The organism is Enterococcus avium (assembly GCF_002891025.1).
Taxonomy (GTDB): Bacteria; Bacillota; Bacilli; order Lactobacillales; family Enterococcaceae; genus Enterococcus_A; species Enterococcus_A avium.
Genome location: NZ_NBSL01000003.1, coordinates 1,326,446 through 1,384,116, shown reverse-complemented (window position 1 = coordinate 1,384,116; position 57,671 = coordinate 1,326,446). Strand labels below are relative to the sequence as shown.

The window sequence follows — 57,671 nt, the reverse complement described above, 5'->3', positions numbered from 1 at the left end:
GTTGAAAATGCACTGCGTATTTATACAAGAGGTGGAAATGATACTCTTCAAGAGGCAGAAGAAGAATCGGAAGATGAACGAACCAAGGAATTAGAAGATGACAATATCTTAGCTAAACCACAAAGTGATCAAATAAAAGAGCTGGAAGACGCTGTTTCTAAGCTAAAAGAACTTGCAGGAGATGACTTTAGTCAAATTCCACTTGGTCAAAAGGCTCTAAAAGAATTTGTACATCTTGCTTTACCTACACAGAATAAGATTCAACGTTTGGTGCAACAAGGTTACGAATTGGGAAGCGAGATTGATGAGTTAGACGAGAAAAATGAACCTACAGGTAAAAAAGTTCGTCTAGATATTTCAAGCATAGAAGAATTTGGTGCTTTGCAAGCCCGATTAAACGATGCTAGAGAGAAAATACCTGAAGATGAACGTCCTGATCTTACAGAAATTAAGATAGGTATTAAGTTCTACGATCATCAAATTATAGATTATGACATGTTAGTGGAGCTCTTGAATACATTTATGGATGACAAAAATGAAACAAATAAAGTGGCGATTGAGAAACATATCACGCCAATGGATGAGGAAAGTCGCCAAGAAATCAATGCGATTGTCGTTGATATTGAAGCTGGTGAGATAACCGAGCACTTTACAACCGAGTCATTACAGAATACTCGTAAAAAATATCGTACGGAATACCGTGAGCTAAAAATTCGACGTTGGGCTGCGGATCAACATGTTAATGGAAATCGGATTGTAGAAGCGTTTGACTTATTCTTACCAGGACACACGCTAATTGATAATCCACAGCTCTCGGAAATTGTTCGCGCGATCGAGGACGAAGAAGACATCAGTTTCTTCGGTGCTTCGGAGTTTGAAGAAGCGTTGATGGAATTCTTCAATTCGTTATAGAAAATTTCAAAATAATAGGAAGTAGGACAGAAGTTAATGGCACTATCTAACGAACAAAAAACTAAAATGTGGGCGATGCTCAATCAAACGCGAGGACAGATTGGACTAACTGCCTACAAAGATTATATATTCGGTATATTGTTTTATAAATATTTATCAGAGAAAGCAACCCATTGGCTAGAAAGTGTGTTACGCGGTGAAACGTGGGAAAGTGTCTATACCCAAGACTCTGCGAAAGCTTTAGAATATATGAAAAAGAACCTTGGTTACGCGATTCAACCAAATGATTTTTTTGCTGATTGGAAGCAAGCGATTGATACAGACTGTTTTAATATTGGCATGATGACCGATGCATTTGGTCATTTTAACCAACAAATTGCTTTTGAAGCACGTGGTGATTTTGAAGGGATTTTTGATGGTATGCGTTTTGATAGCGCTGATCTGGGAGCAACTGCGCAATCTCGTGCGAGCGTAATGATTTCAATGATTGATTTATTATCTTCTCCAGAATTTGATTTGTCTGGTGATGAAGATACGGTCTCAGATATTTATGAATATTTAGTTCGCCAATTTGCGACAGTTTTGGCCTCAGATATGGGACAATACTACACGCCAAAAGAAATTTCTAACGTGATGGCTCGAATTTTAACTTTTGGAAGAGAGGATGAAGAAAGTTTCCATATTTATGATCCGACGGTTGGTTCAGGTTCACTATTACTTACTACCGCAAGTTATATGAAGAATTCTAAAAAACGTGGGATGATAAAATATTACGGACAAGAAAAAGATGCCACTCCTTATCGTTTATCAAGAATGAACTTGATGATGCATGGAGTAGAGTTTAACGATATCAATGTTAATCATGCCGACACACTCGAAAGTGACTGGCCTGATGGTGTTGTAGATGGAAAAGATTCACCTCGAATGTTCGATGCTGTAATGGCAAATCCACCATATTCAGCTCATTGGAATAACAAAGAACGCGAAGATGATCAGCGCTGGCGCGAGTATGGGGTAGCACCTAAAACAAAAGCGGACTATGCTTTCTTGCTACATTGTCTGTATCACTTAAAAGATAATGGACGTATGGCAATTATTTTACCCCATGGGGTGCTATTTCGAGGAGCAGCAGAAGGTCGAATTCGTAAGGCATTAATTGATAAACATCAGATTGAAACTGTTATTGGATTTCCCGATAAATTATTCTTAAATACCTCCATTCCGGTGTGTGTATTGATTTTGAGAAAAAACCGCGTGGAGTCGGATATATTGTTTGTTGACGCAAGTAAGGACTTTGAAAAAGTGAAAAAACAAAATCACTTACGCCCTGAAGATGTTGAAAAAATTGTTGAAACAGTAGTTAACCGCAAAGAAATAGAGAAATACTCTCATATTGCAACATTGGATGAGATTAAAGAGAACGAGTACAACCTAAACATTCCTCGTTATGTTGATACGTTTGAAGAAGCCGAACCTATCGATATTGTTGAAGTTAGCAGTGAAATACAAAAAATAAATGCCGAAATCAAACAAACAGAAACTGAATTTCTAGCTATGTTGGATGAACTCGCTGTTACTCCTGAAACGAAGGATATAATTGAAGCAACAAAAGGAGTGTTTAAGCATGACTAAAAACACTCCAGAATTACGGTTCAAGGGGTTTACTGACGATTGGGAACTGCGTAAGTTTTCTGGTGTTATTGAGAAATTGTCTGGCGGTGCATCTATCAAACCAACAGACTATCTCGAAGATGGAATTCGTACGATTCCAAAGGGAGCTGTTAATGCAACTGGGATTGCAGATTTATCTGGCAGTAAATACATTAGTAAAGACTTCTTTGAAAAGAATATAACTAGCCACGTTCACACAAACAATCTCGTAACTTCTTTAAGAGACCTAGTTCCATCGGCTCCAAATATGGGGAGAATCGTTCGTATTGAAGGAGATGACGAACAATTTTTGATGCCACAAGGTGTGTATAAATTGGAGTTGCTTGAAGGTATGGATGAGGATTTTCTTATCTCATTCTCCAATAGCGATAAGTATAGAAAGATCATCTCAGCAGAAAAAAAAGGCTCAACGCAAGTCCATATTCGTAATGGAGAATTTCTAAATATTGATATTAATCTTCCTTCAGAGCATGAGCAAAACAAGATTGGCGATTTCTTTAAAAGTCTAAACCACACTCTCGCCCTTCATCAGCGTAAACTGGATTTATTAAAACGATTAAAACAGGCGTATTTGCAGAAGATGTTCCCTAAGAATGGAGAGAAAGTACCAGAAATACGTTTTGCTGATTTTGACGAGGTATGGGAACAGCGTAAATTAGGAGAGTTAGGTTCAGTTGCGATGAATAAACGTATTTTTAAAGAGCAAACAAGTGACAATGGTGATGTTCCTTTTTTCAAAATAGGGACTTTTGGTTCAAAGGCAGATGCGTTTATCACTCATGAACTTTTTGAAGAATACAAAGCGAAATACCCTTATCCTAAAATAGGAGATTTATTAATTTCTGCTTCTGGTAGTATTGGAAGGGTAGTTGAATACACGGGAAAAGATGAATATTTTCAAGATTCAAATATTGTTTGGCTAAACCATGATGATAGAATTGAAAATTCTTTTTTAAAGCAGTTTTATACAATAGTAAAATGGCAAGGACTAGAAGGAAGTACGATAAAACGTTTGTATAACAAAAATATATTAGAGACAAAAATTTCAATTCCAGATTCTAATGAACAACAACAAATCGGTTTTTTTTTCAAACAGCTTGACGATATTATCGCCCTTCATCGAGAAAAAAATGAAGCTTTCAAAAAAATGAAAACAGCTTTTTTAAGTAAAATGTTCATATAATTGTATTTCCCAGAAGACATATTATCTTCTGGGATTTTCCTTATACTAATGCACTCAAATGTCGAATAATTTTATCATTGTCTTGATTTTCCAATTCTTGAATAATATGCAAATACGTTTCCTGAGTGGTTGTCATACTTGAATGCCCCAATCTTCTAGCAACACTCGCGATAGAAACACCTGCAAAAAGCAACAAAGATGCATGAGTATGACGTAAGCCATGTATAGTAATGGTCGGAACACTTGCTTTCTTACACAACGCTTCAAGTCTTTTATTGATTGTTGAATTGAACACTCGTCCATTCACAAATATCAAACTATCTTCATTCATATTTTTGGTCAATTGGGAGAATTGCATACTAATCTGCCAATCAATTTGAATTTTTCTTTTTGAGGATTCATTTTTTGTAGGTTGAATTTCACCATTTGATTTTTTGTAATTCCACGTTTTAGTTACTGTTAGACTCTGGTTGAAATAATCAAAATCTTTTGGAGTTAAGGCAAGAGCCTCTGAAAAACGTAGTCCAGTTTTTGCGATAAGCAGAATAAACCAATCCCAGTTAATTTCTTTATTTAATTCCAATTGCTTAAGTAAAGATTGTAACTCAAATTGATTCAAAAACTTTGGTTTCTTTTTGCAAGGCTCTTTGCCTTTAATAATAATTTTCCGAGTAGGATTTTTCTCAATTAAACCTTCGTCAACTGCATCTAGAATTGCACCTTTGATTTGATGATGAAAGTCCATGGTTGTCTGTTTTTCATGAGTAAGAGCGTATTCGTTCAAAAGCATCTGATAATTCCTGCGATCCAAATCAGATAAACGTAAATTCGGTGCTAATTCTATAATTCTCTGATGTGTTACGTAATACTTGTCCAATGTAATCTCTCGAATCGCCCCAACTTTGTAAAGTTCCAACCATTCTTCAAAATATTGATGAAACAATACATCCTTTTTCTTTTTTCTCATACAAAATACCTCCTAAAAATAGTTATTTAGATTCCATCATAACTATTTTTAGAAGGTAATACTTTTTTATACGAACATTTTTTTTAGGAAAGCTATTTTTAAGGATTTTAGTTGGTCTAGGTACTTCTGATGTTGGGTGATAGTATTGTCCAGAGTCTTGAAAAATAGTCCAATTTTTTCTTGCTCATTTCTACTTTCTGTTATTGAGAAAGTCATTTTTTTGAAAGAACCAGTAGTAATTTGATTGATGGTTGCTCCTAGATTTTTATTAATTTCTATCTTAAACTGTATTGTATCTAATAAAGCATTTATAAAATTTGATTCTTTTGAACGAATCCCTGTCATAAATGCACCAATTACAGTATGATTCATAGTTCTTTTTATTTGAGCATGTTTTCCAATTAAATCTCTAGAACCATTTCGGACAACAACAATAATATCTCCCTTCTGAACATTGTCCGCGTTTACAACTGAAGAATTAACATAGACATTATCTGCATCTACTATTTCTCCGTTTTTAACATTAGAAGATCTGAGGACAAAAGTTCCATTTTCAGAAACTATATTTTGTGGAGAATAAGTTAACCCGGAGTAAAATCTAACTAGTTCCCCCAACTTACGCTGTTCCCAATTCTCGTAAAAACCAGCAAAATGTATTTCAGGCACTTTCTCCCCACTCTTAGGGAACATCTTCTGCAAATACGCCTGTTTTAATCGTTTTAATAAATCCAGTTTACGCTGATGAAGGGCGATAGTGTTATCAAGCTGTTTGAAGAAGGTACCGATTTTTTTCTGTTCATCATTAGTGCTAGGAACATTAACAGATAATTTTGCAAGATCATTTGAGTTTATTGCTGGATAGCTTGTCCCTGTACTTCTTTCTAAAACTCTATTTACAAATTTTTCTTCTTGTACTAGAGTCAGAAGAAAATACCCACTATTCTTTGGTCTCATTTGCGCATATCCTGTAGAAAAGACATAGTTTTCATAAGGTAGATCGAAAAGATAATTGTTTTTTTGATAAGGTCGTACAGTCTGATAAAATACATCATTTTTTTTGGCTAGTCGTTGTGCTCTTGAAGGAGCAGTTTCTTTATTCTCTGTCCTATGTCCAATCAACTCTGTTCCAATTACAGACTCCAAATCAACATATTCAAATTTATTAGGTAAATTTGATTTAGGATTGAACTCGGCTAACTCATTTAACTTACGCAGTTCCCAATCGTCAAAACAATAGTAGAGTTACAAAGTACATTAATTGTTTTTCTTCCTCCTTGACTTTCCCAAAAGAACCCGTATCATAGCTTATGAAAGTTTGCTGAGGCGGAGGATGGGGAGAGAGCTTGCTGAGAATTAAGAAGATTTTTAACAACAATGTGGTCTTGGTGATTGATACGAAGGGTCTGGAGCGGATCTTGATCGGCAGGGGGATCGCCTTTCGGAAACGGGGTGGCGAGACGGTTGAGAAGGATAAGATCGAAAAGACGTTCGTGGTGGATTCTCCGAATGTGGCGGATCGGTTTGTGCAATTGATCGAAGAGGTTCCGATCAATCGGCTGGAGATGGTAACGGTGATCGTCAAGGCTGCGGAAGCGGAGCTGGAGCGGACCTTTGATGGGAATACCTATATTGGGTTGGCGGATCACATCAATTATGCGGTGAATCGTTTTCGGAATGGGGAGACGATTCAAAATGCGTTGTTATTGGAGATCAAGAAGTTTTATCCGAAGGAATTTGCGGCGGGCATGAAGGCGCTGGAGCAGATCAGCTATTATGAGGGGATCGAGCTGAATGAGGATGAGGCGGGATTTATCGCGCTTCACTTTATTAATGGCGGCTTGAACAATGATACGGCTCAGACGTTATTGACAACAGAGATGCTGCAGAAGGTAGTCTTGATCGTTGAGGATGGTTTAGGAATTGAGCTGGATACGGAATCGCTGAATTATGTTCGTTTCGTTACCCACTTGAAATTCTTTATTCAACGTGTCATAATAAATGAACCGAGACAGGAAGCAGTGCCGGAGATGTATGAACAGGTGGTTCAGTTTTATCCGAAGGCGACGGAGAGTGTCGGGATCATTAAGCATTATCTACAAGAGAAGCTGGCTTGTCGGATTTATCCGGAGGAGGAGATGTACTTGATTCTCCATGTCCAGCGGCTAATTAAATAAACGGGATTGTAACTGATTATGCAGGCAACACCCAAGCAAGGGATGAAGAGTCTCTTGTTTGAGTGTTGCCTTTTTTATATGCCAAAAAAGGGGGAAGCAACATGGATAAGTATCAAAGCTTGGTATCATTTATTTTGGAAAAGGTCGGAGGAAAGGAGAATGTGTTAAGCGTCACGCATTGTATGACGCGGCTGCGTTTTACCTTGAAGGATGATTCGTTGGTCCAGCGTGAGGAAGTGGTGAAATCGCCGGATGTGATGAGTGCGCAATTTGCCAGTGGACGTTTTCAGGTAGTTGTCGGGACAAATGTGGCGGATATTTTTCAAGTGGTTCAGGAACAGCTGAATGGAAAAACAGTTGCGGCGGAAGAAGAGAAAAAAGGGTTAGTCAGTACGTTAGTCGACACGATTACCAAAGTGATCACGCCAGTCTTAGGAATTTTAACCGCTTCAGGTTTGCTTCAGGGGATCTTGGCTTTATTGACGGCGACGAATGTTTTGTCGGTCGACGATGGTGCGTATATTATTTTGCACGCGATGGGGCAGGCGGTCTTTTACTTTTTACCTGTCACACTAGGCTACACGAGTGCGAAGGCCTTCAAGATGAATCCGTTTGTGGGGATGATGCTTGGAGCAACCCTGCTGATTCCAGAGCTGATGACAGGGTTGACGAGCGGCGATGCGCTGTATACGTTGTTCAAGGGGACGCTGTTCCAAACGCCGGTCTTTAACACCTTCTTTGGGATTCCGATTCTGTTTCCGGCGAATGGTTATCAATACACGGTTATTCCCATTATCTTTATTGTCTATGTTGGTTCAAAGGTCGAAAAATGGCTGAAAAAGGTTGTGCCGGCAGTGATTGCTCACAACGTGAATTCGTTCTTAACAATCTTGATCACGGTTCCTTTAGCGATCTTGGTGGTTGGTCCGGTGACGAATGTTCTTAGTTCATTGATCAGTGCCGGCGTATCAGGGTTATATGGCATTTCACCTGTTGTGACTTCGTTAGTGGTAGCGTTGCTTTATCAACCATTGGTTATTTTTGGGTTGCATTGGCCGATTTCAGCGATCGGGATTACGAATTTGGCACAATCGGGCGTAGATTACATTTTCCCAATGTCCTTTACCGCCAATTTTGCGCAAACTGCTGTTGTGTTAGCTGTCTTTTTACGGACGCGCTCGAAGGATCAAAAGGCCTTGGCGATTCCAGCGATGGTATCGGGTTTGTTCTGTATCATTGAACCGGCGATCTACGGCTTTAGTTTACCTGTCAAGAAACGTTTTGCCTTTTCAATGCTTGGCGGTGCAGTTGGTTCGTTGATCTTGGCTTTGACCTCGACAAAAATGTACGCGATGTCCTTTGGGATTCTAGGATTTGCGGCCTTTATTGATCCGAAAAGCGGCAGTATGAATGGCGTTATCATCGCAGTTATTGCGTCGATCGCGACCGCGGTAGTGCCATTTGTGTTAACCTATATGACCTTTAAAAAAGAAGAGGATGTCGTCGATCCAGAAGAAAAAAGTCTCGTGAAATCTGAAGTATTGTTTTCACCTTTAACAGGAGAAATCAAACCCATCGAACAGGCAGCTGATCCAAGCTTTGCATCAAAAGCATTAGGAAGCGGTTTTGTGATTGTCCCAGAAGAGGGTGAGGTGGTTTCACCGGTCACTGGTACGGTAGAGACTGTTTTTCCAAGCGGACACGCCATTGGAATAGTTAGCGACACAGGAATTGAAGTATTGATCCATATCGGGATTGATACGGTGGAATTAGAAGGTCAAGGCTTTCATCCATTAGTAGAAAAAGGACAATCTGTTGTTCAAGGCGAGAAAATTTTAGAAGTAGATTTGGAAAAGGTTGCTGAAGCGGGCTATTCGATTGAGTCCTTTGTGACGGTTACGAATTCTGATCAATTTCTAGATGTGCTTAGTCAGCAGGAAGGGCATGTGAAGCTCAACGACAAGGTCATGACTGTCATTCCTTTCAACAATCAAGCAGAAGCAATCAATTTAGCGGAGGTAAATTAAGTGAGAGAAAAGATTTGGGGCGTACTCGCCGCCGGTGCACTAGGCGATGCGATGGGGATGCCGACAGAATGCTGGTCACAGGAAAAAATCCGACAGAATTTTCCCGATGGCGTAACCGAATTAATCGCATCCAACGAAAACGATGTGTTTGGACGCAAATTAGCGGCAGGAGCAATTACCGATGATACGCTAAACGTATTGATGATCCTATCCATGATCAAGAAAAACTACGGGCAGATTCGGGTGGCGGACTATGTTGCGGAGCTGCGGGAATGGAACGACAATTCAGGTGTTTCCGCCTTTGTTTCCGGTCCATCAACGTTGAAAGCTTTGGATAAAATCGCTCAAGGCGTGCCGATCGAAGAGACGGGTGTCACAGGAACAACCAATGGAGCGTCCATGAAAATTGCTCCGATTGGATTGATCAGCGATTACCGTGACTTGCCAACATTAGTAAAAAATGTCGCGGAAATCTGCCTGCCAACCCATAACACCAAAATCGCCATTGCCGGCGCAAGTGCGGTAGCAGCCGCGATCAGCTACACAGTCCGCGGTGGACAATCAATCGAAGAAATCTGGTCAGTGGCCTTTAACGCGATTAATGCTGCCAAAGAATACGGCCACGATTTCCCAGCCGCTTCACTGACCTTCCGCATGAATCAGGCGCGCAAAATCCTGCGACAGGAAGCCGATGAAGCCGTCATCCTAAAACGACTATACGAAGAAATCGGGACCGGCATGGAGACTATTGAAACCATTCCAAGTGCGTTTGTGATTGTCGAATTAGCCAAAGGTGATCCATTAAAAGCCGCCCAACTAAGCGCCTCTCTGGGATGGGATACTGACACGATCGGTGCCATCAGTGCTGCGATCTGCGGCGGGATGAATCCCCAGTTACCAAAGGAAATGATTCAGCAGATTGAAGAAGTTAATCAGTTGGATTTTGAGGAGTTGACTGAGGAAGTTGCTCCGTTTGTGAAGTAGGGATAATTTCGTATTTGTTCTGTTCAATCCAGTTGGAGTTGCATGTTGAATTCCTAAATAAGATAGCGACCGAAATTCCACGAGGAGAACTTCGGTCGCTCTTTTTGTGTATTTTAAATAACCTACTCAATAAACACATCTTCTAAGATTAAAGCGTCCTACTTTTTAAACGTAACCTTAAATGTAGAAATTAATCCCTTATCACGAGCGATGGAATATTCGATCGGATTATCCGAACTGTCGAAGGTGACGGTTTCTACTAGCTGTAGCGCGTCATTTTTTCTTATGTTCAAAACCTTAGCATCTTCACTGGAACAATTGATTGCTGTAAATTTTTTTTCAGCATAAGAAATATCAATATGATAGGTTTCACGCAAAATATCAAATAAAGAAATCTTTGAAAAGTCAAACTTATCTAAATTTGATGCGATAGAAGTAGGAACATAGGTAGTAACTATTTCTGAGGGTTGGTTTTCGACAAAACGTAATCGTTCTAAATGATAAAAATGAGTATATTTATCTTTAAAAATGCGGCGAACAATCTCGTCACTCTCTACGATTTCAATCGATAATACCTCCGTACTTGTAGAAAATTGTTTCTTTTGAGCGACATCATTGAAGCTACGTAATTCTGAAACATCCCAAGAAAATACCTCTCTTTTTTTTACAAATGTTCCTTTACCACGCCTTCTTTCAAGGAGTCCATCATTCACTAGCTGCTCTACAGCTTGCCGAATAGTAGTACGACTCACATTATATTGATCTATTAGAGCGATTTCTGAAGGCAGTGCCTCTCCTTCTATATAGACTTCCTCTTTAATTTTCTTTTCAATGTCCTCTTTTACCTGAAAATATAAGGGAAGAGGACTATTTTTATCTATTGCTTCCATATCGTTATCCTTTCTTCGTATTACTACATTAATCATGACGTCATTACCACTTAAGATAATATCAAAATTTACTGTTAAAGGCAAAATTATTTAAAGTAATCTAAAAGAAAGCGCTGACAAATGAAACTTTTTCTCTATAATACACAGTATAACGATGTAGTGACGTAATGAAGTCTCTACAAGTAGTGAGGAGGAAAATTATGAGTGGAAACTGGCTTGATTTGTCGCAAAAGGTAATTGTAGTTACTGGAGGTAGTATGGGGATCGGTGAGAATATTGTTCGTAATTTATTAGATAACGGAGCAAAAGTAGTCATCGCTGATCTTGTGGAGAATGAGGAACAGACCTTAAATGATAGCGTTCTATTTGTGCCCTGTGATATTACGAAAAAGACTGATGCGGAGAAATGTATTGAGATGGCAGTAGAAAAATTTGGACGTATCGATGGGTTGGTCAATAATGCCGGGGCCAATCGTCCGAATCTTTTGGTGGATTATTATCATCAGGATTCTAGACGTGAAATGAGCGAAGAGGAATTAGATATCATGTATCAGGTTAATCAAAAAGGGCTCTTTTTAATTTCTCAAGCAGCGGCGCGTGAAATGGTAAGACAAAAAAGCGGTGTGATTGTCAATATTTCTTCTGAGGCTGGAATGGAGGGCTCTAAGGGACAAAGCGGGTATTCTGCTACTAAAGGAGCGGTGAATTCTTTCACACTTTCTTGGGCCAAGGAACTGGGGCAATTTAATATTCGAGTGATCGGAGTAGCACCAGGCATCAATGAACCGACTCCTATGGGGAATCAAAAGCACATGGAAAAGCTGGCTTATACGCGTGGGATTCAATCAGGCGAGATCAAAGGCGATTACACAAAGATCATTCCTTTAGGTAGAATCGGAAGGCTTCAAGAAGTGGCTGATCTTGTCAGCTACCTACAATCGGATCATTCATCGTACATTACAGGTACGATCATTAATGTCACTGGAGGAAAATCACGAGGATAGAAGGGAAATGAAGATGAGAACAGCGATTGTATTAATGACACACGGCAGCTTTGGGAAGGAGCTGATTGCTTCGGGAGAACTTATTTTAGGCGAGTTGAAGGATGTCTTTTCGATTTCGTTAGAGGCTGAAAAAGAACCAATGGAATTAATGTCAGAATTGGAAACGCTTTTACAGTCTGATTTCGATCAGTATATTCTTCTTGCTGATTTGTTTGGAGGAACTCCTTGTAATGTTGCAGCACGGTTTTCTTTAGAAGACAACGTGATTGTCTTATCCGGTGTGAATCTGCCAATGCTGATTGAGGCGGAGATGGCAAGAATGCAGGGAAGTTATGACGGATTAGAAGAGAATCTTATGAAGAGTGCGAGGGAAGGAATCAAGGATGTAAAAAAAATCATGAAAGAAAGGAAGGCAGAGAGATGATGGAGGGAATTCGATTAGTACGGATTGATTTTCGATTGATTCACGGTCAGGTTATTACGAAATGGAGCAAGCTGACCGATGTGAAATCGATAGTCGTTGTCAATGATGAATTAGCGGCCGATGAATTTATGGCGGACATCTATGTGATAGCAGCTCCACCAGGGATGCAGGTGGATGTGATCTCAAAGGATCAGTTCGTTCAAGGAGTGAAGGATGGGAAATTTGATTCCGGAAAAATTCTTGTATTGTTTAAAAATATAGAGGATGTCCGTGAGGTAGTTGAGAAGGGAGTGGCATTTAAGCAGGTACAGGTTGGCGGACTAGGCAGCGGTAATGGCAGAACATCCGTTGTTAAAGGAATCTCTGTTGATAAGACAGACATTGCCAATTTAACTTTTGTCCAAGAACAAGGTGCTGAGGTAACGTTCCAGGTTACACCGGAGGAACCAAAATTAAGCTTAGAAAAAGCAAGTAAGAAAGTGGGTTGAGAGTATGTTAGGGGTTAGTATTTTTACAGGTATTTATTATTGGATCATGAAAACTGACGTTGGGTATGGTATCACACACGCAATACGGCAGCCTTTGTTTTCTGCACTTTTTATTGGGATCATTATGGGCGATTTGAGGCAGGCAATCATCATCGGTGCTGCGGTCCAAATTCTCTATATTGGACTGGTGGCAGCTGGATCGAATTTACCAGCGGATGATTGCTTGGCTGGCTTAATTGCTATTCCAATCGCTCTTCATTCTGGCTTATCGACGGAGCTGGCGATTGCGATCGCTGTACCTGTGGGTGTGATGGGTGTCTTTATTGATCAGCTGAGAAAGACATTGAATGTAACGTTCGTTCACATGGCTGACCGTTATGCCGAAGAAGGAAACACTAGACAAATTATGCTGTGTAATAATGTTTATCCGACGATTTTGAACTTGATTCTTCGCTTTCCGATTCCATTTTTAGCTAATTACTATGGTGCGGATGCTGTGAACAGCTTTATGGAAAGCGTTCCTGAATGGTTAACACATGGCTTCTCTGTAGCTGGCGGATTATTACCAGCATTAGGATTTGCGTTAACAATGTTCGTTATAGGAAAAAAAGAACTGCTGCCATGGTTCTTCATTGGCTATTTCTTAATTCAATTCAGCGGTATTCCCGTGTTGGGTGCGGCGATCTTCGGTTTATGCGCAATTTTACTAATTAATATGTATCAAAAAGCAAGTGTGGAGGGGTAAAAAAATGGAAGAAAAATTAATCTCTGAAAAAGATGTTAGAAATGCTTGGCTTCGCTATTACATGTTTTGTGAAGTTGGAATTTCCTATGAACGACTTCAAGCTCTTAGCTTTTGCTATTCATTGATTCCAATCTTCAAAAAAATCTATCCAGATAAGGAGGATATGAAGGCGGCTTTACAGCGTCATTTAGTTTTTTATAATACAGAGGCTGTATTTGGATCACCCATCAATGGAATCGTTATTGCACTGGAGGAACAAAAGGCGAATGGCGAGCCGATCGAAGATGATGCGATCACTGGTTTGAAGACTGGATTGATGGGTCCGTTAGCTGGGGTAGGCGATTCGATCGATTGGGCGACATTAAAACCGATTATTTTTGCATTAGGAGCCAGCTTGTCAGCCAGCGGGAATGCCATTGGCGCGTTTGTTCTTCTTCTGCTTCCAATTATTCAAATCGCAATCGGTACAAAACTGTCTGTTTACGGTTATAAGATGGGACGTGCATCGATTCGTGAAATTTTGAGTTCAGGACGAATCAAGGAATTAATTAATGGTGCTAGTACTCTAGGACTCTTTATGATGGGCGCACTTTCCTCAAACTATGTTGCGTTAAGCTCGCCGTTGAAATTTACGTTCGGAAAAGGCAACGAACCCTTCGTTGTGCAAAATATCATTGATAGTATTGTCCCTGGGCTACTTCCGCTTCTTGCTGTATTAGGCATCTATTGGTGGTTGAATAAAAAAAATCAAAATATGGTTGCGATCATGCTGATTATTTTGGCGATTTCATTAATTGGAGCAATCACTGGCATACTTTAATAAAGAGAGGTAAGCGACAATGAAGGCAATACATTTTGGTGCAGGTAGCATTGGCAGAGGATTCATCGCTGATTTGCTTCATGATTCTGGCTATGAGATTACGTTGGTAGATGTCAACGAACAGCTGAATCATCAGATTAATCAGACTCATTCGTATCATCTATATGTAATCGAAGAGCATTATCAAGAAAAAACGATCGACCGAGTAAAAGCTTTATCCCCGATTAAAGAGACAGAACAAGTGATTCAAGAGATCGTCTCGGCAGATATTCTTACGACCGCTGTATGGGCAGACAACCTGTCAAAAGTAGCACCGACGATTTCTGAAGGCTTATATCAACGCTTCTTACTATCAAAGAAAAGAATCAATGTTTTGGCTTGTGAGAATGCTATGTTCAACAGTGAAATCTTGAAAAAAGAGATCCTGAAGTTGGGACAGTTGACCGAGGAACAGCTAGAGCAGGTCGCGACCTTTCCGAATACCGCTGTGGATCGAATGGTACTGGAGGATGAGCGAAATGGAGAAAAGGTGATCAACATTGGTGTGGACTTTGAGTTAGCAATTGAACGCAATAAATTGGTCGATCCAACGAGCTTACCGATTAAGGGTGCAGAATATACGGATAACTTGGTGAAATACATTGAGCGTAAGCTTTATATCATCAATTGCGGCCATGCTTGGTCTGGATATGTTGGGGCGATCAAACGTTATAAGGTAATGTCAGATATCTTTGCTGATGAACAACTAGTAGAGGCTACTCGAGAAGTAATGGGTGAATCTGCCAGCTTATTAATAAAAAAATACGGCTTCGCGAAAGAGGATTTGGAAAGCTATATTGATTTTGCGATTCGACGCTTTCAAACACCAGGCGTAGTCGACACGGTTGCTCGTGTCTGCCGCTCGCCGATTCGCAAGCTGGAGCCGAATGAACGACTAGTCGGACCTGCCAATCAATGTGAAAAAAATCAATTGACAAATGATCGTCTGCTGGAAGGTATTGCGGCGGTATTCCTTTTTGACAATCCTGACGATCAGCAGTCGAGAGAGTTGTTAGTCTACGTTGAGGAAAATGGAATTTCTGCTGCGATTACTCGCTACACTGAACTGATGCCAGAAGGATCAATGCATCAAAAAGTCGTACAAAAATATAAACAGCTACAAAAGCAAAAAGGAGAACTTCGATGAAAGAATCGTTTACGAATGAAGCTGGAGTGTCTGTAGTCGAAAAGGTCATCGAGACAATCAAATCGAATCGGGAGTATCTGAGCGAAGTCGATAGTGTTGGCGGTGATGGAGATCACGGCATCAATATGAATAAGGGCTTCACCATGGCAGAAAAGGAAATCGAGGGTCAGGCTCAATTCAACATGAGTGAAGGGTTCAAAATCGTTAGCGGAGTGTTAGTCAATAAAATCGGCGGATCGATGGGGCCTTTATATGGAAGTTTTTTTCGCGGATTAAGTGTGGCCTCGAGAAAAGAAACAGAAATCACAAAAGAGGTCTTCGGTGTGATGCTAGAGAAGGCCTATCAAAATATCGCTATGCTAACAGAGGCGAAGATCGGGGATAAAACCTTGATGGATGTGCTGATACCAGCAGTAGAGACATATAAATCACAATTGGTAGAAAATAGCTTTGCGGATTGCTTGGAGGAAATGCTTAAGGATGCAGAGGTTGGACTGGAATCAACGAAGCAGATGTCCGCCAAAGTTGGTCGAGCAAGTCGGATCGGGAACCGCTCTATTGGTCATCAGGACGCTGGAGCGACCTCATGCTATTTGATATTAAAAGCATTAGCAGATGGAATCAAAGAGCTACTATAAAGGAGAAGAAAAGGAGGAGATTTTGTGCAGCGTTTTGTGAACGATCCGGATTATGTTGTTGAGGACATGTTGAAGGGGTTTGTTTTGGCTAATCCTGAGGTTGAACTAGCCAAGGCCAATGATCATGTTGTTATGAAAAAGGAAAAGCGGAATGGAAAAGTCGGGGTGATTACAGGCGGAGGCAGTGGTCATGAGCCAGCTTTTCTAGGCTACATGGGGGAAGGGCTGCTGGATGCGGTAGCGATTGGCGAGGTATTTGCTTCTCCACCAGCTCAAGCTTTCTATGATGCAATGCTTGAAGCAGATACGGGGGCAGGTGTCGCCTGTTTATTCGGTAATTATGCTGGAGACAACATGAATGTAAAAATGGCAATTCAAATGGCAGAAGATGATGATATTGAAGTCAAGTACGTAGTTGCCACAGATGATGTCGCATCTTCGCCAAAAGAAACGAAGGAAAAACGTCATGGTATCGCCGGTGGTTACTTCATGTGGAAGGTCGGTGGTGCAAAAGCAGCATCTGGTGCTAGTTTAGATGAAGTAATCGCTGTTGCTCAAAAGGTTGTTTATCGTACCCGCAGTATCTGTGTCGGTCTGGAGCCGTGTGTGATTCCTGCTGTCGGTAAACCTAATTTTGAAATTGAAGCAGGAATGATGGAGTTTGGGATTGGTCATCATGGAGAAACAGGAATTCGTAAAGAAGAACTGAAAAATGCAGATGCCATCGCAGAAGAAATGGTGGGGACACTATTAGAAGATTTCGCTTTTGAAGATGAGCGGGAGTTTTCCGTCATGTTGTCTGGATTAGGCAGTACGATGTTGATGGAGCAGTATATCCTGATAGGAAAAGTCTTGGAAATATTGAAGGAAGAAGGCCATAACATTCATAAGGTCTATGTTGGAAACTTTGTAACATCGTTGGATATGTCTGGGGCTTCATTGACGTTGGTTGACTTAGATGAAGAAATTAAGGATTTGCTGGATGTGACAGGGAATCCTGTGGGAATGAAAAATTACTAAAGAATACAGTTGAGGAGCGTAAGAAATGAAATTACAGTTAGCATTGGACGAACACAAGTTAGAGGATGCATTAGATTTTGCGGAGCAGGTAGCTGATTATGTAGACATTATTGAGATTGGAACTCCTTTTGTCATTGATTCGGGTATGGAGGCAGTACGCCGCTTCAAAGAAAAGTTTCCTGAAAAAGAAATTTTATCGGACGAAAAAATCATGGATGGCGGTTATTATGAGTCTCAGTTGGGATTTGAAGCAGGAGCAGAATATGTTACGGCATTAGGTGTTAGTGATTTAGTAACAATCAAAGGCTGTATTAAGGCAGCAGATGATTTCAAGAAGCAAACCGTTGTAGACATGATCTGCGTAGAGGATATGCCGAAACGAATTGAGGAATTAGAAGAGATTGGAGCTCATGTTTTGGCTGTTCATACCGGCGCAGATGTGCAGGTATTAGGACGTACACCTTTAGATGATCTGAAGGTGATGACCAAACACGCAAAAAAGGCAAAAATCGCCGTCGCAGGTGGAATCAATAGTAAAACAATCCAGAAATATGTGGAATTAGATCCAGATATTATTATTGTCGGAACGGGAATCACACGAGCAGAAAATCCAGTCGAGGAAGCACGCTTAATTAAAGAAGCGATCAATGAACATATGAAGGCAGGAAAATAAAATGGTTGAATGTAAAAACTTGCTAGCGATCATTGAAGAGCTGGCTCAGGATGCAAAACAAGTCGACAATGATCAATTAGCGAAAATCGAAGAGCTGATCCTACAGGCGAAGCGGGTGTTTATTGTTGGTGCTGGCCGTTCCGGCTTTGCTGCTCGGGCTTTTTCGAACCGCCTGATGCATTTAGGCTTTGATTCAAATTTTGTGGGGGAACCAACGACGCCTTCTATTAGGAAAGGTGATCTGTTAATCATCGGTTCTGGATCTGGGAAAACGGAAAGTTTGGTCACAATGGCGAAAAAGGCAAAAAGTGAAGGTGCGTTGTTGTCGACGGTTACGATCCACCCTGAAAATACGATCGGTTCGATGGCGGATGCCTATATTCGAATTCCAGGAATTTCCTCTCGCGAAGAAGCAGTAGAAAAAGCGCCATCTGTTCAACCAAATGGTTCTTCTTTTGAACAATTATCATGGTTGGTCTATGACAGCATGATCGTTGATTTGAAAAAAGCAACGAAACAGGAACAGGCAGATATGGATTACCGTCACGCAAATATGGAGTAAATATCTTAATACAGTGATCGGTTTAAAAAGCTCGGTCACTGTTTTTCGCTTTATCAATAAATATCTTAGGAAGGAGACAGCAAAAGACTATGAAAAAAATCATTAATGCTCCTGAGAACTATGTTACAGAAATGCTGGAAGGAATCTATGCTGCGCATGCGGATATGGTCACATATACTGGTGATGATCTGCATTGTTACGTGTCCAAAGTCAAAAAAGCAGGAAAGGTCGGCCTTGCAACGGGAGGAGGTTCGGGACATCTGCCCTTATTTTTAGGTTATGTTGGCGAAGGAATGTTGGATGGCTGCACGATTGGAGATGTTTTCCAATCCCCTAGTCCAGAGCAAATGTATAACGTTACTAAAGAAATCGATTCGGGATCGGGCGTTTTATACATTTATGGTAACTATAATGGGGATATTTTCAACTTCGACATGGCAGCAGAAATGGCGGACTTTGAGGATGCGATCGAAGTGAAGAGTGTGGTGGCTGGAGATGATGTCGCAACAGAAAAATCGGCTTCTCCAGACGAAAAAAATAAACGTCGAGGTGTCGCGGGAATTTTCTTTGTTTACAAATGTGCTGGAGCAGCGGCGGAGGCGATGTTAAGTCTTAATGAAGTGAAACGCGTGGCTGAGAAGGCAGCAGCTAATGTTCGCACAATGGGAGTTGCTCTCACTCCATGTATTGTTCCGCGTGTCGGAAAAGCCGGCTTTACGATTGGAGAAAATGAAATGGAAATTGGTATGGGAATTCACGGAGAAACAGGATTTCGTCGTGGTTCGTTGGAACCCGCCGATAAAATTGTTGATGAACTGTTGGATAAAATCTTAACAGATATCCCTTATGTTCAAGGGGACGTGGTAGCGGTTTTAGTCAATGGACTAGGTGCGACTCCGTTAGATGAACAATACATTGTCGTTCGCAGAATAAGCGAAAAACTAAAAGAGTCCGGTGTAGTTGTTTATAAATATTATGTGGGCGAATATGCAACATCTTTAGAAATGGCTGGTTTTTCTATTTCATTACTGAAATTGGATGATGAATTAAAAAACTATATCGATATGCCGGTAAACACACCATTCTTTAAACAAGTCTGAAAGTGGGTGAACGAAATGGATCGAGTATTTATTATTGATTACCTGAACGAATTAACAATTATCATGACGGAAAAGAAAGAGTATCTGATCGAACTTGACAGTAAAGTAGGCGATGGAGACCTTGGGTTAACGATGAGCGAGGGCTTTAAAGCAGCTTATGAAGCTATTAGATCATCAAAAGAAAAAGATTTAGGAAAATTACTTTTCATTGCTGGAAAAGCGATGTCTTCTGCTGTACCTTCTACGATGGGCACCCTGATGGCCTCCGGCTTTATGCAGGCCGGAAAAGCATTTAAAGGCAAGGATGCCATGGATGATAGAGAAAGTGTTGATTTGCTTCGAGCTTATGTGGAGGGAGTGATTAATCGGGGGAAAGCAAAACCTGGAGAGAAAACTTTTATTGATGGTCTTTTACCAGCCATTGATAATATGGAGGAAGCATTTGAAAAGGATACTAATACTCAACAAGCTATTAAAGCCGGCTTGATTGGAGCAATTGAAGGGTACGACAATACTGCAACAATGCTTGCCGTTCATGGAAGGGCAGCAGCTCGCGGAGAAGCGTCAAGGCAATTGAAAGATCCCGGAGCAGCTGTTGCTATATTGATGATGAGCGCTCTGGATAAGAGTGTAGAGAAATTTTCTAAGGAGAAGTAGCCAAATTTCATTCAATTTAAGAAATTTATCTTGAAAATTAGCGTATGATTTCCTTGCAGAACTCTTACGCTTTTTTATATTGATCAGTTTTGCTACTAAAACTTTTTGATTTAAAAAATTCTTTTACTTGAAAAGGCGCAATTGTATATAGTAAATGTTTTATATCTAAAACCTCATAAATGAATTGTTCTAGAAGGCGAGGATTATCTACTTCTTATTAAAAGAAAGTTTGAGTGCTGAAAAGCTATCTGAGTTACTCAGCATTAATAATTGAGGAATATGAAGGACTAGGTAAGAAGTCTGTGATTTGCTTTTAATATTCCCAAAATAGCTTTTTTGGTAGCCAATCAAGAGAAAATGATAGAACGTGGATAAATTTGAAGCAAACTTCATATTTTCGAGTTTTTCGTCAAAATTTGCACGAAACTTCAAATTTTTGACCATCAGAAACAAGAGCCGCAAACGAAATAAATCGTTTACGACTCTTGTTTATTTCATTTATCGCTTCGCCTCATACTTCAACAAATACTCATGTTCTTCTTTAATAAGCTGTTTGATCTCGTTGGAATCGTCAGCGCAAATATTCGGAATTTCCAGTGCGCTGGCTCCGCAATGGGCTTTTTTCTCTCCGTCTGGGTAGGTATAGCTGTAGATATGTGTGTCGGGTTCACCGGCGCAATAGTCGCAGGAGTTGACGATGCAGCCAGGGGTTTTGCTGGGATATTTTTCAATGTTGGTACGAACAACTTCGGCAAATTTTTGTGAGTAGTCGTTGCAGGCGGAAAATCGCAGCGCAAAAAAGTGAGAGAGCTCTTTTTTGTTTCGGATGCCTATTTTGGCAATCTGTTTATTGTGCCGGCTATGCTTGAATGAGATATGCGAGCGTTCCTTTTTGGGGTTATAACCGAGTTCGGATAGGTAAACGATAATATCACGGTATACTGATTTGTCTTCAGCGTCTAGTGTGCGTAAAAAAGAATCAATCAGCTCTTTTTGCTTCTTGGTTTTCATTCATCAATCCTCCAGTAAGTAGTAGGCGTTTTCCTTTTTTTCGATGAGTTAAGTATAGCATGAAGAATGAAACGACTCCTGAAAATAACTAATTAATAACTTGCGAATAGTAGTGTTTGTTGCTAGATAAGTGCTTTTTTTAATAAGTAATTATTTATAACAAAAAAATGATGTATTTTTGAATTAAATTTGGTATAATTTGAGAATCTTATGAAAACTTGTGTTCTTAAGGTAAGCGAATTTATTTTTTTTCACACAATTGATTCACTAAAACCTTAGTCTTTCTTTAGAAAACAAAAGGATTACTTATTGGAATGAATAGGCTCTTTATTTGTCTACCATTTCTTTATTTGTGTGTAAACAAATTATCGGAGCCGCCAGATTGAATAATTTGTACTATTGCAAGAATCTCGAGTTCGTATGAAACAGGCTCTATCTAAGGTGAAAGGGAAATGACAATCGTTTCAACTACCAGTCAGTGCATGCTACAGATAGGAGTGGTCACTTTGAAATTTTTAGAAATCATTGGGTTGGCTATTGTCGTAGTAGCGTTAGGGTTGTGGGTACTTTATTATACTCGCTGGCTTGCTTTTCGCAGGAAAAATAGGAAGCAAGAAAAGAAACAAGTAAAAGATCACTATCAGACTGCGGAAGCAGCTTCTGGAATTAAAAAACATAAGTGAAGGAGAAAATGGAATGAGAAAGCATTATATTCGCTGTTTGGCTGTACTTTCAATGATTGTTGGGGTGTTTCAATTTGGAGTAGCAGAAAGTTTTGCGGAAGCATCAACGGCAACGGTTACGACAGAGTACGCTTTATATGATACCTTGTCGCCGACAGAACAAAAAAATCTGGTTACTAAACAGCCAGAAGCGACAATTACACAAGACGAGGAGAACTTCCGCTTAATTTATCAGAAAAAAACTGCACAGCCGGTAAATCAAGCGAATAAAACTACTGGAGCAACTTTGCAGCAAACAAATACACATCAGGTTCTGCAAAGTACCTACAAAACACTGCCGAAAACAGGGGAGCAGAAGCAAAATAAAACCATTGTCTATTGTGGAATAATCTTTCTAGCTACGGGTATTCTCCTATTGGTTTGGAAACGCCGTCAAGCTAAAAAAGCGCTACTAGTATTAGCGCTTATTGGAGGAACTGGGTTTACAAGCATTGCGGCAGCAGCAACACCTGAATTACCCGCAGCGAAAACAGAAACACTAGCTAAGGGCAGTGCATTTAAACCCGATACTTCCGTTTCAGACTACGATTATCTCGGCTATATCCATTCGTCCAACAATCACGAGTCGCCAGTAGTTCCTGAGAAAAAAGAATGCACAGTATTGGTACATTTTGTGGATGAAAATGGCAACACAATCGCTCAAGATGAGACGTTAACAGGAAATATTGGTGAAAAATATACATCAGAAGCAAAGACGATTAATGGCTATAGTTTAAAAGAAATTCGAGGAAACGCAACCGGCACATTTACTGATCAGCAACAAGAAGTCACCTATGTGTACACGAAGGAACCCGTCAAAAGAGCGAATGTCATTGTACATTATGTTGACGAAGAGGGCGTCGCAATCGTTCCAGAGGTGATATTAACAGGAAATGTTGGTGAGCAATATACATCAGAAGCAAAGACGATTACCGGCTACATTTTAAAAGAAGTTCCAGAAAACGCAACCGGCACATTTACTGATCAGCCACAAAAAGTCACTTATGTGTATGAAAAAGAAAAACAGTTAGGGCGTGTAATCATTGATTTCAGTAAAGTAACCTCAAACATTGGTAAAGACTTCTATGTCGACATATATGAAGATGGGGTACCTAAATGGACCAGCGTGAAGGCGGAAGGATTCGTCTTATATGACACGAATTACCGTATACCAGATAATGGAAAGCTTGAACTTGAAGGAGAAGTGGGAACCAAAGTGGTAGGTCCAAGTGGATTAAATCTGGAAGTTTCTGGATATCTTCAATTAGGCATTGTCTACCTTGATTCAAAGGGAGTGGAACAAGTAGCAGAAATGCAAGGTTTTAGAATTTCATTCAACGAAGAGGCACCTTTGACCTATACCGAGGAAAATCAAACGATTGTTTATAATATGTACTATCCAAACTAGAAATAGGCTACAGCGGCTTAGTAATTTCGCTGTAGCCATTTTTTTATTTTGCAACAGACTTTCTTCCGCTTTTTAGCAATTAAATAAGGGGATACCGTCATTTTTGCGATCTGTTCATCATAGAAACTGTTCTTTAGCTTTTACTTAGGAACATAATTTTCCGTTTCTGCAAAATAGGGTGATGTTACGATTTCTTTTTTTCTGCTTTCAGATCATCGTAGATAAAAATATTTTTGATAATTCGTAAAATCGGACGGATGGTTAGGAAGATCGAACCTGCGAGGTAAAAGTACATGCCGATTCGATCAGGGATCGAGGTTAGGGCTGCGACACTGCCGAGGATGTAAAAGAAGCCGGTTAATAAGTCGACTGCCAGAGAGAGAATCGTATATCTGTTTTGAAAATACACACGAAATCTTTTTCCCTGTATCTCAATATCTTCTTCGATGGCGTTTTCTACTTCATGGGCTTTACGTTCAATTTTGGGCATGAGGGTAATCAAACCTTTCTGTTTTTGTATAAAGGTTCATTGTACTATCAGTTGGTAAAAATCTGAAAGATGTTGCTTGTAAGATAGCTAAATAATGGATGTAATAGATTAACGATGGGTATAAAAATAGAGTCGCAAATGATTTTTGATCTTTTGCGACTCTATTTTCTATTAATTATTCCGCTATCTCATATTTAATCACGCCGTTATGCTCATAACCTTCCAGCTTCACATCAGATAAGCGGCGTTCAAAGAATGAACGTTTGTGGCCATTCTCATCGAATTTATCTGGTAAGACAAGCGTTGGTTCGCTGTCCGGGATTGGTTGAGACAGCTGTTCTTTTAAAGCATCGATATGACGATCGTAAACGTGAGCGTCATCGATACACCAGTGCATCGTACCAAACTCAAAGCCGAGCTGGTCGGCAATTAGGCGATGCAGGACCGCGTATTGGTAGGTGTTGAAGGGTTGGCCTAATGCCATGTCAGCGGAGCGCTGTTTAACATGCAGATCAAGAACACCATTATTGACCTTCCAATTGGTTGCCCAGACACATGGTTCTAGAGTCATTTCGTCTAGGTCATCGACATCCCACAGGCTAGTCATAATACGACGTGAGCCAGGATTGTTTTCTAATTGATGCAACACGTATTCGACCTGATTAAGCTTTTCTTCACGGTCTGGCAGCTTGCGGCATTTTTTGGCTAATTGATAGCCGTATGCTTTGCCGATGGTATTGTTGTCGTCAACCCACTCATTCCAGACTTTACAGTTGTGGTCTTGCAGCCAGGTTACGTCGTTGGATAATTCTTGCCAGATCCATTCCAATTCGATCAAGGGCGTTTTTTGGAAGACGCGTTTTGATTTTAAGATCGGGATACCGTCTGCGGGGGTGATCTTAAAGTTGACGCCTTGAATAAAACGAGTAGGAGCAGGGCTGCCATCAGCATATTTTGCCCGAACCAAGGCAGGATCTTGATCTGTGCCGTTTTCAATAATATCCATGACGATGTTGCGATAAATTTTGTCGAAGCCAGTATATTCAGTCACAAGAATTCTCCTCTTTTTTTGCTTTTGTCTGAGTTTAACATATTTGCGGGAATTCGTGGATTAAATTTTTTTCAGTATTTGTTTTATCCTAGAAGAAAGTAGAATAGCCGTTTCAAATGACGAGTGTGCGACTTTTTCATTTAAAAGATAACTTTATAAATTGGTCTATCTGCAAGGTTACTCGAAAAAGAGCATGATCATAAAAATGAAAATAGCGCGGATAAAACAGTAAAATAATTCATATTAGTGAAAAAAGTCTTGATAAATTATTTTTTTATGACTATAATTGCAAATGAAAAGTCGCAGCAAGGATAACTGGAAGGACTCAATCGAGTAGAGATAGTTTCTTTTTATTTTTTTGCTAATGTGAAATTAATAACAATAGTGAAACGCTGTGTGCTAATAAATGTTTTGAGTAGATGAAACTAGCTTATAGTGAATTTATTACATATTTACAACAGTTTTCTCTGTTTGTCACGAGTCTATTTTAGATTTATTTAGGCGCTTTGTAGTAGCTGATTTCTTTTTTACATCGGTTAAAGTTAAAAATATCACATTTTATATATCAGGAAAATGCTAATAATGATAGTGTTTTTTTCGGACAATAATAAATGAGCAGCTGTAAATGAATCTGGATGTTCTATTTTATTCAATTTCATTTAAATGAAATTGTTTATTGAGAGGCTGCGGCATTCAAGAGGGTTAGGGAGTTAGTAAAAAGGTAAAAAATTGTGCAGTATGAAATAAACGTACATACCTATAGAATGCGTAAAGCAGACTAAACGTATGGGATGACTGCTCTTTTTTAATAATTTTCTAGAAGGAGTTAAAGTATGAAAACAGTATTATCGGTTGTATTGATCGGGTTCATTGGTCTACATGTAAGTGTCTTCGGCAGAGACATCTTCAAGCATCGGAAAGATTTGGGTGATGAGAGCATGCCTATTTCCATAGGTATTGGGTTTATTACTGATTTCTTTGATACGTTAGGTATCGGTGCTTTTGCCCCAACGACACTTTTGGTGAAGGTTACTAGGCAGCTAGATGACGATCGAAAATTGCCTGGAACCTTAAACGTCAGCCATGCATTATCATGTTTGCTGGAAGCGCTTATTTTCATTACGGTGGTAAAGGTTGAGCCGTTAACCTTGTTTTTATTGGTTGCTTCAGCTACCGTTGGCTCTTGGATTGGTTCGAAATATGTCACAGGACTTCCTGAGCAAAGAGTACAATTTGTTATGGGATTGGCGTTGATTGTAACCGCGATTTTGATGACGTTAAAGCAAACAGGGATGATCAATATTCTTGGAGAGGGAAATGTAGCTACTGGATTAACAGGAGTTAAGTTGATTATCGGGATCGTCGGAAACTTTGCTTTAGGAGCGTTGATGACTATGGGTGTTGGGCTATATGCGCCTTGTATGGCTATGGTTTACATGTTAGGACTGAGTCCGCTAGTAGCTTTTCCTATCATGTCGGCTTCTTGTGCTGCATTGATGCCGGTTGCTAGTATTAATTTCATTAAAACAAATGAATATGCTAGAAAGCTTAGCTTGGGGATTACTATTGGAGGAATTATTGGAGTCATTATCGCTGCGAAATTTGTGACAGGGCTAGATATTACTGTTCTTACGTGGATCGTGATTGTGGTCATTATCTTTACCGGTCTTACGTATCTGCAAAAAAGCTACAAGACAAAAGTTGCGCGAAATGTATAGATTTTAAAAAAGGAGAGTATGTATGTTCGAGAAGGTTAATGTAGAATCTAAAGCAAATATTTATTTTGATGGGAAGGTCACCAGTCGTACGATTCATTTGGAGGACGGCGAAAATGTTACGTTGGGCTTTATGTTAGCAGGAGACTATACGTTCAATACCCAGAAAAAAGAAATCATGAAGGTAACGCAAGGATCGATGACTGTTTTATTGCCTAATGAGGAATCTTGGAAAACAGTTAGTGAAAATGAAGAATTCATCGTTCCTGCAAATAGTGCTTTTCAAGTAAAAGTCGAGAAATATGCGGATTATACGTGTTTCTATGTTTCTGAGGATTAAATAAATTACAAAAGGTATTGGAAGACTGTAAAAGTTTTCTGGTGCCTTTTTTGATTGTGAACATTGAACAGCTGATTTTTGCTTTTTCGGATATGCTACAATGAATGTGATGAAGCTGAAGGAGCGGGTGAAGGAATGGAAAAGAAGTTGTTTTTCTTTGATATTGATGGGACTTTGACGGATCGTAGTACAGGACAGGTGGTGCCTAGTGCGAAGCGGGCGCTGGAGCTTTTAGAGGAGCAGGGGCATTTTGTTTCGATTGCTACGGGACGTGCGCATTATAAGTGTCGTGACTTACTGGAGGAGTTGGGCCTGGAAAATATGGTATGCTCAGGCGGCATGGGTGTGGTGATTAAAAATAAATTGGTGAAAAATACGCCGTTGGATAAAAAAGAAGCGTTGGCAGTGATTCATCAGGCAGAGGAACAAGGTGTCGGTGTATTGATCGCGACGGATGATTCGGAGAAGGTTTATGGGAAAAATGATCTTTTTCGGCAGCAGGTGGGACCTAGACAGGAGCCGACGGAATATTTTATCGATCCGACATTCAATGTGGATGAAGCAGAGAATATCTTCAAGTTTTATTTGGCATTACCGAAAGAGCAGGATCACTTGATCCCAGAGCCAAAGAATTTTTCGAAGCTGCGCTTTGTGCCTGAGTATACGATGTGTCAGCATGATAACAAGAAGCAGGGCATTCTCGATGTTTTGGAGTATTTTGACAGACCGGCGCAGGATGTGGTGGTCTTTGGTGATGACGTGAATGATCTGGTAATGTTTGACAAGCGTTGGACGAGTATTGCGATGGGAAATGCAGTGGATGAATTGAAGGCACAGGCGGATTATGTGACTGATCGCAATGTTGATGATGGGATTTATAATGCTTGTCGTAAGTTTGGCTGGATTTGATCGTTAGTAAAATCCAATGTTTATTTTATTGCTTTAGCCAATTTTTTAAAGAACACATAAAAATTTTGAATGAAGAAAAATGATTTGATATGTTGACAACGTTTTACTAATCAACTATATTTGTAGTGAAAATTAAATAAAAATGGATTGTTACTCTTTGAGGCATTACCATTCTCTTTGAAATAAGGAGGGTGTAGTGTGCGCTCAAAGAGTTTTTTTTTATTGGAAAGGCGGAAAATTTAATGAAAATTATTAAGAAAATTAATAATAATGTCGCTGAAGCGATTGATGGCAATGGCAACCATCTGATTGCTTTTGGCAAAGGATTAGGATTTCCTAAAACGCCTTATGAGTTAACGGATTTGAACAAGATTACCATGACATTTTACAAGTTAAGCGAGTATTTTGAAGGATTATTGAAGGAAATACCTGAGGAGATTTTGAATTTGAGTGCGGAGATTGTCAGCATGGCACAAGAGGAATTGAATGGGCAGTTGAATCCGACGTTGGTATTTAGTTTGGCGGATCACATCCAGTTTTCTATTCAGCGTCTGACAACCTATAAAAATGTTCGCATGAATTATTCCTACGAGATTGCGCAGATGTACCCAAAGGAGAGTCATTTGGCGGAAAAGGCCGTCAAAATGATTCAGGAGCAGACACATATCGTCTTGCCGAAAGGGGAATTGACGAGTATCACCATGCACTTTGTCAATAGTCAATCGGAGTATAAAATTTCCCAGGAAGAAGTATTGATTGAAGAAATTATTCAGCAGACGACTAATTTAATTGAGCAGGATCTGCACATTGTGATCGATCGTGATGAGTTTAACTACAATCGTTTTTGCATGCACATGTTTTATTACTTGAAGCGGATGCGCAGCGGTGAAGAGCTGATTGGACCTGGAATGGAGATGCTGGATTCAATCAAGGAGCAGCACCCGGAAATCTATCAGCTGGCACAAAAGGTTGGCACATTGATTGCACAATTTTATGGCATTGAATCAAATGAAGATGAACTGGTCTATTTAATGATTCATATGAACCGATTATACGAAAAAAATGTAAGGAGAAAAAACGATGACTAAATATAATGAATTAGCACAAACTATTTTAGAAAATGTTGGCGGCGAAGAAAACATTTCAAACATGACCCACTGCATGACACGTCTGCGTTTTAACCTGAAGGATCAAAGCAAAGTAAATGAAGAGAGCTTAAAGTCAACGACTGGTGTCTTAGGCGTTGTCCAATCTGGCGGACAATATCAGATCATCATTGGTCAAACTGTCAATAAGGTCTACAATAATTTGCTGGAGCTGACTGGTAAAGCGCAGGAGCAGGAAGAAGTAGAAACGAAGGAAGAAAAAGAGCCTTTTACTTTAAAGGGGTTAGGGAATAAGGTTTTGGATTATTTGGCAGGAAGTCTAACACCGTTAATTCCTGTGCTGATTGCGGCCTCAATGTTCAAAATGGTCATGGCCGTTTTCGGTCCGTCCATGCTGAACTGGATTCATGAGGGCAGCTCTTTAGCTACGTTATTGACATTTGTCGGCGATGCGGGATTTTATTTCTTCCCGGTTTTCTTGGGGTATACTGCTGCGAAAAAATTTGGCGTTACGCCGGTTTTAGGGATGTTTTTAGGGGGCGTTTTGCTTCATCCGACGTTTACGCAAATCGCGGCAGATGGAGCGGCTTTTGATATTCTCGGAATCCCAGTCGCTACTCAGAATTATGCGAGCACGGTGCTTCCAATGATTCTTTCGATTTGGATCATGTCGTATGTAGAAAAATTCTTTAAGAAGGTGATCCCGTCTACTTTAGGAACAATCTTTACGCCAACGTTGACGATGGTGGTCATGCTGCCAATTACGTTGATTGTCTTAGGACCTGCAGGATTTGTTGCGGGGGAACATATTAGTAAATTCTTGTTGTCACTAGATGCGATTGGCGGATTCTTGGCTGTAGCAGTGATTGCGGCATTGTGGCAATTTTTGGTAATGACTGGGATGCATTTGCTGATGATCTCAACGATGATTACACTCTTTGCCCAAAACGGACAGGATTCATTGGTAACACCTGCGGCGATCATTTCCAGCATGTGTGTGGCGGGAATGTGTCTAGGCTCCTTCTTGTGCTTACGCAATAAAAATGAAAAGGCGTTGGCCTTTAGTTTTCTAGCTGCTTGCTTAGTCGGCGGTGTGACTGAGCCGGGTGTTTACGGTTTAGGTGTGCGTTACAGAAAACCATTCATTGGACTGATGGCAGGTGGACTTGCCGGCGGTCTTTATGCTGGGTTGACGGGAGTGACTGCCTACACCTTGATTCCAGTGGCGAATTTTGCCTGCTTGATTTCATTTGTTGGTGGGACTAATGCCAATATGATCAATGGTTTTGTTGCCTGCGGGATCGGCTTTGTCGTATCTGCGGCAGCGACTTATGTTTTAAGTATCAAGGAGGACGTAAAAGAAAATGACGAAGTACTCGAAGAAAGTATTGTTTAGAGCTGACGACCTCGGCTATTCAGAAGCGGTCAATTATGGGATTGAAAAAGCGGTAAAGGAAGGCTTAATCCAGAGTGTGGGAGTCATGGTAAACATGCCTGCTGCGCTTCATGGTGTAGAATTGTTAAAAAATGAGCCGATCGCCTTTAGCCAACACACCAATATCTGTGTTGGCAAACCTTTGACTGATCCTGAGAAGATTCCTTCTTTAGTAGATGTTGATGGAAACTTCAAATCGTCAAAAATCTATCGGGAGGCAAAGGAAGACTTCGTTGTTCTCTCACAGGTCAGACTGGAGATTGAAGCGCAATATCAACGATTTTTAGAGCTATTTGGTAGAAAACCGGATTATTTTGAGGGCCATGCGGTAACCAGTGATAATTATTTTAAAGCGATGAAGCAATTTGCGGCGGAGCGAGGATTGAAATACTCCGGATTGCCTCAAGGTCAGGGGCCGAATTCTTTGACGGAGGATGCCTTTATCGATGTGAATGGAACGAAGGTCTATTTATATATGGAATCGATGCAGGCTGATTATGATCCTTATCATACATTGAATAAGCTGCTTGCCAATTTACATGATGATGGTGTGGATATGATGATTTTCCATCCAGGCTATTTAGATGATTATATTCTAAAGAACTCTTCGTTATTGATTCCACGAACTGCCGAAGTGGCGTTTCTCACTGATCCAGCGGTTAAGGCTCGTTTGGAGCAATTAAAGATTGAACTGATTTCGTATAAGGAAGTGTAGTGATGTTTTTTAAGAAGAAGAAAAAGCTAGATGCTTTTGTAACTGGTAAGGTTGTCCCTTTAACTGAGGTAAAGGATGAGGTTTTTTCAACGGGAATGATGGGTGAGGGCCTTGCTATTTACCCAGCTGCTGGACAGATCGTTTCGCCTGTTGATGGAGTAATAAAAGCGGCGAATCCGCAGATGCAGCACGCTATTGGGCTGGAAACGCAAGAGGGGATTGAATTATTGATCCATGTAGGACTTGATACAGTTAGTCTCGCAAATGAGGGCTTTGAATTACTCGTATCCGAAGGTCAAAAGGTGAAGGCTGGCGAATTGCTGCTGCGCTTTGATCGAAAGGTGATCTCTTCTGCAGGATTGGATGATGTAGTGATGCTGATTGTTAAGAATCCAAAGGACTATCAGTTTGATTTTCAAACGGATATCGAGGTAGTAGATGGAGAAGAAATTGGTACGTGGAAGTAAATAGATAGAAAACGGAGCTGTGGATTTTTGTCACAGCTCCGTTAATTTTGTGTGCTATTTCATCGGCAGTTTGATCTGAAAGACGGCTCCTCGAGGCTCCCAATCGCGTACGGTCAGCTTGCCTTTATGCTGGGTGATGATTTGCTTAGCGATGGCAAGTCCTAAACCGTAGCCGCCGGTTTCTTTGGAGCGGGAGCGGTCTTCGCGATAGAAGCGTTCGAAGATGTGCTTCTTGTCTTCATCACTGATGGACGGACCGTTGTTTTTGACTTCGATCAGCCAATTGTCGTTAGAAATCTCTGATTGCAGAATGATTTTTTCGCCAGCTTCCGTATATTTCAGCGCATTGTCCAGTAAGATCACCAGCACTTGATGGATTCGTTTTTCATCGATCAGCATAGGCTGATCGGCGAAGTTTTCTAAAACGAATTGTTTATCGTTCATTTCGGCGATCTCTTGAAATGGCTGGGCTAATTGCTGAATGAATTCTTTAGGATCAACGGCTTCTTTTTGCAGCATCAGCTGATTGGAATCACTGCGAGCTAGGGTCAACAGGTCTTCTGTCAAGCTTTTCATGCGCCGGGTTTCATTCAAGGCTTGAGCGATTGGCTCGGATTCCTCTAGGATCGTATGATCGGGTTTGGTAAAGAGCTGCTGCAGGCTGTTTTGAATGATTGCCAGCGGCGTGCGCAGCTCGTGAGAGGCATTTTCGACAAATTCCTGCTGTTTGCGCCACGAATGCATGATCGGCTGCATGTTCATTTTTGAAATATAAAAACTGATACCAATCGAGATTAGCCAGAAGATAATCATACAAATAATCAAGGTGGTCTCGAAGGTCTTCATGGAGTCCGCGATTTGATTGGTATTTGATAAAAATTGGATATAAGCGATATTTTCCGCATTCTCTGCTTTAATTGTATAGGAATGGAAGGAGAGCTTTTGACTAGATTCTCCAGTATTTTTTAAGCTTAATGATTGAACGGAATCCAAATTTTTCTTATCTAAGGTTAAATTCTCTAGCTCGGTAAAGCGTCCACCTAATACATCCTTGTTCAGAATTTCGCCGTCCTTAGACCAAAGGATGATCTGGGTATTGAAGCGATTGTTGCCATCAGGACCTTTATCCATGCGCTGATCGTCAGGCATTTGCGCCAAAAAGGGATTGCCCTGCTGATAGCGGTTGATTTCCATCTGGATCAGGTGGCTATTTTCCGCCATTTGAGTTAGAGAAAGATCGGTTTGACGATAGGCTGAGCTTTGCAGAAGCTGCAGAGTAATAAAGCCTAATAATAGAAAGATTCCCGCAAATGCCGCGACATTAATGAAGAAAAATTTTAACCGTTGTTTTCTCGAAATTTCTGTATTCATTGAATCATTCCTTTTGTAAGATGTAGCCGACATTCCGCAGAGTTTTGAACAGATGATCGGTACCTGACGGCTTCAAGTGTTTGCGTAAATGGCTCATGTAGACTTCTACGACAGTTAGCGTGGTGTCGGAATCAAAGCCCCAGATACGATCAAAAATCTGCTCCTTGGTCAAAATCACACCCTTATTTTGGATAAAGTAGACTAAAAGATCAAATTCTTTCCCTTGAATCGGCAAGACCTCATCATCGACGGTCACTTCTTTAGTTGAGAGATTGCAGGTGATATTTTTATAGGCTAACTGATTTTCAGCAAATAATCCCAGCGAGCGTTTTAGTAATGCTTTGACTCGCATGATCAGCTCCTCTCGGTAAAAAGGCTTGGTTAAATAATCATCCGCACCTTTTTGAAAACCCGTTACTTTATCCTCTAAGCTATCCTTGGCAGTTAAGATCAATACGGGTGTCTGGATATTTTTTTCTCGCATTTCTGCTAACACCTCGTAGCCGTTCTTCTCTGGCAGCATTAAATCTAGCAGAATTAAATCATACATTCCGCTTTCCGCTTCGAATAGACCTTCCTCACCATCGTAAACCTGAGTAATATCACCTAAATCAGCTAAAATTTCTTTTATATTCTCTGAAAGTGTCGCATCATCTTCTACTATTAATAGATTAATCATCGAATTTTCTCCCTCTTCATTTATTACTTCCTCAGTGTACCATGCTTTCCTAAATCAACCTTAAAACTTTTTACCTACGGCTTAAGCTTCGGTTAAGCCAGCTTGCTTATTCTACAGACAGACAAATGAAGGGGGAAACAACATGAACTATATGAAACGGGCGATTCAAAGCCTTTGGGCCAAGAAGGGGCGCAGTATTATTATGATCGCCGTCTTTTCGGCTATATTGATTTTCGTCTTGGCGGGATTGACGATCCGCAGCGGCGCAGACTTGGCAACAACCAATGCGAAAAAAAGTGTCGGAGCCACTGTCACCTTATCGACGAACCGAGAGGCGATGTTTAAGCAATCCGATTCAGAAGATGAAAATAGCCGACCTGATCCCGGCAGCTTCGAACGAACACCGGTGAATCTAAGCGACGCGAAAAAAATTGCGAAATTATCGAATGTAAAATCCTATTCCTTTGAAGCTAGCACCTCAGCGGATAAAAGTTCAGGAATCGAACCGATTTCCAGCGACAGTGACGATAGCGAAGAAGAATCTACTGACGAACAAATGGCCGGCTTTGGCGGAGGCGGTGCTCCTGGCGGCATGAGCCAAGGTGATTTCCAAATCAAAGGTGTTTCTGAAAGCAGCTCTTATAGCGAATTTTCAGCAGGAACCGCAAGTCTTGTTGAAGGAGAGGCAATCACTTCGGCGGATGAAGACACCAACAATGTCCTGATTGAACAAAGTTTGGCCGAGGCCAACGATTTAAGTGTCGGTGACAAATTTAAAATTAAAGACAGCGATGACAAGGACGTTGAAGTAACCATCAAAGGCATCTACAAAACCAGCGATTCTGGGGATAGCATGAGTGCTCAGTTTAACTTTATGAACCCATCGAACACGATCTTTTCTTCTTATACCATGGTCAACACACTGACCGGTTCAGAAGGAAAAACGATCGATTCAGCCGTCTACAACCTAGAAGATCCTAAAGATATGGACAGCTTCGTCAAACAGGCGAACAAATTAATCGATACCGATACCTTTAGTTTAGAAACCAACGATCAAATGTATCAGCAAATGCTGCAACCATTAAACAATGTCTCAAGTTTCGCGAAAAATATCGTGATTTTAGTCGCAGTAGCGGGTGTGGTTATTTTAACGCTGATCATTATGCTGTCGATTCGCGAACGGAAATATGAGATCGGTGTTTTGCTTTCATTAGGCGAATCACGGATGAAGGTCATCTCACAATTTTTCGTTGAAATTTTTATCTGCATGATCTTTGCTTTAGGGATTGCGGCAGCCAGCGGGAATGTTGTGGGAAATGCCGTTGGTAACCAGCTGTTAAGTCAACAAACAACATCGCAAAATGTCGAAGGACAAGAAGCCAACGCGGCAGGAAACAACGGCGGCCCTGGCGGACAAGGACAAATGCCTGGCGGCGGAAATGGCGGGCCTCGAGGTGGCGGTCAAATGGGCGGCAATCCATTTACCCAAACCGAGGAAATTCAGGAATTGAATATCTCTGTGAAGCCAATGGAAATTCTTAGCCTTGCAGGTATCGGACTGGGAATCAGCCTATTTTCAATCGTCTTATCATCAGCCGGAATTCTGCGATTGAATCCGAAGAAAATCTTGATCTCTTAAACACGGAGATCAGTTATGAAAAATGAAGAGAACAAATTGAAGGAGGAAATTTTATGACATTAGCTACTAAGGATCTAGGATATTGGTATGAGAACAATGGCCCATTATTCGAAAAGGTGAATTTAACTTTTGAAAAGGGCAAGATGTACGCCATTTTAGGTACTAGCGGTTCAGGGAAAACAACTTTTTTATCCCTGATCGCAGGCTTGGATACCCCAAAAAGCGGAGAGATTCTTTATGAAGATACATCATTGAAAAAAATTGGGCTGCGGGAATATCGGCGCAAGGATGTGTCCATCGTTTTTCAAGCATACAATCTTCTGCCTTACATGTCGGCAGTGGATAATGTAGTGACAGCGATGGAAATCGCTCAAAGCCAGCAAGCCGATAAGAAGGCCTATGCTTTAGCAAATCTTGAAAAAGTCGGCATTACCAAAGAACTGGCAGAGAAAAAAGTAACGATGCTATCTGGCGGACAGCAGCAGCGGGTCGCAATTACGCGGGCATTGTGCTGCGAACATGATTTGATTGTGGCCGATGAACCAACGGGAAACTTAGATGAAGCGACCTCAGGTGAAATCGTCAAGCTCTTCCAAGAAATCGCTCATGAGCAGCAAAAATGCATTATTTTAGTTACCCATGAACAGGAAGTCGCAAAAGGCTGCGATGTCGTGTACGAATTGAAAAATCAAATGTTTCGTCAGGTTTCATAAGCAATACTCGTAAAGGAGGAAGTGAATGAGGACAACACTAAAGAAAATCAGTTATTTTATTGGTATGACAGTCTGTTTAACCGGCTGTGGTGTTAGCGGCTCAGTTTCAAATGAGGTGGACACAGAAGAACAGCTTTCTGTCTCCTTGAATGATGAATGGCAGGAAATGCAATCGGAAAAAGAGAAAAAATATCAGAACCTGCTAAAAAGCGGTGAATACACAGAAGACAATATCTATGTCCAGCTTGATCCTTACGATGCCAGCCCGCTCTCAGCGCTGCTGCTTTTCCAAACGGAGGACGCAATGACCGTCGATATTTCAGTGGCCGGCAAGGACGAGGCGACGACCGTCAAGAACAGCTTTGATGACTATGAAACGGATCACAGTATACCAATTTTAGGTTTGTACCCAGATACAGAAAACGAAGTGACGGTCACCTTGACGGATGAATCCGGCAACAGCATGGAGAAAACGGTAACGATAAAAACAGGAACGTTAGCGAAATCCATTGCCAACATCGAGGTCAAAGAAGCGGATACAACAAAAATGGAACTAGGCGACAGCGAACTCACCTTTGTCGTGCCAAGTACAAAACGCGCCTATGCCTTTGATGCCAACGGCGATGTACGCTGGTATTCGACCCGCTACAACAGCCATATTTTCAAGGAATTGACTAATGGCAATCTGCTTTATTTGACCAAAGAATCCAATGATGCGGATACCTATAATGTGCTGCTGGAGACGGACTACTTAGGAAAAATCTATCACCGTTACGATTTCTCAAGCTCTAGCGCCGCAAATGATACAGGTAAAAGCGAAGGAGAAATGACCGTGATTCATCATGATGGTAACGAACTGCCAAGCGGGAATTTCTTATTGACGGTCAATGATGGCAGTAACTATATTGAGGACACGATGATCGAACTGAATCGCGAGACTGGCGAGATCGAAAAAACGATTGATCTGAAGGATATTTTACCGGAGGCCTTTTACGAAGACTACGATTCGACAAGTCGTGAGGACGGGAAGGTCGATTGGTTCCATCAAAATTCGGTGGAATATGATGAAGCGGACAATAGCATTATTATTTCTGGGAGGCATCAAGATACGATAATGAAAATTGATTATGACACCTCCGAGATCAAATGGATCATGGGCGACAGCAGCGGTTGGCCGGAGAGCTATCAAAAATATTTCTTAAACGGCGAAGTCAAAGCCAGCGGCGGACAGCACGCGGCGATCGTCCTGCCGGATCAGGACGATAACGATGAGACGACCGATATTTTATATTATGACAATAACATCTCGGTTACTCGCGGCGATGAAGAAACCTCTGAAAAATACTCAGAAGCTCGTCAGGTCCGGATTAATGACGCAGAAATGACCATCGAAGAAGTCTGGACCTTTGGTGAAGAGCTAGGGGAGGATTACTATACCAAGATTATCGGGAGTGCACGTTACTTAAGCAACACAGGCAATCGCCTTGTCAACTTTGGCTACCGTGATGAGGGACAGACGAGTTCCATTATGGAAGTCACAGAAGAAGGCGAAACCGTGCTGAACGTTGACCTTACTGATTTCTCGACTAGCGCTTGGGCGTATCGCGCAGAGCGGTTTTCACTATATAACGAGGATTGGGCGTATCAGATGAATGAGAAATAAACAAAAAGCTGCGGAAATTTTTCGCAGCTTTTTTTAAGTTGTGCGCCCTGCATGGGTGAAAACTTGGTGGTGAAAGTCCACTACAGGCTTGGAAGTAGGAACTGTTAGCGAAAGACAAGGTGGCAATCGTGAGGTTGTGGCTGAAGGAAGTCGGACGCAAACTCCTGAACTGACGAACAGAAACTAGATACAAGGCTGAATTAGGTCGGATAAGTCTTCATCACAAGACAAAGTCCAATACTGCCCGAAACCTATACAGTAAATCTAGCAGTTACATAGGAGGAAAGTTTTCACTCTTACCGGGGGAGATCTCATGAGGGTGTTGTGGGCGTTGAATGAAAACAAACCAGCACAACGATCATGGCGACATGATGGTGAATCATGAGAAGTCAGCCGAGGTCATAGTAGTAACGACACTGACCGTTACGAAGGACTGAACAATAAGAATCTTGAATAATTTAGGAGGTGTGAGAAGATGCGACGACCGCAGAAAACAAGAAAACTTGGCTATCATCAAAGAGCTAGTGTGGAACACGAAGGGTATGATGAAGTGCGCAGCACTTCTTGCGGTGAACAGAGGAAACAAGATGGTGTAGAAAATCTGTTTGGGAGAATTCTAGAGCGGAATAATCTCAATCAAGCGTATCTTCAAGTAGTCAGAAATAAAGGGGCGGCTGGTGCAGATGGGGTGACCGTCGATCAACTGCTTCCTTACTTGAAAGAGCACCGCGAGGAATTACTATCCAATTTACGCCAAGGGAACTATAAACCTCAGCCTGTTTTGCGAGTAGAAATACCGAAACCAAACGGCGGTGTAAGAAAACTAGGAATTCCCACGGTTATTGATCGTATGCTTCAACAGGCAATCAATCAAGTGTTACAACCGCTATTTGAACCAGAATTCTCAGATAATAGTTATGGGTTTCGCCCAAATCGCAGCGCACATGACGCAGTGAAGAAAGCAAAATCTTATTATGAACAAGGTTACCGATATGTGGTGGACATTGATATGAAAGCCTACTTTGACACCGTAAATCACGATAAGCTGATGTATTTCATTGAGCGGAAAGTAAAGGACAAACAAGTCCTAAAACTGATCCGTCAATACTTAATGAGTGGTGTAATGGAAAATGGACTCATCACAACAACGGAAGAAGGAACGCCCCAAGGAGGCAATCTCTCTCCCCTGTTAAGTAACATCTACCTGAACGAATTTGATCAAGTGCTAGAAAATCTAGGACATAAATTTGTTCGATACGCCGATGACTGCAATATCTATGTTAGAAGCAAACGAGCAGGACAGCGTGTGATGAAGAAATCCATTCAATTTCTCGAAGAACAACTAAAGTTGACGGTAAATCGAGAAAAGAGTGCGGTAGGAAGCCCATTGAAACGAAAGTTTCTTGGATTCTGCATTCTGCCAACAAAGAAAGGTATTAAAATTCGCCCTCACGCAAAAGCAAAACAGCGTGTGAAAAGCAAGCTCAAACAACTCACTAAAAGAAACCGTGGAAGAAGTATCCAACTTATTTTAAAAGAAATCAAGCAACTAATGACTGGTTGGATCAACTACTATGGAATTGGTGAGATGAAAGAATTCATGAGGGAGTTAAACGGTTGGTTGAAGCGAAGAATCAGACAATATATTTGGAAACAATGGAAGAATCCGAGAACCAAAAGGAAAAATCTGATTCGTTTAGGGATCGATAAAGCGAAAGCGTATGAATGGTCAAATACAAGAAAAGGTATTTGGTCAGTCTCCAAAAGTCATATTCTTCATCGATCATTAACAGACAAAGAACTGGCCCACCAAGGATATGAGGACATCTCCTTGAAGTACCAGTTCGTACACTCAACTTATTGAACCGCCGTATACGGGTCCGTACGTACGGTGGTGTGAGAGGGGCGGAAGGTCAGTTGGCTTTCCCCTCTACTCGATTAATTAATGATTAGTTTTTCATAAATGAAAGAGAATGGCATGCTATTTGTTGCTACAACCTCACTATTTTCGAAGAGGGTGAAGATATCACTTTTAATTTGTAAAGGATTTGGGTTTCTAAGTTGATCTATAGAATAAACTGCTAGTAAACAAGTAATCTTTAATTTTTACTAATCGCTATTATCTGCTTGAATACCCTAATTATATCCTCTCGTCTATCTAAAGAATTCAAATCATGAATTATTCTGCTGATATCATTATCATCCTTTTCGAAAGAGAAGAACGAAGGATAGTCAATATTGAAGGCTCTAATTATTTTATCAAGTGTTTCAATTTTTATATTTTCTATTTGCCCTCTTTCAATTTTTCCTAAATAGGATAGATCTAGTCCAGCTAACTCAGCCAAAACTTCCTGAGTCATTCCATTTTGTAAACGTAACTCTTTTATTCTTGCTGCTACTTTTGAGCTAAGCATCGGTCCCACAACCTTTCGTTAATTAAAGATTAAAGGTTTGTATGTTGTTTTATTAGGTCTTGAATAGCCTAAATAATATCTATTTTTATAAATAAAAGGTTTCTAAAAACCTATTTGTGTGCTATATTGTTTTTGTAGTAATTGAAATGTGTCTCTTTTAGATTTTTTTGCATATAAGAGAATATAGGCAGAGTATTCAATTCATAAATTAGACATCGATTGATTACTAAAAAATTTGATCTTTTGTGAGGAGGACAACTGATGGAAGAACATTCAATTAATTACAAAAGCATGAATTGTCTGGCTCTAATTAAATTTGGACATCGAATAGGACACGGTTGGTATCGAATATTGGTAAAAGCCGAAAAGGAACTCAGTAAACTTGGCATAGCGATTGAACGAGTAGAAAGAAAGCAAGGTATTCTTTCGCTTGTTACCGATTTAGAGCCAAGTGAACAGTCTTCTCAGATCCAAAATATCTTATATGAGGCAGAACTAGCTAGTGAAATGACTTGTGAATGGTGTGGTAACTATTCTGTTTCGCAAATATTTATTGATAAGGAACTTTTTACAATCTGTGAAGGATGTGAAGAAAAATGTGAAAGTCTAGAAGGTGTTGAAAAAAGATTGCGTATGAATAATAGTCAGGATCTTGAAAAGGTAATTGTACGCATGAGCCTCGAAATCCAACGATTACAACATCAACTCGAACACTTTAAAATCGGGTGTAATCATTATAAGAAGAGAAGTGAAAAATTATCCGAGAGATTGAAAAATAATCGTAATGATTATCATAAGAAAAAAATACAAGTTGTGACTTCAAAAGAAAAAAGGACTTATTAAGGAGAGTATTATGAAAAAGAGAAGAGATATAAAGCAGCAAACAGTTATTAAAAAAAGAAAAAATTTGGGTAAAAAACTTGGAAAGGGTTTAGCTTTAAGTGCTTTTACAATGGCAGGAGTATTCATATTAAAGGGACAAGACATACAAGCTTCAGAAATGGATGGTAAATGGGAAGCGCGATCGATTGAGCAAATCAAAAAAGATGTTGAAGGAAAAAAAGAATATACTATTGTTTGGGGAGACACGTTAAGCGGTATTTCTTTAGCAACGAATGTCACAATGGAAAAACTAGCTTCATTGAATGGCATTGGAGATTACAACTTGATTTATGCAGGAAATAAATTGGTGTTTGAAGGCAATGTCGTAACTGTTCAAGATCAAAATGGTGTAGTGACTGATCAACAACAAATTACGGAGTCGGATAAAATAGTTCCGAATCAACCGATTGGTGAGTCTGTAGGTCAGGCCTCGCAAACTCCAAATATGTCAAATACACAGGACCAAACGAATGGAGCATCCTCTGATCCGGCTTCGACACCTTCTGGTAATGGTGAAAATAAAAATGACGGAACAACAGGCAATGGAAGTTCATCTGGTGGAACAAATAATGGTGGAGGGGTGACTAATCCTACGCCAACTCCAACACCAGACCCTGATCCTGCACCGACACCGACTCCAGAGCCACAAGTTCAATTCACAGTCTGGTTCTACGCTTATGAAGGTGATGATCAATCAAAGAATATCGAAAAAGGAAGTCGATTATTCTCAACAGAGGGTGAGGCAACAAGCTTTATTGATGGGTATGCGGATAGTTTGCTAATGGAAGGAATTGCTGGAAGTTATGGGGTAATGTCCTGGGAATCCTAGATTGAAGTGAAAACACTTATAAGGTAATTACCTTATAAGTGTTCAGACTGTAGACAAAAGACGTCTCGAACTCGTAATTTGAGTTTGAGACGTCTTTTTATCTGATTTCTTTCGAAATTCAGGATAAAAAAAGGGTTTGTCAACTAAACTGTGGAAGTTAAATAGTTAAGAGTTTTTAACAACCATAATTCTCTTGGCTATTTTGAAATCAGATAAATTTTGATTGGACACGTAGTTGAATAAACCTACCGTTGTTACGGAAGGTAAATCGCATACTTTTCAATTCTAGAGGAGAAGGTCTCGTTGATCATTAACTGATTAAGCACCATAGCCCAGTTTTGAATTCGACCACCTGACCACTTCGCGTGTAATTCTTTCGTGCGTAAATAAAGTAGTTTTAGGAGTGCATTCTCATTAGAGAACGCTCCTTTTTTTGTGACTTTTCTGAAGCTGGAGTGGACACTTTCAACCGCATTGGTAGTGTACATAATTTTTCGAATGGCACTACCATAATCAAATAGTTGTTCAACATGTGCAAAGTTCCGTTTCCAGACATCTACAGCACCAGAATAATGAGACCACCGATTTTGAAAACTGTCAAAAGCAGCATGTGCAGCGTTTAGAGACGAAGCACCGTAGAACTTTTTCATATCTCGGCAGACTTCCTTATAGTCCTTACTTGGAATATAGCGCAATGCATTTCGAACAAGATGAACAATACAGCGCTGAACAATTACCGATGGAAAGATCGCTTTTGCGCCTTCTTCGAGGCCAGAAACACCGTCCATCGAAATGAAAAAGACATCTTCGACACCACGTGCTTTCAGTTCATCAAATACTTGCATCCAGCGATTTTTAGATTCTGTTTGATTTAACCATAATCCTAAAATCTCCTTATTTCCTTTGAGATCATAGCCAAGAATGGTGTATACAGCATATTCTTTGGCTTCATAATTTTCTCGTAAAGTAACATACATACAATCAACGAATAGAAAGGCATAGCACTTGGCTAGGGGGCGGGCTTGCCATTCTTCCAATTCAGGAAGGACAGCGTCAGTGATATCTGAAATCATTTCATGGGAAATATCAAAGCCATAAATATCTTCGACGGTTGCAGCAATATCTCGTTGACTCATTCCTCGTGCATACATGGAAAGAACCTTCCCTTCGATGTCGGAGACATCTCGTTTTCTCTTAGGAATTAACTCTGGTTCAAAGGAAGCTTCCCGGTCTCTAGGAACATCAATAGCTACTTCACCAAAACTGGTTTTAAGCGTTTTATTTCCATAGCCATTTCGACGATTATCGTGTTCCTTAGGCTCTTTAGAATGGGCATCATAACCTAAATAGTTATTCAATTCTCCTTGAAGCATCTTTTCAAAAAGGGGCCCAAACACCTCTTTCAAAGCATCTTGCATGTCATCGACAGATTCAGGTTGATAGGCATTCAGAATGGATTCAGCTAACTTTTCGGCATCAGAATTTCTTTTCTTTCTAGCCATCGTGTAATCACCTCTTGATCTTATTGTAGAAAAAGAAAAACCGCGAAGCAACCACTTGCCTAGGATTAATGGTTACTTACACGGTTTATATTACACTCTCTAAAAAAAATAAAGGCTCCTTGCCTTTCCATAGCCAGGTGGCTAATTTCTTTAAATTCATTGCAGCAAACACTAGCATCGTATGCGTCGCGACTTTTTCCAAGCCTCGATACTTGGTCCAACGCATCCCATGCTTTTCTTTTGCATCCGCAAATATTCGTTCAATCGTTTGTTTCCGTTTTTTGTAAATTGATTTATTCAGATCCGTTAGGCGAAGATGTTCCACTTCATCCATCAGATCTCCCCAAACATGTCTCGTGATGACTCGTTGATGATTTTTACTTTTGGTACATTGGTTTAGCAGAGGACAGTTCACACATTCTTTTGGATTGGATTTGTATTCTCGGTACCCTTCTCGATTAACCGTTGAAAAAGCGAGCATTTGATCTTGCGGACAAATGTAACAATCATAATACTCGTCATAGAGAAACTCGTTTTTTGATAATAACCCCTTTTTCCCTTTGGGCCTTGAATAAGGCAAACAAGGTCGAAGGTTCAAATGAGTCAAAAAGTGAACAAACTTAGGTGTCTTATACCCAGCATCAGCGACAACACAGTTGATTTCAGGAAAAAGTCTCTTCGATTGTTTGACGAGCTGAAAGGCGACTTGACTGTCATGAATATTTCCAGGAGTGATGATTGTGCTAAGAATAAATCCGTTGTCGTCGCATGAAGTATGGGCAGAATAAGCAAATTGTTTTTCTCGTTCGCCTTTGACGTAGTAGCCGCTTTCCGGATCAGCCTTACTTATTTTTCTTTCTTTCAGCTTCACTTCCTTTTCTAAGTCCAAAGTAAAAGGGCGTTTTCCGGCCTCTATTCGTTGACGATTGATCTCATCTTCTAATTCATCCTGATAGGCTTTCGCTTCATCATGGGTCATTTCTTTCGTAAACTTATGTTTATTGGCGTTAGCTTTGATGTGGGTAGAATCAAGATACAAATTATCCTCTGTTACAAAACCTGCTTTAACTGCTTGTTCTAAAATATAGGCAAAAATATCCTCAAACACCGTCGTTTCTCTAAATCGGCGGACATAATTCTTTCCAAAAGTTGAGAAATGGGGGATTTTCTCCTCGAAGGAATAGCCTAAAAATCAGCGGTAAGCGACATTGGTATCGACTTCCTTAATGGTTTGTCGCATGGAACGGATACCGAATAAATACTGAATAAACACCAATTTGATCAGAATCACTGGATCGATACTTGGGCGACCTAAATCGGAGTAAGTGGCTTCGACGATTGGATAAATAAATTCAAAATCAAGCGCGGCATCAATCTTTCGAACGAGATGATCTTGAGGAACTAGATCATCAATCGTAAGCATCGCAAATTGATTTCTACCATTCGTATTGTTTTTAGACATCATAACTATCACTCCTTGCATTCGTTTTCATAAATCTATTATAAAAGAAAAGACTGTAGACATCATCCATAAAATGGACTTTGTCTACAGTCTGAACACTTATAAGGTAATTACCTTATAAGTGTTTTTTCAGTGCGCTCCGCATGGGCGAAAACTGGGTGGTGAAAGTCCACTACAGGCTTATCAGTTGGAACTGTTAGCGAGAGACAAGGGGCACAGTCACGAGGCTGTAGCTGAAGGAAGTCCGATGCAAACTCATGAACTGACGAACAGAAACTGGATATAAGGCTGAATTAGATCGGATAAGGTTGCTGAACAAACTAAAGTCCAATACTGCTTAAAACCTATACAGTAAATCCAGCAGTTACATGGGAGGGAAGTTTTTTTCTTACTGGGGGAGGTCTCAAAAGGATGTTTTGTAAGTTAATTTATAACAAGCAGGCGCAACGGCAATGGCGACATTTCTGTGAATTGTGAGAAGTCAGCCGAGGTCAAGGTCATAGTAGTTGCCACTCTGATAGGCAACGAAGGACTGAACAATAATCAATCTTGGAAATCAGGGAGGTGTGAAAGATGCAACAAACGCAGAAAACAGAGAAATCTGACTACTGTCAGAAAGCTAGTATGGAACATGAAGGATATAACAGAGTGCATAGTGCCTTTCATGGTGAAACGAATAGACAAGATAGTGAAAATCTGTTTGAGCGTATCCTCGAACGAGGAAACCTCAATCGTGCATGCCGTCAAGTTGCTAGAAATAAAGGAGCAGCTTGATGACTTTGTACAAATCATTGACTTAATACTATATATATTGTAACTTTTATATTAATATAAAAGTTACAATAAGGAGTGGGGATAAATGAGCAATGAGGATAAATTGAGAAAGAAAAGTACCTATGATTTATTAGTCGAATTGTCCCAAAGAATTGAAGCAGATATAGAAGAAAATGGTACTAATTATGACGCACTTTACATAGTAATGCGCTCATGGGAGGAAGAGGCACAACGGCAAAAAGAAACTATTAATCGTTTAAGGGTAACTGCTGGTGATAATAAAGAGAAATTTGGGAAATTAAAAGAACACAATCGGAAAGCAAAAGAAAAAATAGAAAAGTTGAAAAGTGTATATTTAGAGTCAGAGAAAGAAAAACAAAATTTGAAGATAAAGTATGAAAGGGCAAAGAAGAGAATAAAAGAGTTGGAGAAAATAAGCAAAGAAGACTTAGAATACTATCGTAGAGATTTGGATTTAAATGATCAACTTAATAAGAAGAAAAAATATCTTGAGGAAAAAGAGCATGCTATTGATCAAAAAATTAGTCACTCTGCTCTTGTTTACAATAGAAAAATTAATAGGTTAAATATGGAGATAATTGATCTGAAGAACACTATTAAAGAGTTTAAAGAAATAAGACCATTTATTTACCAGAAAAGGCGGAAGAAAAAAGAGTTAACTTCGGAAATGAAGGAAAAAAAGCGAGAGGAATTACGTGGTAAACGAGGCGGAAGTCAATTAACGGATAAACAGATAGAACGGTTGTTACTTATTTATAAAAATAGAAAGCAGATTCCTGTATCTCAGGCAATTAGTAAGTTGGCCATTTCACGTAGAACCTATTATAGAGTAATCAATTTAGATTACACTTATGAGGAAACTAGAAATAGGGTTAGAAAAATTGCTGACAAACTGGAGATAGTTTTACCTGAAAACACTAGTGTTGCAAAGTTCTCTCAACCTTCCTGAGCCTTGATGTAAAGCTATCCAGACGTAAAAAAGTCTTTTATACTACTCTTGGATGACTTATCAAAGACTAATAAAAAGGACTCAAGCATGGATAAGTCTAACTCAAAAAACTTCATTTCATAAATGGATTTCCTCGATAAATTTGAATAATTTATCAGAAGAAGCCAAACGATTCATCAAAAACTTTGATTATTACAGAAAGAAATCGGATTTTCTAATGACTCTAAAAGCACTGCTTCACGTAGTTTATGAATAATTGCCAAGTTATCGTGAGATTGATCGTGCCTTTTAGACTCGCATCTCTGTAAAGAAATTGGGATTGATTCGCTTTGTCACAGCTCCTTGTCCCGCAAAGTTTCTAAGCAACTTCCAAGTTCATAAATATCCAAATAACTTAAGTCCATTATAGGGCTTAGGTTATTTGTGTGTGGGTACTTGGTGATTAGGTATTTACAAATAAAGCATAGAAAAACTATGAATTATTTGGTGTATTTGATAAGGAATATATAAATGAAGTCAGAAACTATTGACAGAGGAATTACCATAAAATAACAGATAGACGGAACAAGTAATGTTTAAGATAAATAAAAAGAAGTGAAAATCATTGTGTCACTTTTAGATTTAAATGGCGTACTTTTTCTATAGTAAGTGGGGTTACTATATCCCAATCACAAGCTATCTCTCGCTACAACATCTACAGTAATCGTATTGAGTTGATTAATTTCAAATATACAGTTGATTTGATCAAAGAGCCTGTGTGAATTTGTGTCAATAAAGTGGACTCATTTATCGAGAGTTTTTTGAAACAAATCCACTCCCGAGTTGTTTCATGGTTTCAGACAATCGTCAAACTAAAAACGTTTGCCCCTTCTCTGAAACCATGAAAAGAAATTCTCGTGGATTCGTTCAAAAAGTGGGAGTGGCTATTGCGCTTGCGGTTGTATCATCTTTCAATATATTGAAACAGTTCTAGCTGACTTCTTCATAGTAATGATAGGTTGCTGGATAGACTTCTTCCTTCTTTATTGCTGCGTGAAACGATTCAATACAGGAATTGTCGTAAGTTGTACCTTTGCGACTATAAGAGTGTGTCGTCTTGTTCTTGCATAGCGCCTTTTCAGAATCGGAGCTCGTATACTGCGAACCAAGATCTGTTTGGATGATCAGTACGTCTGTCGTCTGTTGATTTTGAATCGCTGAAACTAGCGCGCTCATCACGATTCCAGTGGTTATTATAGTCCTCTGTCAAAATGTGTCCACTAAATCATCCTAACACCACACACCACAAATTTACACGCTACTAACGAGCACGAAAATAAATAACACTTTGTTCTTGTTACAAATCCTTGGAACGACCAAGGAAAATTTATTCTTAATCGGGTTTAGTTTCGTGCGTTTCAAAACAGGTATTCAATAAAAATATTTCCAATTCTTATCTTGAATTATTACCATTAGACTTTTGAGAGAGGGTAATGAACATCTGAATCCGTTGAAGATATTTTACAGTGATAAAATCTATTTTATTTTAATATAATGTGCTTGATATTTGGTGGAATCAAATATGGTACATGTTTTATGTAGTGGTAATGTCTCATCTGTATAAGCAATATGAGTGACCTCTAACAAGGGAGAGTTTATTGGAACTTGCAAAATGTTGTGTAATTTCTCGTTAGCTAGAATGGCGTGAACGATTTGATGGGTGTAGGCCACATTATATTTCTTATCTTTCTCAATATATTTCATTTTCGATCCAGTAATATGAGCTATCGAAAAATCAGAAAACAAGCTGATTGGCATATAACCATATTCAAAGCAGTAAGGCTGATCATCGGCTAATAATGTACGCTCATAGTAGTATATTAAATCGTTTTCCTTAATCTCAAGTTCTTCAGAAAGAGATTTAGAGGATGTAGTCATTTCAAATTTGAGTACTTGTGCGGATGGATTCTTACCCAATCGTCGCATTTCGTCTGAGAAAGCTTTGATTTTGGATGAACGATCAATAGCTGTTTTTATTGGTTGAAAAATTACATGAGTTCCACTACCTTGTTTTTTTTGAACGTATCCGTCTTCCACTAACATTTGGATAGCTTGGCGAATAGTGACCCGAGAGACATTGTATTTTTTGGATAATTTGTTTTCTGTAGGTAAATAATCATCCTTTGAATAAAGGCCATCTTCAATCTTCTTTTTTAGCTCATAATAGATAGATTTATATAAAGGTTCCGATGTCATAAATATGATTCTCCTTAAATTTGTAATAATGAATTTCGAGGAATACACTTGTGTACATAGTGTGTTTCCAGTTTATTTGTATTAATATTTTATAATTTGTATTATACATAATCGATTTGTTGTGTCAATCTTATCCGAAGATATTGTTATCGCTTTCTATGAATGCTATATTACAAGAAAATTGAGAAGGAGAGAAAGTAAAATGAATATTATTTACATTCATACTCATGATTCTGGACGAATAATTAGTCCTTACGGGTATGGTGTGCATACTCCAAATTACCAGAAACTGTGTGAAGACTCTTTACTATTCCAAAATGCATTTAGCGTAGCTCCGACTTGTTCACCTAGCAGAGCTGGATTATTGACAGGAACATTTCCACATCAAAATGGCATGTTAGGACTTGCTCAACGTGGTTTTGAAATAAATAGAGAAATACATTTAGCCAAGTTACTTTTAGAAAATGGTTATCATACCGCATTGTGTGGTGTTCAACACGAGATTGGTTATTATACTGATCATGAGATGGCTATTGGTACTTTAGGTTACTTAGAAGATTTAACTACTGATAATTCACAATACAGTGAAGAGGAGCTAGTGGTTTGGGATGAAAAGAATGCTGATAAATTGTCAGATTGGTTAATTAGTTACAGCCAAGAAAAACCGTTCTTTGTTTCATATGGTATGCATGCAACACATCGAGCATTTCCTGATGAAATCCATCCAGGGGAAAATCCAAACTATGCACAGCCGCCGATTAATATACCTAATAACGAAATCACTAGAAAGGATTTTTCTCAATTTAAGACTAGTTTGCGCACAGCAGATGATAATGTCGGTATGATTATTTCTGCCTTGAAACAAGCAGGATTGTATGAGAACACAATTATCTTGCTGACCACTGATCACGGCTTAGCCTATCCTTTTGAAAAATGTACGCTTAATGATAGTGGCACAGGAGTTCTGATGTCAATGCGTGTTCCTAATGCAAAATTGAAAACGAAGAGTTTTGATGGACTAATCTCACATATTGATGTAATACCAACGTTGTGTGACTTAATTGGAATCCCTCAACCGGATTACTTAGAAGGTGAAAGTTTTGCGACGCTATTCCAAGGTGAAGAATACGAAGGAGATGAAGTAGTCTATGGGGAAATAAATTTTCATACTTCATACGAACCAGTCCGTTCAGTTAGAAGTAAACGGTTCAAATATATTCGTTTCTTTGATGAAGAATACCTAAAGATAAATAAATCAAATATTGATAACTCGCCAATTAAAGAATTTTATGCAGAGAATGATTTAGATAAAATTACAAAAGATAGCGAATGTCTGTATGATTTATATTACGATGTTTATGAAAAAAATAACTTAGTTCACAATGAAAATTATCAAAAAGAGTTAGCATATATGCGTGAAAAACTGGATAATTTTATGGAAAAAACCAATGATCCACTTTTGAATGGTCCTATTGAAATACGTTCAGAATGGAAAGTAAATAAGCGAGACTCATATTCTGCGGGATCTAAAAATTCTGATGATTATGACAGCATTGGTCAATAGAGAGGAAGAAAGTAAATGAAAGCAATCGTTTTTGTAGGGCATGGCGAGCTACCTTTGGGTATGAAGCAATCGGTAAGTATGATTGTTGGACAAATGGACAATATCTTTGCGGTCTCACTTTCACCCGATGATGGTAAAGAGCAGTTTCAAGAAAAACTTTCCATCTTAGATAAAGATTTAGAAAAATTTAGTTCAGTTTTATTTTTTGCTGACTTACTAGGTGGTTCTCCTTGTAATGGTGTGATTGAAAAGTGTTTTTCAGATGACCGTGTACAAATTATTACTGGGATGAACTTGCCAATGGTGATTACGGCGGTTATTGGGGAGGACTTATCCAATGAGATGATTATTGCTGAAGGGGTAAATGGGATTTCCGATGTGAAAAAGCCAGAAATTTTACCTACTAATAATTTAAATCAAACACCTAAAAAAACAGCTAAGCCAGACAGTCCTTATAAAATTAAAAATGTTAGAGTCGATGCTCGTGGAATACATGGACAAGTAGCAACTGCTTGGACACCAAAACTTGAAATCGACCGCATTTTGGTTATTGATGATATTTCTGTAAAAGATGAAATGCAAAAAATGGCCTTAAAAATGGCAAAACCAAACTCTGTTAAATTGTCAATCTTATCTACAGATAAGGCTGTAGAACGCTTGGAAAATCCAAATTCTTATCCAGGAGAGTCCTTATTAATAATTATACAACGTATTGAGACACTCAAAACTTTACAAGAAAAAGATTTCTGGTTCAAAGAAGTAAATATGGGAAATGTTCCTAATCGACCCGGCACCAAATCTTATCGAAAAACGATTCATTTAACAGACGAAGAGGTAGAAATAATTAAAGGATTGATTAATGAGGGGACACACTTTACAGCACAAATGGTGCCAAATGATGCTAAGACCGACTTTGATGCAATTATCAATAAATAATTTTTAGGAGGAATAAAAATGGCTTTATGGCAAGCGGTATTAATTGGATTATTTGCTTATTTAGGACGTAATCAAGTCCCGTGGTTATTTGGTACTACTGGTGGATGGTATGGAATTGGTAGACCATTGGTAGCCGGATTGATTTGTGGTCTAATTTTAGGAGATGTTAAAGCGGGTGTTCTTGCTGGGGTAGCAGTTCAGGCTATTTTTATTGGACAGATTACACCTGGAGGAGCAGTCCCTTCGGATTTAAATTTAGCAGGTTTTATCGGTATCCCCTTAGCAATTGCTGCAAGTGGTAGTGCGGAAACAGCTGTAGCTTTTGCAGTTCCGCTAGGAGCATTAGGTGTTGCCTTGCACAATTTTACGATGACGATACAAGCTGCATTTGCACATCGGGCTGATCGTTATGCAGAAAAAGCAGATGCTCGTGGAGTTAGAATCTCGAATATCATGGGAACATCGGTATCATTTGCTGAACGTTTTTTAATTGTTAGCTTAACTTGTTATTTTGGTGCACCGTTTGCAGAAAAATTATTAAATGCGCTACCTGACATTGTTCTCAATTTTTTACAGGTAGGTGGTCGCATGTTACCAGCATTAGGTTTTGCTATTTTATTGAAACAAATTATTGAAGAAAAATGGATGATTTTCTTGTTTATCTTTGGCTGGGTCTTTGCTTCATCTTTCCAAATTACTACTACGACATTAGTATTTATCGCAATAGCATTTTCATTAGTGTATGTTATGGCTCGTTACGGTAAAAATTATGGGAGTAAAGGCGCTGTGACTGAAAATAATGTATCAGAAACTGTGTATCAAGACGAGGAGGGAAATTATGAAGAATAATGTTAAATTAAATAAAAAAGACGTATCAAAAGCTTCATGGCGTTGGATGTTTTTTGCTTTAAGCTCTCATAATTACGAACGAATGATGGGAACAGGTTTTGCACATGCTTTATCTGGATCTTTAGAAAAATTATACAAAGATGATAAAGAGGGATTACGAGCTGCTTTAAAACGAAACTTATCCTTTTTTAATACAGAACCTCAATTAGGATCGATTATTCCAGGAATTTCACTGGCACTGGAAGAAACTTATGCAAATGATGAAACCTTTGATGTAGACATTTTAACTAGTACTAAAAATGCTCTAATGGGGCCTTTAGCAGGTATTGGAGACTCAATTTTAGTTGGTACTTTGAATCCAATTTTATTGAGTATAGGAATTGGTTTATCTACGAATGGTTCTGCGATAGGACCTTTGACCTTTTTAATTTCATGGTTAGCGATTGTTGTTACTATGAAATATTGGTTGTTCGTGAAAGGTTATTCTCTCGGATTAGATGCTGTGAAAGTTTTGACTAATGAAGAAATGAAGGTAAAAATTACCACAGCATTAACAATGATCGGGCTAATTGTTATAGGTGGAGTAGCTTCAAGTACCATTCAAGCTCCGATTTCTTTTAAATATGTTTCTGGTGATATGTCCATCAATATCCAAGAAATACTTGATAAGATTATGCCAAACCTTGTGCCATTAGTTGTAGCTTTAGTTAGCTATCTTTTGGTTGATAAAAAAGGATGGACAACAAATAAATTGCTGCTTGGAATTTTAGCATTTGCTGCAGTGATGGTTGGATTGGGGATTATGTAATTGAAAAGAGAAAAAATTGGAAAATATCAAGATTATATTACTGATTTGCATTTAAATTTACATCCAGATCAAATTGATTTGCTATCTAAGTGGTATCAACATAGTAAAAAAGTAGTGGATTTCTTCACCCTAGCTTACTATCCTTACCACATGATTGACTGCCCGGGAGGATTTAGAGCAGAGGAAGAAATTAGTCCAGAAGAAATGAATGAACAGTGGAAATATATTAAAGATTATCTTAGCCATCAAAATGAAACAGATGAATACATTAGTTTTATCGGTTATGAATGGCAAGGAACTGGCGAAGATGGTGACCACAATATTTATTTTAAAAATGATGACCAAGCTGATATTCAGCTTCTGCCTAGATACAAACAATTAGTACAGTATTTTAAAGATGAGTCTGTAATTGGGATTCCTCATCATCTAGCCTATTCATTAGGGAATCGTGGGAAAAATTGGGCTACCCATGATGAAGTTTTCTCGCCTTTTGTAGAGACTTACTCCCATCACGGAAGTTCTGAAAAAGACAGGACGAACCTAGCTATGGATCGGCATATTCATATGGGTCCTAGAGTAGATGCTACCTCAGTTATTTCTGGAATTAAACAAGGATATCACTTTGGAATCATTGCTTCTGGGGATAACCATGAGGTTCCCGCCATGGTTAAGTATGGACGTGCAGGGATTTGGGCAGATGGATATTCTAAAGAAAGTCTGTGGGATGCGTTTGTCAACAGAAGGGTTTATGGATTTACTGATTCAAAAATCAGTGTTTGGACAGAATGTGAAGCGGCTCCTATGGGAAGTCGAATTGAAACAACAAAAGAGCAGGTAACATTGGATACAAAAATTCATGCCAATAATGCAGTGGAACGAATAGAACTCTATCGAAACGGCGAGTTAGATGCGATTCATTTAGTGAAGAGTAAAAAGAATATTGAGCTGTCTAAACCCGTTAGAATGAAGTTCCGTATTGAATGTGGATGGGGTCCAAATATTAAATTTTTCCCTGAGTTTACTGAAAAAATTTGGAATGGATCTTTGAAAGTTGACGGGAAAGTTATTTCAGTTGAACCAGTTTACAGTACTTTTGACAATAGTTACGAACAAGTTTCTGATAATGAAGTGACCTTTACTGCAAAATCACAAAAAAATGGTGGCGACCATTGGATGCGTGATTCTGATATGCGTACAGAAGGATTCATTTTTGAAATTGAAGCTAAATTGGAATCAGAAGTTTGTTTAGAAATTGCTGATAAAGAGCAAGTCTATACTGTAGCCGAACTATTAAATGGGAGTCAATTGATTGTCTTTGAAGAAGAAGCAAAAGCTTTGATGAAAGACCGGGCTGGTCTAGAAGAGTACTATCGTAGCGATAGTTGGTATCATAATGCCTATAAAGTAAAAGTATACCAAGGTGCTAGTGAGGATGAATATGATATAGTTACTAGTTTTGAAATTAAACCTGAACCAGAAGAAGTCAGTTATTTTGTGAAAGCTATTCAAGGTGATGGACAGACTGCTTGGGGTTCACCAATTTGGGTAAAGCAAAAATAATTTGAAGTGGTGTTAAAATGAAACACATCTCAGTAATGATCAAACCGGCTTCAGCATTGTGTAATTTGAGATGTAAATATTGCTTTTATGCAAATGTAAGCTCATTGCGAGAAGTACGCTCTTATGGAAAAATGAAGCCGGAAGTAACAGAAAAAATGATCGATAATATTTTTATCGATCTTGAAGATGGTGACGAACTGACCTTTGCTTTCCAGGGAGGAGAACCGACATTAGCTGGTTTGTCATATTTTCAGCATTTTGTATCTTATGTAAAACAACAAGAAAAAGTTGTAACTGTACATTATGCTCTGCAGACTAATGGAATGTTAATCAATGAGATCTGGTCTCAGTTTTTATTGAAGAATGATTTTTTGGTTGGCCTGTCAATTGATGGGCATCCAGCAATTCATAATCAAAATCGACTAGACCATCGTCAAAGGGGTACTTTTCAAAAAGTATTGGAAACAAAGCATTTGTTTGATGATTATCAGATTGAATATAATATTCTTTGCGTTCTCACCGAACAACTCTCATTCGAAGCTCAAAAAGTGTATGATTTTATAGTTTCTGAAGAAGTGAATTACATTCAATTTATTCCTTGTTTAGATGATTTAGATGCTGTTGAAAGGGGAGAATACGCATTAACCCCTGAAAGCTTTGCTAATTTTTATCTGACATTACTACAACTATGGCTATCAGACTTAAAAAAAGGAAAGTATCGTAGCATTAAATTGTTTGATGATATTATCAACTTGTTAGTACGTCAACAATTAACAGCCTGCGGTATTATGGGGAATTGTAGGGTTCAGTATGTGATAGAAGCTGACGGTAGTGTTTATCCTTGTGACTTCTTTGTTTTAGATGAATATCGTATGGGCAATATTCAAGAAAATACTCTAAGAGAGATATTTGAAGCACCAATTACCTCAAGCTTTTTGTGTTCTAAAAATAATTTACCTGAAAAGTGTCTAACTTGTCCTTTTAAGGATATTTGTAATGGTGGTTGCAAACGAATGAACGATGCGATGTATATCAACAAACAAACAAACTTTTGCGGATATAAAAAGCTTCTCGAAGGATTTATCCCTGAAATGCCTGAAATTTTATCTCTACTACAGGGAGTGAAAGTATGATTGGTTTGATTTACTTTTTTGTGATTGTTATTGCCAATACCATTGGTGCCGTGTCTGGTATGGGTGGTGGTGTAATAATCAAACCTGTTTTTGATTTCATTGGTGCACATGATGTGGCCGCAATTTCCTTTTATTCTGCCACCGCGGTTTTTACGATGTCTGTTGTTTCTACTATGCGCCAATTAACTAGTGGCCGTAAATTTAATTGGCAAATTGTCAGTTGGGTATCTGTTGGTGCAGTACTAGGAGGAATTTTAGGAAATCTAGCATTTGAAGCTTGTCTAAATTGGTTTGGGAATAAAGATATCGTACAACTGATTCAAATCGTACTGACAGTGATTACCTTGATTTTTGCTTTTGTGTATACAAAGTACAACTGGAAGAATTTCAAATTAACCCATGTTATTTGGTATTTTATTTGTGGGTTAATGCTAGGATTTTTAGCTAGTTTATTAGGTATTGGCGGTGGACCAATAAATGTTTCATTACTTATGCTGTTGTTCTCATTACCTATTAAAGAAGCAACTGTTTATTCTATTTGTACGATTTTCTTTTCACAGTTTGCTAAATTGCTTACAATTGCTCTAACGACAGGATTTAGTCGTTATGACTTAACAATATTGTGGTTTGTGATTCCAGCAGCAGTTATTGGTGGATTGTTAGGAGCTAAATTCAGCAAGATATTATCACCAGAGAAGGTGACTATCGTTTTTCAAGGCGTAGTTCTTCTTGTGCTATTCATAAATCTTTATAATGGCTACTACTTATTATAGAAAGAAGGGAACAGGATGATTACTATTCCAAAAGGAACGTATCAAATCGGAACAAATCAACCAGATGGGTTTTCTACAGATAATGAGGGGCCGAAAATTACTATCCAACATCCTGCATTTATGATTGATGAAACAACGGTAACCAATAAAGAATTTGCTTCTTTCATTAAAGATACTGGCTATATTACCGAAGCAGAAAAGTTTGGATGGTCTTTTGTTTTTCATTATTTTTTGAGTGAAGAGACAAAGATGAAAAGTCAATTAGTTCCTAATATGGCGTGGTGGTATGCAGTGATTGGCGCTGATTGGTCTCATCCTGAAGGTCCAGATTCTTCAATTGATAATCGGTGGGATCACCCAGTTGTTCAAGTTTCTCGAAATGATGCTGTTGCTTATTGTCAATGGGCTGGAAAACGACTACCAACTGAAGCAGAGTGGGAAATTGCTGCTAAAGGGGGAACTGAGTTTGAAAAATATTTTTGGGGAAAGGAATTCTTAAAAGATGGTAAGTACCAATGTAATATCTGGCAAGGGGATTTTCCACTAATGAATACATTAGCAGATGGTTTTTCAAATACGGCGCCTGCAAAATGGTATGAAGCTAATGATTATGGAATGTATCAGCCTGTTGGCAATGTTTGGGAGTGGTGCAGTAACCCTGCCCGAATCGATTTGATGGAATTTAAGGAAAAAGGCAGTGCACATTACTGGTCACACCATCAAACAATTGATGATAAAATATATGCTACGCGCGGGGGATCTTTTCTATGTCATGAATCTTATTGCAAACGATATCGGATTTCTGCCCGAAATGGAAATACTGGAATGTCTGCAGCAAATAATTTAGGGTTTAGATGCGTAAAATAATTGGATGTTTAAATTGTTTTTTCTATAATCAACCTAATTAGAGCTATTCACAACCGAATTCTTCTAGCGAAGAGAATTCGGTTGTTTGACATTTTTCATTAATTTGTTCTCATGTATAGCTAGAGATGAACAAGAAGAAGGTATAGCTTAACATAAAAAGAATTACTGGTACTCCATACAAAGTGGCGAATGTTAGGAGTAAGTACAACATATGATTGTTTTAGTATAACTATCGTTCGTTTTATTTCTTTTTATAACAATGTAAAACTATTTTGATTGTTTCTAGAAAGTTTCTGAATACTCTAAATTAAACTTGTGTTGCGGTGATTTCCATTTAAAAAGTTTTCGTGGCCGTAAATTCATACTTTGAACAGCTTGATCGATTTTATTTTGAGAGATATTTTTAAAATCAGATGGTTTTGGGAAATATTCTCTAAGTAATCCATTATGGTTCTCATTTGATCCACGTTCATGTGGTGCACATGGATTGGCATAATAGATTTTTTCAATGAGTCCAATTTCAAACTGATTGACAAACTCACTTCCACGGTCGC

At 39.2% G+C, this 57,671-nt stretch carries 55 protein-coding genes and 2 pseudogenes (2 of these 57 running past the window's edge); 43 read left to right on the top strand and 14 right to left on the bottom strand.

Translation table 11 applies throughout. The features are described 5' to 3' along the window. The 3 genes in view from AUF14_RS22305 to AUF14_RS22295 are tightly spaced (at most 36 nt apart) and all read left to right on the top strand, a layout consistent with a single transcriptional unit that may run on beyond the window. Positions 1 to 912: the 3' portion of a type I restriction endonuclease subunit R gene (locus tag AUF14_RS22305; protein WP_070505179.1), read on the top strand. The gene continues 2,076 nt to the left of window position 1, outside the view; 912 of the gene's 2,988 nt are visible here — the last part of the coding sequence; the start codon falls outside the window, past its left edge; the stop codon is at positions 910 to 912. 36 nt (positions 913 to 948) lie between these two features. After that, a complete protein-coding gene (locus AUF14_RS22300) occupies positions 949 to 2,544 on the top strand; it encodes a type I restriction-modification system subunit M (protein WP_070505178.1) in 1,596 nt (531 codons plus the stop codon). Continuing rightward, on the top strand, positions 2,537 to 3,766 hold the full coding sequence (locus AUF14_RS22295) for a restriction endonuclease subunit S (protein ID WP_102866654.1): 1,230 nt from the start codon (positions 2,537 to 2,539) through the stop codon (positions 3,764 to 3,766). The genes AUF14_RS22300 and AUF14_RS22295 overlap by 8 nt, the downstream gene beginning before the upstream one ends. Before the next feature lie 40 nt (positions 3,767 to 3,806). Here the strand turns inward: AUF14_RS22295 and AUF14_RS22290 are convergent, their stop codons facing one another. Then, positions 3,807 to 4,733: a site-specific integrase gene (locus tag AUF14_RS22290; RefSeq protein WP_070505177.1), complete on the bottom strand. Its 927-nt coding sequence runs from the start codon at positions 4,731 to 4,733 to the stop codon at positions 3,807 to 3,809. Positions 4,734 to 4,799: 66 nt separating this feature from the next. Further along, positions 4,800 to 5,948, bottom strand: a complete 1,149-nt coding sequence (locus tag AUF14_RS22285) for a restriction endonuclease subunit S (protein WP_070505176.1) — start codon at positions 5,946 to 5,948, stop codon at positions 4,800 to 4,802. Between the two features lie 128 nt (positions 5,949 to 6,076). On the opposite strand from AUF14_RS22285, the gene licT reads away from it, so the two are divergent. The 3 genes from licT (at position 6,077) to AUF14_RS22270 (ending at position 9,918) form a co-directional block, all read left to right on the top strand. Further along, positions 6,077 to 6,907, top strand: a complete 831-nt coding sequence (gene licT, locus AUF14_RS22280; protein WP_070505175.1) for a BglG family transcription antiterminator LicT — start codon at positions 6,077 to 6,079, stop codon at positions 6,905 to 6,907. 101 nt (positions 6,908 to 7,008) lie between these two features. Continuing rightward, positions 7,009 to 8,934: a beta-glucoside-specific PTS transporter subunit IIABC gene (locus tag AUF14_RS22275; RefSeq protein WP_070505174.1), complete on the top strand. Its 1,926-nt coding sequence runs from the start codon at positions 7,009 to 7,011 to the stop codon at positions 8,932 to 8,934. Beyond that, a complete protein-coding gene (locus AUF14_RS22270) occupies positions 8,935 to 9,918 on the top strand; it encodes an ADP-ribosylglycohydrolase family protein (protein WP_070505173.1) in 984 nt (327 codons plus the stop codon). 158 nt (positions 9,919 to 10,076) lie between these two features. Here AUF14_RS22270 and AUF14_RS22265 read toward each other — a convergent pair whose 3' ends face one another. Then, the gene (locus AUF14_RS22265; RefSeq protein ID WP_221892165.1) at positions 10,077 to 10,892 is read right to left on the bottom strand and encodes a GntR family transcriptional regulator; all 816 of its coding nucleotides are present in this window, start codon (positions 10,890 to 10,892) and stop codon (positions 10,077 to 10,079) included. A gap of 116 nt (positions 10,893 to 11,008) precedes the next feature. Here AUF14_RS22265 and AUF14_RS22260 point away from each other — a divergent pair, with 116 nt between their 5' ends. The 12 genes from AUF14_RS22260 (at position 11,009) to AUF14_RS22205 (ending at position 20,125) form a co-directional block, all read left to right on the top strand. Then, complete coding sequence (locus AUF14_RS22260) at positions 11,009 to 11,812, top strand: SDR family oxidoreductase (RefSeq protein ID WP_070505171.1); 804 nt, start codon at positions 11,009 to 11,011, stop codon at positions 11,810 to 11,812. A gap of 13 nt (positions 11,813 to 11,825) precedes the next feature. Then, positions 11,826 to 12,236: a PTS sugar transporter subunit IIA gene (locus AUF14_RS22255; RefSeq protein ID WP_212746852.1), complete on the top strand. Its 411-nt coding sequence runs from the start codon at positions 11,826 to 11,828 to the stop codon at positions 12,234 to 12,236. After that, on the top strand, positions 12,233 to 12,724 hold the full coding sequence (locus AUF14_RS22250) for a PTS system mannose/fructose/N-acetylgalactosamine-transporter subunit IIB (RefSeq protein ID WP_048718614.1): 492 nt from the start codon (positions 12,233 to 12,235) through the stop codon (positions 12,722 to 12,724). Before AUF14_RS22255 ends, AUF14_RS22250 begins: the two co-directional genes overlap by 4 nt. 4 nt (positions 12,725 to 12,728) lie before the next feature. Next, complete coding sequence (locus AUF14_RS22245; RefSeq protein ID WP_048718615.1) at positions 12,729 to 13,469, top strand: PTS mannose/fructose/sorbose/N-acetylgalactosamine transporter subunit IIC; 741 nt, start codon at positions 12,729 to 12,731, stop codon at positions 13,467 to 13,469. A gap of 4 nt (positions 13,470 to 13,473) precedes the next feature. After that, positions 13,474 to 14,289: a PTS system mannose/fructose/sorbose family transporter subunit IID gene (locus AUF14_RS22240; RefSeq protein WP_048718617.1), complete on the top strand. Its 816-nt coding sequence runs from the start codon at positions 13,474 to 13,476 to the stop codon at positions 14,287 to 14,289. A 19-nt stretch (positions 14,290 to 14,308) separates the two neighbouring features. Then, positions 14,309 to 15,475, top strand: a complete 1,167-nt coding sequence (locus AUF14_RS22235; protein WP_070505169.1) for a mannitol-1-phosphate 5-dehydrogenase — start codon at positions 14,309 to 14,311, stop codon at positions 15,473 to 15,475. Then, positions 15,472 to 16,113, top strand: coding sequence for a dihydroxyacetone kinase subunit DhaL (gene dhaL, locus AUF14_RS22230; protein WP_070505168.1), 642 nt, complete (start codon positions 15,472 to 15,474; stop codon positions 16,111 to 16,113). The genes AUF14_RS22235 and dhaL overlap by 4 nt, the downstream gene beginning before the upstream one ends. 24 nt (positions 16,114 to 16,137) lie before the next feature. After that, a complete protein-coding gene (locus AUF14_RS22225) occupies positions 16,138 to 17,133 on the top strand; it encodes a dihydroxyacetone kinase subunit DhaK (protein WP_070505167.1) in 996 nt (331 codons plus the stop codon). A 25-nt stretch (positions 17,134 to 17,158) separates the two neighbouring features. Continuing rightward, complete coding sequence (gene hxlA / locus AUF14_RS22220) at positions 17,159 to 17,806, top strand: 3-hexulose-6-phosphate synthase (RefSeq protein ID WP_048718622.1); 648 nt, start codon at positions 17,159 to 17,161, stop codon at positions 17,804 to 17,806. 1 nt (position 17,807) lies between these two features. Further along, entirely contained in the window at positions 17,808 to 18,368 is a 561-nt protein-coding gene (gene hxlB, locus AUF14_RS22215) for a 6-phospho-3-hexuloisomerase (RefSeq protein WP_070505166.1), read from the top strand. Between the two features lie 89 nt (positions 18,369 to 18,457). Then, positions 18,458 to 19,468 (top strand): dihydroxyacetone kinase subunit DhaK, encoded by a 1,011-nt coding sequence (locus tag AUF14_RS22210; protein ID WP_102866653.1) that lies wholly within the window; start codon positions 18,458 to 18,460, stop codon positions 19,466 to 19,468. Between the two features lie 15 nt (positions 19,469 to 19,483). Further along, the gene (locus AUF14_RS22205; protein ID WP_070505164.1) at positions 19,484 to 20,125 is read left to right on the top strand and encodes a dihydroxyacetone kinase family protein; all 642 of its coding nucleotides are present in this window, start codon (positions 19,484 to 19,486) and stop codon (positions 20,123 to 20,125) included. Between the two features lie 498 nt (positions 20,126 to 20,623). Here the strand turns inward: AUF14_RS22205 and AUF14_RS22195 are convergent, their stop codons facing one another. Further along, positions 20,624 to 21,136, bottom strand: coding sequence for a hypothetical protein (locus tag AUF14_RS22195; RefSeq protein WP_070505163.1), 513 nt, complete (start codon positions 21,134 to 21,136; stop codon positions 20,624 to 20,626). 506 nt (positions 21,137 to 21,642) lie between these two features. Between AUF14_RS22195 and AUF14_RS22190 the strand changes: the two genes are divergently transcribed. Continuing rightward, positions 21,643 to 21,819 carry a hypothetical protein gene (locus tag AUF14_RS22190; RefSeq protein WP_227656426.1) on the top strand — a complete coding sequence of 59 codons (177 nt, stop codon included), beginning with the start codon at positions 21,643 to 21,645 and terminating at the stop codon, positions 21,817 to 21,819. Between the two features lie 13 nt (positions 21,820 to 21,832). Continuing rightward, positions 21,833 to 23,266: a MucBP domain-containing protein gene (locus AUF14_RS22185; protein ID WP_070505161.1), complete on the top strand. Its 1,434-nt coding sequence runs from the start codon at positions 21,833 to 21,835 to the stop codon at positions 23,264 to 23,266. Positions 23,267 to 23,450: 184 nt separating this feature from the next. Here the strand turns inward: AUF14_RS22185 and AUF14_RS22180 are convergent, their stop codons facing one another. Further along, positions 23,451 to 23,756, bottom strand: coding sequence for a YrhK family protein (locus AUF14_RS22180; RefSeq protein ID WP_048721853.1), 306 nt, complete (start codon positions 23,754 to 23,756; stop codon positions 23,451 to 23,453). A gap of 175 nt (positions 23,757 to 23,931) precedes the next feature. After that, complete coding sequence (gene thyA / locus AUF14_RS22175) at positions 23,932 to 24,807, bottom strand: thymidylate synthase (RefSeq protein WP_083291874.1); 876 nt, start codon at positions 24,805 to 24,807, stop codon at positions 23,932 to 23,934. Positions 24,808 to 25,640: 833 nt separating this feature from the next. Here thyA and AUF14_RS22170 point away from each other — a divergent pair. From AUF14_RS22170 to AUF14_RS22140, 7 genes are all read left to right on the top strand, one after another. Further along, positions 25,641 to 26,525: a sulfite exporter TauE/SafE family protein gene (locus AUF14_RS22170; protein ID WP_070505160.1), complete on the top strand. Its 885-nt coding sequence runs from the start codon at positions 25,641 to 25,643 to the stop codon at positions 26,523 to 26,525. A 22-nt stretch (positions 26,526 to 26,547) separates the two neighbouring features. Then, entirely contained in the window at positions 26,548 to 26,862 is a 315-nt protein-coding gene (gene ppnP, locus AUF14_RS22165; RefSeq protein ID WP_049221973.1) for a pyrimidine/purine nucleoside phosphorylase, read from the top strand. A 135-nt stretch (positions 26,863 to 26,997) separates the two neighbouring features. After that, positions 26,998 to 27,771: an HAD hydrolase family protein gene (locus AUF14_RS22160; RefSeq protein WP_070505159.1), complete on the top strand. Its 774-nt coding sequence runs from the start codon at positions 26,998 to 27,000 to the stop codon at positions 27,769 to 27,771. A 242-nt stretch (positions 27,772 to 28,013) separates the two neighbouring features. Next, positions 28,014 to 28,859: a PRD domain-containing protein gene (locus AUF14_RS22155; RefSeq protein WP_070505158.1), complete on the top strand. Its 846-nt coding sequence runs from the start codon at positions 28,014 to 28,016 to the stop codon at positions 28,857 to 28,859. Further along, positions 28,852 to 30,273: a PTS transporter subunit EIIC gene (locus AUF14_RS22150; protein WP_102866651.1), complete on the top strand. Its 1,422-nt coding sequence runs from the start codon at positions 28,852 to 28,854 to the stop codon at positions 30,271 to 30,273. Before AUF14_RS22155 ends, AUF14_RS22150 begins: the two co-directional genes overlap by 8 nt. Beyond that, positions 30,242 to 31,027 carry a ChbG/HpnK family deacetylase gene (locus tag AUF14_RS22145; RefSeq protein ID WP_070505156.1) on the top strand — a complete coding sequence of 262 codons (786 nt, stop codon included), beginning with the start codon at positions 30,242 to 30,244 and terminating at the stop codon, positions 31,025 to 31,027. The genes AUF14_RS22150 and AUF14_RS22145 overlap by 32 nt, the downstream gene beginning before the upstream one ends. 2 nt (positions 31,028 to 31,029) lie before the next feature. Further along, positions 31,030 to 31,494: a PTS sugar transporter subunit IIA gene (locus tag AUF14_RS22140; RefSeq protein WP_070505155.1), complete on the top strand. Its 465-nt coding sequence runs from the start codon at positions 31,030 to 31,032 to the stop codon at positions 31,492 to 31,494. Between the two features lie 54 nt (positions 31,495 to 31,548). Here the strand turns inward: AUF14_RS22140 and AUF14_RS22135 are convergent, their stop codons facing one another. After that, positions 31,549 to 32,865, bottom strand: coding sequence for a sensor histidine kinase (locus AUF14_RS22135; RefSeq protein WP_070505154.1), 1,317 nt, complete (start codon positions 32,863 to 32,865; stop codon positions 31,549 to 31,551). A gap of 4 nt (positions 32,866 to 32,869) precedes the next feature. Next, a complete protein-coding gene (locus AUF14_RS22130; RefSeq protein WP_049221987.1) occupies positions 32,870 to 33,544 on the bottom strand; it encodes a response regulator transcription factor in 675 nt (224 codons plus the stop codon). A 142-nt stretch (positions 33,545 to 33,686) separates the two neighbouring features. Between AUF14_RS22130 and AUF14_RS22125 the strand changes: the two genes are divergently transcribed. The 4 genes from AUF14_RS22125 to ltrA all read left to right on the top strand — a co-directional run bounded on the left by AUF14_RS22125 (position 33,687) and on the right by ltrA (position 39,423). After that, the gene (locus AUF14_RS22125) at positions 33,687 to 35,183 is read left to right on the top strand and encodes an ABC transporter permease (RefSeq protein WP_070505153.1); all 1,497 of its coding nucleotides are present in this window, start codon (positions 33,687 to 33,689) and stop codon (positions 35,181 to 35,183) included. A 53-nt stretch (positions 35,184 to 35,236) separates the two neighbouring features. Continuing rightward, positions 35,237 to 35,896 carry an ABC transporter ATP-binding protein gene (locus AUF14_RS22120; RefSeq protein WP_070505152.1) on the top strand — a complete coding sequence of 220 codons (660 nt, stop codon included), beginning with the start codon at positions 35,237 to 35,239 and terminating at the stop codon, positions 35,894 to 35,896. 25 nt (positions 35,897 to 35,921) lie between these two features. Beyond that, complete coding sequence (locus AUF14_RS22115; RefSeq protein ID WP_070505151.1) at positions 35,922 to 37,559, top strand: aryl-sulfate sulfotransferase; 1,638 nt, start codon at positions 35,922 to 35,924, stop codon at positions 37,557 to 37,559. Positions 37,560 to 38,034: 475 nt separating this feature from the next. Then, on the top strand, positions 38,035 to 39,423 hold the full coding sequence (gene ltrA, locus AUF14_RS22110) for a group II intron reverse transcriptase/maturase (RefSeq protein WP_102866650.1): 1,389 nt from the start codon (positions 38,035 to 38,037) through the stop codon (positions 39,421 to 39,423). Positions 39,424 to 39,658: 235 nt separating this feature from the next. Here the strand turns inward: ltrA and AUF14_RS22105 are convergent, their stop codons facing one another. Then, entirely contained in the window at positions 39,659 to 39,973 is a 315-nt protein-coding gene (locus AUF14_RS22105) for a helix-turn-helix domain-containing protein (protein ID WP_070504983.1), read from the bottom strand. 261 nt (positions 39,974 to 40,234) lie between these two features. Between AUF14_RS22105 and AUF14_RS22100 the strand changes: the two genes are divergently transcribed. Beyond that, entirely contained in the window at positions 40,235 to 40,816 is a 582-nt protein-coding gene (locus tag AUF14_RS22100) for a hypothetical protein (RefSeq protein WP_070504984.1), read from the top strand. A gap of 10 nt (positions 40,817 to 40,826) precedes the next feature. After that, positions 40,827 to 41,684, top strand: coding sequence for a LysM peptidoglycan-binding domain-containing protein (locus AUF14_RS22095; RefSeq protein ID WP_070504985.1), 858 nt, complete (start codon positions 40,827 to 40,829; stop codon positions 41,682 to 41,684). Positions 41,685 to 41,938: 254 nt separating this feature from the next. Here AUF14_RS22095 and AUF14_RS22090 read toward each other — a convergent pair whose 3' ends face one another. Further along, positions 41,939 to 43,186, bottom strand: a complete 1,248-nt coding sequence (locus AUF14_RS22090; protein ID WP_102866649.1) for an IS256 family transposase — start codon at positions 43,184 to 43,186, stop codon at positions 41,939 to 41,941. Between the two features lie 85 nt (positions 43,187 to 43,271). Next, positions 43,272 to 44,651 (bottom strand): annotated as a pseudogene (locus tag AUF14_RS22085) (IS1182-like element ISEfa7 family transposase). Between the two features lie 570 nt (positions 44,652 to 45,221). Between AUF14_RS22085 and AUF14_RS22080 the strand changes: the two are divergent. Together AUF14_RS22080 and AUF14_RS22075 are read left to right on the top strand one after the other, a co-directional pair. After that, complete coding sequence (locus AUF14_RS22080; RefSeq protein WP_070504585.1) at positions 45,222 to 45,422, top strand: hypothetical protein; 201 nt, start codon at positions 45,222 to 45,224, stop codon at positions 45,420 to 45,422. Positions 45,423 to 45,507: 85 nt separating this feature from the next. Then, a complete protein-coding gene (locus AUF14_RS22075; RefSeq protein ID WP_070504588.1) occupies positions 45,508 to 46,392 on the top strand; it encodes a V-type ATP synthase subunit I domain-containing protein in 885 nt (294 codons plus the stop codon). Positions 46,393 to 47,361: 969 nt separating this feature from the next. Here AUF14_RS22075 and AUF14_RS22065 read toward each other — a convergent pair. Both AUF14_RS22065 and AUF14_RS22060 read right to left on the bottom strand, forming a co-directional pair. Continuing rightward, entirely contained in the window at positions 47,362 to 47,607 is a 246-nt protein-coding gene (locus AUF14_RS22065; RefSeq protein WP_083291837.1) for a DDE-type integrase/transposase/recombinase, read from the bottom strand. A 300-nt stretch (positions 47,608 to 47,907) separates the two neighbouring features. Further along, a complete protein-coding gene (locus AUF14_RS22060; protein WP_102866648.1) occupies positions 47,908 to 48,627 on the bottom strand; it encodes a GntR family transcriptional regulator in 720 nt (239 codons plus the stop codon). A 202-nt stretch (positions 48,628 to 48,829) separates the two neighbouring features. Between AUF14_RS22060 and AUF14_RS22055 the strand changes: the two genes are divergently transcribed. The 8 genes from AUF14_RS22055 to AUF14_RS22020 are packed head-to-tail and all read left to right on the top strand — an operon-like array spanning position 48,830 to position 57,117. Beyond that, a complete protein-coding gene (locus AUF14_RS22055; protein WP_070504594.1) occupies positions 48,830 to 50,191 on the top strand; it encodes a sulfatase family protein in 1,362 nt (453 codons plus the stop codon). A gap of 15 nt (positions 50,192 to 50,206) precedes the next feature. Next, positions 50,207 to 51,127, top strand: a complete 921-nt coding sequence (locus AUF14_RS22050) for a PTS mannose/fructose/sorbose transporter subunit IIAB (protein ID WP_083291838.1) — start codon at positions 50,207 to 50,209, stop codon at positions 51,125 to 51,127. Between the two features lie 18 nt (positions 51,128 to 51,145). Beyond that, positions 51,146 to 51,976 (top strand): PTS mannose/fructose/sorbose/N-acetylgalactosamine transporter subunit IIC, encoded by an 831-nt coding sequence (locus AUF14_RS22045; protein WP_070504597.1) that lies wholly within the window; start codon positions 51,146 to 51,148, stop codon positions 51,974 to 51,976. Beyond that, positions 51,966 to 52,784, top strand: coding sequence for a PTS system mannose/fructose/sorbose family transporter subunit IID (locus tag AUF14_RS22040; RefSeq protein WP_070504600.1), 819 nt, complete (start codon positions 51,966 to 51,968; stop codon positions 52,782 to 52,784). Before AUF14_RS22045 ends, AUF14_RS22040 begins: the two co-directional genes overlap by 11 nt. Beyond that, entirely contained in the window at positions 52,785 to 54,344 is a 1,560-nt protein-coding gene (locus AUF14_RS22035) for a PHP domain-containing protein (RefSeq protein ID WP_192935270.1), read from the top strand. It abuts the gene before it with no gap. 17 nt (positions 54,345 to 54,361) lie between these two features. After that, complete coding sequence (locus tag AUF14_RS22030) at positions 54,362 to 55,477, top strand: radical SAM/SPASM domain-containing protein (protein WP_070504603.1); 1,116 nt, start codon at positions 54,362 to 54,364, stop codon at positions 55,475 to 55,477. After that, positions 55,474 to 56,250: a sulfite exporter TauE/SafE family protein gene (locus tag AUF14_RS22025; protein WP_070504606.1), complete on the top strand. Its 777-nt coding sequence runs from the start codon at positions 55,474 to 55,476 to the stop codon at positions 56,248 to 56,250. The genes AUF14_RS22030 and AUF14_RS22025 overlap by 4 nt, the downstream gene beginning before the upstream one ends. A gap of 15 nt (positions 56,251 to 56,265) precedes the next feature. After that, positions 56,266 to 57,117, top strand: a complete 852-nt coding sequence (locus AUF14_RS22020) for a formylglycine-generating enzyme family protein (protein ID WP_102866647.1) — start codon at positions 56,266 to 56,268, stop codon at positions 57,115 to 57,117. A gap of 282 nt (positions 57,118 to 57,399) precedes the next feature. Here the strand turns inward: AUF14_RS22020 and AUF14_RS23320 are convergent. Next, positions 57,400 to 57,671, bottom strand: a pseudogene (locus AUF14_RS23320) (IS30 family transposase) (it continues 704 nt past the right edge of the window).

What these genes read in the sequence shown, in the direction of transcription:
- hxlB (WP_070505166.1), top strand. Translation starts at nt 17,808, where the DNA reads ATGGTTGAATGTAAAAACTTGCTAGCGATCATTGAAGAGCTGGCTCAG.
- ltrA (WP_102866650.1), top strand. Translation starts at nt 38,035, where the DNA reads ATGCGACGACCGCAGAAAACAAGAAAACTTGGCTATCATCAAAGAGCT.
- dhaL (WP_070505168.1), top strand. Translation starts at nt 15,472, where the DNA reads ATGAAAGAATCGTTTACGAATGAAGCTGGAGTGTCTGTAGTCGAAAAG.
- AUF14_RS22100 (WP_070504984.1), top strand. Translation starts at nt 40,235, where the DNA reads ATGGAAGAACATTCAATTAATTACAAAAGCATGAATTGTCTGGCTCTA.
- AUF14_RS22105 (WP_070504983.1), bottom strand. Translation starts at nt 39,973, where the DNA reads ATGCTTAGCTCAAAAGTAGCAGCAAGAATAAAAGAGTTACGTTTACAA.
- AUF14_RS22080 (WP_070504585.1), top strand. Translation starts at nt 45,222, where the DNA reads ATGCAACAAACGCAGAAAACAGAGAAATCTGACTACTGTCAGAAAGCT.
- AUF14_RS22050 (WP_083291838.1), top strand. Translation starts at nt 50,207, where the DNA reads ATGAAAGCAATCGTTTTTGTAGGGCATGGCGAGCTACCTTTGGGTATG.
- AUF14_RS22065 (WP_083291837.1), bottom strand. Translation starts at nt 47,607, where the DNA reads ATGAGCGCGCTAGTTTCAGCGATTCAAAATCAACAGACGACAGACGTA.
- hxlA (WP_048718622.1), top strand. Translation starts at nt 17,159, where the DNA reads ATGAAATTACAGTTAGCATTGGACGAACACAAGTTAGAGGATGCATTA.
- AUF14_RS22115 (WP_070505151.1), top strand. Translation starts at nt 35,922, where the DNA reads ATGAGGACAACACTAAAGAAAATCAGTTATTTTATTGGTATGACAGTC.
- AUF14_RS22195 (WP_070505163.1), bottom strand. Translation starts at nt 21,136, where the DNA reads ATGAAAACCAAGAAGCAAAAAGAGCTGATTGATTCTTTTTTACGCACA.
- AUF14_RS22060 (WP_102866648.1), bottom strand. Translation starts at nt 48,627, where the DNA reads ATGACATCGGAACCTTTATATAAATCTATCTATTATGAGCTAAAAAAG.
- AUF14_RS22120 (WP_070505152.1), top strand. Translation starts at nt 35,237, where the DNA reads ATGACATTAGCTACTAAGGATCTAGGATATTGGTATGAGAACAATGGC.
- AUF14_RS22275 (WP_070505174.1), top strand. Translation starts at nt 7,009, where the DNA reads ATGGATAAGTATCAAAGCTTGGTATCATTTATTTTGGAAAAGGTCGGA.
- AUF14_RS22020 (WP_102866647.1), top strand. Translation starts at nt 56,266, where the DNA reads ATGATTACTATTCCAAAAGGAACGTATCAAATCGGAACAAATCAACCA.
- AUF14_RS22130 (WP_049221987.1), bottom strand. Translation starts at nt 33,544, where the DNA reads ATGATTAATCTATTAATAGTAGAAGATGATGCGACACTTTCAGAGAAT.
- AUF14_RS22075 (WP_070504588.1), top strand. Translation starts at nt 45,508, where the DNA reads ATGAGCAATGAGGATAAATTGAGAAAGAAAAGTACCTATGATTTATTA.
- AUF14_RS22135 (WP_070505154.1), bottom strand. Translation starts at nt 32,865, where the DNA reads ATGAATACAGAAATTTCGAGAAAACAACGGTTAAAATTTTTCTTCATT.
- AUF14_RS22235 (WP_070505169.1), top strand. Translation starts at nt 14,309, where the DNA reads ATGAAGGCAATACATTTTGGTGCAGGTAGCATTGGCAGAGGATTCATC.
- AUF14_RS22125 (WP_070505153.1), top strand. Translation starts at nt 33,687, where the DNA reads ATGAACTATATGAAACGGGCGATTCAAAGCCTTTGGGCCAAGAAGGGG.
- AUF14_RS22240 (WP_048718617.1), top strand. Translation starts at nt 13,474, where the DNA reads ATGGAAGAAAAATTAATCTCTGAAAAAGATGTTAGAAATGCTTGGCTT.
- AUF14_RS22025 (WP_070504606.1), top strand. Translation starts at nt 55,474, where the DNA reads ATGATTGGTTTGATTTACTTTTTTGTGATTGTTATTGCCAATACCATT.
- AUF14_RS22170 (WP_070505160.1), top strand. Translation starts at nt 25,641, where the DNA reads ATGAAAACAGTATTATCGGTTGTATTGATCGGGTTCATTGGTCTACAT.
- AUF14_RS22210 (WP_102866653.1), top strand. Translation starts at nt 18,458, where the DNA reads ATGAAAAAAATCATTAATGCTCCTGAGAACTATGTTACAGAAATGCTG.
- AUF14_RS22045 (WP_070504597.1), top strand. Translation starts at nt 51,146, where the DNA reads ATGGCTTTATGGCAAGCGGTATTAATTGGATTATTTGCTTATTTAGGA.
- AUF14_RS22255 (WP_212746852.1), top strand. Translation starts at nt 11,826, where the DNA reads ATGAGAACAGCGATTGTATTAATGACACACGGCAGCTTTGGGAAGGAG.
- AUF14_RS22205 (WP_070505164.1), top strand. Translation starts at nt 19,484, where the DNA reads ATGGATCGAGTATTTATTATTGATTACCTGAACGAATTAACAATTATC.
- AUF14_RS22155 (WP_070505158.1), top strand. Translation starts at nt 28,014, where the DNA reads ATGAAAATTATTAAGAAAATTAATAATAATGTCGCTGAAGCGATTGAT.
- AUF14_RS22185 (WP_070505161.1), top strand. Translation starts at nt 21,833, where the DNA reads ATGAGAAAGCATTATATTCGCTGTTTGGCTGTACTTTCAATGATTGTT.
- AUF14_RS22290 (WP_070505177.1), bottom strand. Translation starts at nt 4,733, where the DNA reads ATGAGAAAAAAGAAAAAGGATGTATTGTTTCATCAATATTTTGAAGAA.
- AUF14_RS22300 (WP_070505178.1), top strand. Translation starts at nt 949, where the DNA reads ATGGCACTATCTAACGAACAAAAAACTAAAATGTGGGCGATGCTCAAT.
- AUF14_RS22250 (WP_048718614.1), top strand. Translation starts at nt 12,233, where the DNA reads ATGATGGAGGGAATTCGATTAGTACGGATTGATTTTCGATTGATTCAC.
- ppnP (WP_049221973.1), top strand. Translation starts at nt 26,548, where the DNA reads ATGTTCGAGAAGGTTAATGTAGAATCTAAAGCAAATATTTATTTTGAT.
- AUF14_RS22245 (WP_048718615.1), top strand. Translation starts at nt 12,729, where the DNA reads ATGTTAGGGGTTAGTATTTTTACAGGTATTTATTATTGGATCATGAAA.
- AUF14_RS22095 (WP_070504985.1), top strand. Translation starts at nt 40,827, where the DNA reads ATGAAAAAGAGAAGAGATATAAAGCAGCAAACAGTTATTAAAAAAAGA.
- AUF14_RS22030 (WP_070504603.1), top strand. Translation starts at nt 54,362, where the DNA reads ATGAAACACATCTCAGTAATGATCAAACCGGCTTCAGCATTGTGTAAT.
- AUF14_RS22055 (WP_070504594.1), top strand. Translation starts at nt 48,830, where the DNA reads ATGAATATTATTTACATTCATACTCATGATTCTGGACGAATAATTAGT.
- AUF14_RS22180 (WP_048721853.1), bottom strand. Translation starts at nt 23,756, where the DNA reads ATGCCCAAAATTGAACGTAAAGCCCATGAAGTAGAAAACGCCATCGAA.
- AUF14_RS22040 (WP_070504600.1), top strand. Translation starts at nt 51,966, where the DNA reads ATGAAGAATAATGTTAAATTAAATAAAAAAGACGTATCAAAAGCTTCA.
- AUF14_RS22160 (WP_070505159.1), top strand. Translation starts at nt 26,998, where the DNA reads ATGGAAAAGAAGTTGTTTTTCTTTGATATTGATGGGACTTTGACGGAT.
- AUF14_RS22140 (WP_070505155.1), top strand. Translation starts at nt 31,030, where the DNA reads ATGTTTTTTAAGAAGAAGAAAAAGCTAGATGCTTTTGTAACTGGTAAG.
- AUF14_RS22145 (WP_070505156.1), top strand. Translation starts at nt 30,242, where the DNA reads ATGACGAAGTACTCGAAGAAAGTATTGTTTAGAGCTGACGACCTCGGC.
- AUF14_RS22150 (WP_102866651.1), top strand. Translation starts at nt 28,852, where the DNA reads ATGACTAAATATAATGAATTAGCACAAACTATTTTAGAAAATGTTGGC.
- AUF14_RS22260 (WP_070505171.1), top strand. Translation starts at nt 11,009, where the DNA reads ATGAGTGGAAACTGGCTTGATTTGTCGCAAAAGGTAATTGTAGTTACT.
- AUF14_RS22090 (WP_102866649.1), bottom strand. Translation starts at nt 43,186, where the DNA reads ATGGCTAGAAAGAAAAGAAATTCTGATGCCGAAAAGTTAGCTGAATCC.
- AUF14_RS22295 (WP_102866654.1), top strand. Translation starts at nt 2,537, where the DNA reads ATGACTAAAAACACTCCAGAATTACGGTTCAAGGGGTTTACTGACGAT.